Source organism: Rhizobium changzhiense (assembly GCF_013087625.1).
In the GTDB taxonomy this organism is placed as follows: Bacteria; Pseudomonadota; Alphaproteobacteria; order Rhizobiales; family Rhizobiaceae; genus Rhizobium; species Rhizobium sophorae.
The window spans coordinates 57069-113463 of the sequence record NZ_JABFCQ010000006.1 but is presented as its reverse complement, the minus strand read 5'-3'; the positions used below and the strand labels follow the sequence as shown (position 1 = coordinate 113463).

At 62.3% G+C, this 56395-nt stretch carries 54 protein-coding genes (2 of these 54 only partly in view); 33 read left to right on the top strand and 21 right to left on the bottom strand.

The features are described 5' to 3' along the window. Positions 1-302 carry the start of an amidohydrolase/deacetylase family metallohydrolase gene (locus G9X68_RS25875; RefSeq protein ID WP_171604816.1) on the bottom strand. Its footprint begins 907 nt before the window's first position, so only the first 302 of its 1209 coding nucleotides appear in the window; it begins with the start codon at positions 300-302; the stop codon falls past the left edge of the window. A 205-nt stretch (positions 303-507) separates the two neighbouring features. Beyond that, positions 508-1377, bottom strand: coding sequence for a sigma-70 family RNA polymerase sigma factor (locus G9X68_RS25870; protein WP_171604815.1), 870 nt, complete (start codon positions 1375-1377; stop codon positions 508-510). A gap of 108 nt (positions 1378-1485) precedes the next feature. Between G9X68_RS25870 and G9X68_RS25865 the strand changes: the two genes are divergently transcribed. Continuing rightward, positions 1486-1944, top strand: a complete 459-nt coding sequence (locus tag G9X68_RS25865; protein WP_171604814.1) for a carboxymuconolactone decarboxylase family protein — start codon at positions 1486-1488, stop codon at positions 1942-1944. A gap of 92 nt (positions 1945-2036) precedes the next feature. Here G9X68_RS25865 and rhaI read toward each other — a convergent pair whose 3' ends face one another. Next, positions 2037-3329 carry an L-rhamnose catabolism isomerase gene (rhaI, locus tag G9X68_RS25860; protein WP_171604813.1) on the bottom strand — a complete coding sequence of 431 codons (1293 nt, stop codon included), beginning with the start codon at positions 3327-3329 and terminating at the stop codon, positions 2037-2039. 76 nt (positions 3330-3405) lie between these two features. On the opposite strand from rhaI, the gene G9X68_RS25855 reads away from it, so the two are divergent. Further along, a complete protein-coding gene (locus G9X68_RS25855) occupies positions 3406-3564 on the top strand; it encodes a YqaE/Pmp3 family membrane protein (protein WP_017958027.1) in 159 nt (52 codons plus the stop codon). A gap of 63 nt (positions 3565-3627) precedes the next feature. On the opposite strand, the gene G9X68_RS25850 is transcribed toward G9X68_RS25855, so the two are convergent. After that, complete coding sequence (locus tag G9X68_RS25850) at positions 3628-5724, bottom strand: bifunctional rhamnulose-1-phosphate aldolase/short-chain dehydrogenase (RefSeq protein ID WP_171604812.1); 2097 nt, start codon at positions 5722-5724, stop codon at positions 3628-3630. A gap of 198 nt (positions 5725-5922) precedes the next feature. Between G9X68_RS25850 and G9X68_RS25845 the strand changes: the two genes are divergently transcribed. The 13 genes from G9X68_RS25845 (at position 5923) to fhuB (ending at position 21051) form a co-directional block, all read left to right on the top strand. After that, entirely contained in the window at positions 5923-6735 is an 813-nt protein-coding gene (locus G9X68_RS25845; RefSeq protein WP_138331360.1) for a DeoR/GlpR family DNA-binding transcription regulator, read from the top strand. Positions 6736-6783: 48 nt separating this feature from the next. Beyond that, the gene (rhaS, locus tag G9X68_RS25840; protein ID WP_018497178.1) at positions 6784-7779 is read left to right on the top strand and encodes a rhamnose ABC transporter substrate-binding protein; all 996 of its coding nucleotides are present in this window, start codon (positions 6784-6786) and stop codon (positions 7777-7779) included. A 71-nt stretch (positions 7780-7850) separates the two neighbouring features. Next, positions 7851-9386 carry a sugar ABC transporter ATP-binding protein gene (locus G9X68_RS25835; RefSeq protein WP_018483425.1) on the top strand — a complete coding sequence of 512 codons (1536 nt, stop codon included), beginning with the start codon at positions 7851-7853 and terminating at the stop codon, positions 9384-9386. A gap of 42 nt (positions 9387-9428) precedes the next feature. Then, positions 9429-10430 (top strand): ABC transporter permease, encoded by a 1002-nt coding sequence (locus G9X68_RS25830; protein ID WP_171376300.1) that lies wholly within the window; start codon positions 9429-9431, stop codon positions 10428-10430. Next, on the top strand, positions 10427-11434 hold the full coding sequence (locus G9X68_RS25825; RefSeq protein WP_017996467.1) for an ABC transporter permease: 1008 nt from the start codon (positions 10427-10429) through the stop codon (positions 11432-11434). Before G9X68_RS25830 ends, G9X68_RS25825 begins: the two co-directional genes overlap by 4 nt. Next, positions 11431-11751, top strand: a complete 321-nt coding sequence (rhaM, locus tag G9X68_RS25820) for an L-rhamnose mutarotase (protein WP_115156779.1) — start codon at positions 11431-11433, stop codon at positions 11749-11751. Before G9X68_RS25825 ends, rhaM begins: the two co-directional genes overlap by 4 nt. Continuing rightward, a complete protein-coding gene (locus tag G9X68_RS25815; protein WP_171604811.1) occupies positions 11748-13127 on the top strand; it encodes an FGGY-family carbohydrate kinase in 1380 nt (459 codons plus the stop codon). Before rhaM ends, G9X68_RS25815 begins: the two co-directional genes overlap by 4 nt. Positions 13128-13206: 79 nt before the next feature. Next, positions 13207-13965, top strand: coding sequence for a fumarylacetoacetate hydrolase family protein (locus G9X68_RS25810; protein ID WP_171604810.1), 759 nt, complete (start codon positions 13207-13209; stop codon positions 13963-13965). A gap of 132 nt (positions 13966-14097) precedes the next feature. Beyond that, complete coding sequence (locus G9X68_RS25805; RefSeq protein ID WP_171604809.1) at positions 14098-14982, top strand: helix-turn-helix domain-containing protein; 885 nt, start codon at positions 14098-14100, stop codon at positions 14980-14982. 167 nt (positions 14983-15149) lie between these two features. Further along, entirely contained in the window at positions 15150-17309 is a 2160-nt protein-coding gene (locus tag G9X68_RS25800) for a TonB-dependent siderophore receptor (protein WP_171604808.1), read from the top strand. A 93-nt stretch (positions 17310-17402) separates the two neighbouring features. Continuing rightward, positions 17403-18182, top strand: coding sequence for an ABC transporter ATP-binding protein (locus tag G9X68_RS25795; RefSeq protein ID WP_171604807.1), 780 nt, complete (start codon positions 17403-17405; stop codon positions 18180-18182). Between the two features lie 3 nt (positions 18183-18185). Next, on the top strand, positions 18186-19070 hold the full coding sequence (locus G9X68_RS25790; protein ID WP_171604806.1) for an ABC transporter substrate-binding protein: 885 nt from the start codon (positions 18186-18188) through the stop codon (positions 19068-19070). Next, positions 19063-21051, top strand: a complete 1989-nt coding sequence (gene fhuB, locus G9X68_RS25785; protein WP_171605069.1) for a Fe(3+)-hydroxamate ABC transporter permease FhuB — start codon at positions 19063-19065, stop codon at positions 21049-21051. The genes G9X68_RS25790 and fhuB overlap by 8 nt, the downstream gene beginning before the upstream one ends. A 19-nt stretch (positions 21052-21070) precedes the next feature. Here fhuB and mmsB read toward each other — a convergent pair whose 3' ends face one another. From mmsB to G9X68_RS25750, 7 genes are all read right to left on the bottom strand, one after another. Then, positions 21071-21952: a 3-hydroxyisobutyrate dehydrogenase gene (mmsB, locus tag G9X68_RS25780; RefSeq protein ID WP_171604805.1), complete on the bottom strand. Its 882-nt coding sequence runs from the start codon at positions 21950-21952 to the stop codon at positions 21071-21073. A gap of 9 nt (positions 21953-21961) precedes the next feature. Then, positions 21962-23557, bottom strand: coding sequence for a GMC family oxidoreductase (locus G9X68_RS25775; RefSeq protein ID WP_171605068.1), 1596 nt, complete (start codon positions 23555-23557; stop codon positions 21962-21964). Between the two features lie 131 nt (positions 23558-23688). Continuing rightward, positions 23689-24678, bottom strand: coding sequence for a branched-chain amino acid ABC transporter permease (locus G9X68_RS25770; RefSeq protein WP_171604804.1), 990 nt, complete (start codon positions 24676-24678; stop codon positions 23689-23691). A 1-nt stretch (position 24679) separates the two neighbouring features. After that, positions 24680-25567, bottom strand: a complete 888-nt coding sequence (locus G9X68_RS25765; RefSeq protein WP_003547797.1) for a branched-chain amino acid ABC transporter permease — start codon at positions 25565-25567, stop codon at positions 24680-24682. A 4-nt stretch (positions 25568-25571) separates the two neighbouring features. After that, the gene (locus G9X68_RS25760) at positions 25572-26273 is read right to left on the bottom strand and encodes an ABC transporter ATP-binding protein (protein ID WP_171604803.1); all 702 of its coding nucleotides are present in this window, start codon (positions 26271-26273) and stop codon (positions 25572-25574) included. Next, a complete protein-coding gene (locus G9X68_RS25755; RefSeq protein ID WP_171604802.1) occupies positions 26273-27055 on the bottom strand; it encodes an ABC transporter ATP-binding protein in 783 nt (260 codons plus the stop codon). The genes G9X68_RS25760 and G9X68_RS25755 overlap by 1 nt, the downstream gene beginning before the upstream one ends. Before the next feature lie 5 nt (positions 27056-27060). Further along, positions 27061-28266, bottom strand: a complete 1206-nt coding sequence (locus tag G9X68_RS25750; protein WP_171604801.1) for an ABC transporter substrate-binding protein — start codon at positions 28264-28266, stop codon at positions 27061-27063. Between the two features lie 174 nt (positions 28267-28440). Between G9X68_RS25750 and G9X68_RS25745 the strand changes: the two genes are divergently transcribed. Beyond that, positions 28441-29394 (top strand): LysR family transcriptional regulator, encoded by a 954-nt coding sequence (locus G9X68_RS25745; RefSeq protein ID WP_171604800.1) that lies wholly within the window; start codon positions 28441-28443, stop codon positions 29392-29394. Between the two features lie 55 nt (positions 29395-29449). On the opposite strand, the gene G9X68_RS25740 is transcribed toward G9X68_RS25745, so the two are convergent. Next, positions 29450-29788: a cupin domain-containing protein gene (locus G9X68_RS25740; RefSeq protein WP_168312193.1), complete on the bottom strand. Its 339-nt coding sequence runs from the start codon at positions 29786-29788 to the stop codon at positions 29450-29452. A gap of 173 nt (positions 29789-29961) precedes the next feature. Between G9X68_RS25740 and G9X68_RS25735 the strand changes: the two genes are divergently transcribed. The 4 genes from G9X68_RS25735 (at position 29962) to G9X68_RS25720 (ending at position 33672) form a co-directional block, all read left to right on the top strand. Further along, entirely contained in the window at positions 29962-31149 is a 1188-nt protein-coding gene (locus G9X68_RS25735; protein ID WP_171604799.1) for an acyl-CoA dehydrogenase, read from the top strand. A 90-nt stretch (positions 31150-31239) separates the two neighbouring features. Beyond that, entirely contained in the window at positions 31240-31701 is a 462-nt protein-coding gene (locus G9X68_RS25730) for a DUF4126 family protein (RefSeq protein ID WP_168312191.1), read from the top strand. Beyond that, entirely contained in the window at positions 31698-33059 is a 1362-nt protein-coding gene (locus tag G9X68_RS25725; protein WP_171604798.1) for an FAD-containing oxidoreductase, read from the top strand. The genes G9X68_RS25730 and G9X68_RS25725 overlap by 4 nt, the downstream gene beginning before the upstream one ends. Positions 33060-33102: 43 nt before the next feature. Continuing rightward, positions 33103-33672 (top strand): VTT domain-containing protein, encoded by a 570-nt coding sequence (locus G9X68_RS25720; RefSeq protein WP_171604797.1) that lies wholly within the window; start codon positions 33103-33105, stop codon positions 33670-33672. Between the two features lie 125 nt (positions 33673-33797). On the opposite strand, the gene G9X68_RS25715 is transcribed toward G9X68_RS25720, so the two are convergent. Next, positions 33798-34841 (bottom strand): NAD(P)-dependent alcohol dehydrogenase, encoded by a 1044-nt coding sequence (locus tag G9X68_RS25715; protein WP_171604796.1) that lies wholly within the window; start codon positions 34839-34841, stop codon positions 33798-33800. 217 nt (positions 34842-35058) lie between these two features. Further along, positions 35059-35235 (bottom strand): hypothetical protein, encoded by a 177-nt coding sequence (locus G9X68_RS25710; RefSeq protein WP_244956249.1) that lies wholly within the window; start codon positions 35233-35235, stop codon positions 35059-35061. A 96-nt stretch (positions 35236-35331) separates the two neighbouring features. Between G9X68_RS25710 and G9X68_RS25705 the strand changes: the two genes are divergently transcribed. The 8 genes from G9X68_RS25705 to G9X68_RS25670 all read left to right on the top strand — a co-directional run bounded on the left by G9X68_RS25705 (position 35332) and on the right by G9X68_RS25670 (position 44160). Then, entirely contained in the window at positions 35332-35421 is a 90-nt protein-coding gene (locus G9X68_RS25705; protein ID WP_003547774.1) for a K(+)-transporting ATPase subunit F, read from the top strand. Positions 35422-35490: 69 nt separating this feature from the next. Further along, positions 35491-37194 (top strand): potassium-transporting ATPase subunit KdpA, encoded by a 1704-nt coding sequence (gene kdpA / locus G9X68_RS25700; protein WP_171604794.1) that lies wholly within the window; start codon positions 35491-35493, stop codon positions 37192-37194. Between the two features lie 9 nt (positions 37195-37203). Continuing rightward, the gene (locus tag G9X68_RS25695) at positions 37204-37359 is read left to right on the top strand and encodes a hypothetical protein (protein ID WP_171604793.1); all 156 of its coding nucleotides are present in this window, start codon (positions 37204-37206) and stop codon (positions 37357-37359) included. Between the two features lie 44 nt (positions 37360-37403). Further along, entirely contained in the window at positions 37404-39464 is a 2061-nt protein-coding gene (gene kdpB, locus G9X68_RS25690; RefSeq protein ID WP_171604792.1) for a potassium-transporting ATPase subunit KdpB, read from the top strand. Positions 39465-39485: 21 nt separating this feature from the next. Continuing rightward, the gene (gene kdpC, locus G9X68_RS25685) at positions 39486-40055 is read left to right on the top strand and encodes a potassium-transporting ATPase subunit KdpC (RefSeq protein WP_171604791.1); all 570 of its coding nucleotides are present in this window, start codon (positions 39486-39488) and stop codon (positions 40053-40055) included. A gap of 194 nt (positions 40056-40249) precedes the next feature. Further along, on the top strand, positions 40250-42958 hold the full coding sequence (locus G9X68_RS25680; protein ID WP_171604790.1) for a sensor histidine kinase: 2709 nt from the start codon (positions 40250-40252) through the stop codon (positions 42956-42958). Then, positions 42955-43647 carry a response regulator transcription factor gene (locus G9X68_RS25675; RefSeq protein ID WP_129419084.1) on the top strand — a complete coding sequence of 231 codons (693 nt, stop codon included), beginning with the start codon at positions 42955-42957 and terminating at the stop codon, positions 43645-43647. The genes G9X68_RS25680 and G9X68_RS25675 overlap by 4 nt, the downstream gene beginning before the upstream one ends. A gap of 57 nt (positions 43648-43704) precedes the next feature. Continuing rightward, entirely contained in the window at positions 43705-44160 is a 456-nt protein-coding gene (locus tag G9X68_RS25670; RefSeq protein ID WP_171604789.1) for a PTS sugar transporter subunit IIA, read from the top strand. A gap of 177 nt (positions 44161-44337) precedes the next feature. On the opposite strand, the gene G9X68_RS25665 is transcribed toward G9X68_RS25670, so the two are convergent. Further along, the gene (locus G9X68_RS25665; RefSeq protein ID WP_129419082.1) at positions 44338-45354 is read right to left on the bottom strand and encodes a porin; all 1017 of its coding nucleotides are present in this window, start codon (positions 45352-45354) and stop codon (positions 44338-44340) included. A gap of 361 nt (positions 45355-45715) precedes the next feature. Here G9X68_RS25665 and G9X68_RS25660 point away from each other — a divergent pair, with 361 nt between their 5' ends. The 5 genes from G9X68_RS25660 to G9X68_RS25640 all read left to right on the top strand — a co-directional run bounded on the left by G9X68_RS25660 (position 45716) and on the right by G9X68_RS25640 (position 50620). Next, positions 45716-46741 carry a sulfate ABC transporter substrate-binding protein gene (locus tag G9X68_RS25660; protein WP_171604788.1) on the top strand — a complete coding sequence of 342 codons (1026 nt, stop codon included), beginning with the start codon at positions 45716-45718 and terminating at the stop codon, positions 46739-46741. Positions 46742-46749: 8 nt separating this feature from the next. After that, on the top strand, positions 46750-47607 hold the full coding sequence (gene cysT / locus G9X68_RS25655; RefSeq protein WP_168312180.1) for a sulfate ABC transporter permease subunit CysT: 858 nt from the start codon (positions 46750-46752) through the stop codon (positions 47605-47607). Further along, on the top strand, positions 47597-48469 hold the full coding sequence (gene cysW / locus G9X68_RS25650; RefSeq protein ID WP_171604787.1) for a sulfate ABC transporter permease subunit CysW: 873 nt from the start codon (positions 47597-47599) through the stop codon (positions 48467-48469). Before cysT ends, cysW begins: the two co-directional genes overlap by 11 nt. Before the next feature lie 10 nt (positions 48470-48479). Continuing rightward, positions 48480-49520 (top strand): sulfate/molybdate ABC transporter ATP-binding protein, encoded by a 1041-nt coding sequence (locus G9X68_RS25645; RefSeq protein ID WP_171604786.1) that lies wholly within the window; start codon positions 48480-48482, stop codon positions 49518-49520. 263 nt (positions 49521-49783) lie between these two features. Continuing rightward, positions 49784-50620: a cell wall hydrolase gene (locus tag G9X68_RS25640; RefSeq protein ID WP_171604785.1), complete on the top strand. Its 837-nt coding sequence runs from the start codon at positions 49784-49786 to the stop codon at positions 50618-50620. 40 nt (positions 50621-50660) lie between these two features. On the opposite strand, the gene pepT is transcribed toward G9X68_RS25640, so the two are convergent. From pepT to G9X68_RS25610, 6 genes are all read right to left on the bottom strand, one after another. Further along, the gene (pepT, locus tag G9X68_RS25635) at positions 50661-51893 is read right to left on the bottom strand and encodes a peptidase T (protein ID WP_171604784.1); all 1233 of its coding nucleotides are present in this window, start codon (positions 51891-51893) and stop codon (positions 50661-50663) included. Between the two features lie 147 nt (positions 51894-52040). Continuing rightward, positions 52041-53099 carry an ABC transporter ATP-binding protein gene (locus tag G9X68_RS25630; protein ID WP_171604783.1) on the bottom strand — a complete coding sequence of 353 codons (1059 nt, stop codon included), beginning with the start codon at positions 53097-53099 and terminating at the stop codon, positions 52041-52043. A gap of 4 nt (positions 53100-53103) precedes the next feature. Beyond that, a complete protein-coding gene (locus G9X68_RS25625; RefSeq protein ID WP_166472052.1) occupies positions 53104-53934 on the bottom strand; it encodes a carbohydrate ABC transporter permease in 831 nt (276 codons plus the stop codon). Positions 53935-53938: 4 nt separating this feature from the next. Then, positions 53939-54874: a carbohydrate ABC transporter permease gene (locus G9X68_RS25620; protein WP_171604782.1), complete on the bottom strand. Its 936-nt coding sequence runs from the start codon at positions 54872-54874 to the stop codon at positions 53939-53941. Between the two features lie 97 nt (positions 54875-54971). Beyond that, positions 54972-56231, bottom strand: coding sequence for an ABC transporter substrate-binding protein (locus G9X68_RS25615; protein WP_171604781.1), 1260 nt, complete (start codon positions 56229-56231; stop codon positions 54972-54974). 35 nt (positions 56232-56266) lie between these two features. Continuing rightward, positions 56267-56395, bottom strand: the final stretch of a protein-coding gene (locus tag G9X68_RS25610) for a PLP-dependent transferase (RefSeq protein ID WP_171604780.1). 1044 nt of this gene lie beyond the right edge of the window; the window shows 129 of its 1173 coding nt (coding positions 1045-1173); its start codon lies off the right edge, out of view; it ends in the stop codon at positions 56267-56269.

Here is a 56395-nt window from a genome sequence, read left to right as displayed (position 1 = left end):
GAGCCGGCATCGACCAGGGTGGTGACGCCGCGCTCGACGCCGCATTCGGACGGGCGGATGGAAATATCGGTGCCGCCGTGCCAGATATGCACGTGCAGATCGACCCAGCCCGGCGAAATGAAGGCCCCCTTGCCGTCGATGCGCGTCACATCCTGCGAGACGGAAAGCGAAGAACCGATCTCGGCGATCCTCCCATCGGCATTGACGAGAATGTCGATCGCCCCCTCTGCTGTGTCAGAGCCGAAAGCGATCGGTTTGACATTGGTGAGAAGAAGCGGCTTCTTCGCCTGGTCGCGGGACATGAATGCATTCCTTTCGAAGTCTCGGACCGGGATCGTTCCTCGGTCAAAATTCCATAGTTATGTTATATAAATCTTTATAATAGAATAAAGCCGAGGATGCTGCTGTCAAGAAAAATGACGCGGGCGACACCGCTCAGGAAATGTCAGCGGGGCGCTCCTTCTAAAGCACGCCTATATCGAAGGTCCGGCAAATTCGCGTGTGTTTTCAATTCCGAAGGATCGAATAATCGAGCTGTTCCAGGTGATCCGGATCGGCGATGGCGTCGATCGCGGCGATCCTGCCATCAGCGATCGTCAGCGCCACAACGACGCGGAGCTGGCCCTTGATCTCCACGACGAATCCAAGCTCACCGTCGACGATGGCGATTTCTGCCGCCTGCGCCCGCCCCTTGAAGGCTTCGGCCACGTGAGCTGCGCCGCGCATTTCGCCAATGGTGCCGAAGCGGGCGGCCGTCGCATCCGGCCGGAAGACGACGTCAGGGGCAAGCACCGCGATCAATCCCTCCAGATCGCCATTGCGCGACGCCGTCAGAAAGGCCTCGGCGATCGTCCGTTTACGGCCGAAATCGACATCCGGCGCTTCGTCCACCCCCTGCACTCGGCGGCGGGCGCGGCTTGCGAGCTGGCGGGTCGCGGCGGACGAACGGCCGATGATCGGCGCAATCTCGTCGAAGGGCAGGTCGAACATGTCGTGCAGCACGAAGGCGACGCGTTCGGCGGGCGCCAGCGTCTGCAGCACGACGAGCAGCGCCAGCCCGACCGAATCGGCAAAGGCGGCTTCGCGCTCGGGATCGTTCGCCGGATCGGCGATCCCAGCGTGAACAGGCGCCTCCAGCGGCTCCTCGCGCCGGGTCTTGCGGGCGCGCAGCATGTCAAGGCAGATGCGCGCCACCACCGTCGTCAGCCAGCCGCCGAGATTGCCGACCCCTGTCGTATCGGTGCGGCTAAGCCGCAGCCAGGCCTCCTGAACGGCATCCTCCGCCTCGCTGCCCGAGCCGAGCATGCGATAGGCTGCGCCCCTCAGATGCGCTCTGTTCGCCTCGAACTCTTCGGTCAGCCATTTTTTCTCGTCCATTTGTCACATTCCTCCGCTGCATCCCGTCAAGGCCATGACGAATGAACCCCGGCCGATGTGACAGCGCCGGCGGATCGTCAAACAGTAAACCTATAGAGGAGACTTATCATGCAGGAGAGAATGGGAAATCCCGCCCTCGTCCTTCCCGCAGCCATGCAGGCGCTGGCGGCTCTCAGCAAGGTGCCGGCCGAAACCGGCCTTTCGCCTAAGCTGCTCGAACTCGTCAACCTGCGCGCCAGCCAGATCAACGGCTGCAGCGTCTGTGTCGACGGGCATCCCCGCATCGCAAAGAAGCTCGGTGAAACCGACGAACGGCTCTTCGCCATCGGCGCTTGGCGCGACTCGCCCTATTTCAGCGATGCCGAGCGGGCAGGCCTTGCGCTGACCGAGGCGGTGACCCGCGTCAGCGACCGCGCCGACCCTGTGCCGGATGATGTCTGGGACGAAGCGACCCGGCATTATGACGGCAGGAGCCTTGCAGCACTCGTCATCGCCATTGCCAACATCAATGTCTGGAACCGGCTGAACATCGCCACCCGCCAGATCGCCGGGGCCTGGAAGCCGTAAACGGCGGGACGCCGGCAGCGCGTCACCCCTGCGCTGCCGGCAACCATCAACCCTAGTCAGCAGGCTTCAGGCCATGCGAAACAATCGGGTGTTCAGATGATGCCGCCGCCGCCGGCTGCGGATGCCGGGCGCTCGGCCGCCACTTGTCTGCGGTAGCCGCTGGCGCGATAGACGGCAATCGGGTCGATCGCGCCGCCGGCCCTGCGGCGGGCTTCGGCCAGAATCGGCTCGACATCGGCGCGATAAGCGCGCTTCAGCGTTTCCGATGCCATCAGCGCGTCGTTGTCGTCCTGGTAGGCAGACAGCGCCTTGCGGTCGACGAGCAGTGCCTGTGCATAGGCGCGGCGGATTTCGTTGGCGCTGTTGATCAGGCTTTCGATCGGGTCGGTGACATTGTGCGACTGGTCGATCATATGGGCCGGATTGAAATCGTTGACGCCGCGCTGCTCGGCGTCCACCAGTTCGTTGAAGACGAGGAACAGCCGGTAGGGATCGATCGCGCCAGCGTCGAGATCGTCATCACCATACTTCGAATCGTTGAAGTGGAAGCCGCCGAGCTTGCCGAACTGGATCAGCCGGGCCACGATCATCTCGATGTTGGTGTTCGGCGCATGGTGGCCGAGATCGACCAGGCAATAGGCCTTGGGGCCGAGCGTCTGAGCGATCAGGTAGTTGGTGCCCCAATCCTGCACGATGGTGGAATAGAAGGCCGGCTCGTACATCTTGTGCTCGGAGAACAGCTTCCAGTCGTCGGGCAGCGCCTTGTAGATGTCCGCCATCGAGGCAAGGTAACGCTCGAAAGCCTTGGTGAAATGGCTCTGGCCGGGGAAGTTCGAACCGTCGCCGATCCAGACCGTCAGCGCCTTGGAGCCGAGCGCCTTGCCGATTTCGATGCATTCGAGATTGTGCTCGACTGCCTGCGCCCGCGTCGCCGCATCGGTGTGGCTGAGCGAGCCGTATTTGTAGGAATGGGCCTGGCCGGGCGCATCGGAAAAGGTGTTCGAATTCATCGCATCGAAGCCAAGGCCGAGCGCCTCGCCCTTGGCCTTCAATTCGCTAACATCCGCCCTGTCCCAGGGAATATGCAGCGAGACATTCGGGGTCGCCTGCGTCAGCTGGTTGATGACGGCACAATCGTCGAGCTTGTCGAAGATGCCGCGCGGCTCGCCGGTGCCGGGGAAACGGGCAAAACGCGTGCCGCCGGTGCCCACACCCCAGGAGGGGACGGCAACGAAGAATTCCGCAACCTGGCGGGTGACCGCCTCAATATCGACGCCGCGACGGGCAAGCGTCGCGCCCAGTGCCTCGTAATCGGCTTTCAGCGCGGTTGCCCGCGTGTAGTTATCCGTCGCGACCAGATCTGGCGCAATCCTGGAATCTGTCATCTATTCCTCCCTGGTCGCGAACCATAGGGCACGGTTCGCGTTCAAACGCTTAAATGTCTTCAACAAAGGAGCTACGATGGACGTTGTCCGCATTCTTCTTGCGATCATCCTGCCGCCCCTTGGCGTATTCTTGCAGGTCGGGATCGGCCTGCATTTCTGGCTCAATATATTGCTGACACTCTGCGGCTATCTGCCGGGGATCATCCACGCAATATGGGTGATCCTCCGGAAATAGCTCTATCCGTTTGCTTTACGCGTTCCGGACGCAAAACCGCTGCACACTGTTGCTGGAATTGCTCTAGCGCGTAAAACTCTGCATGTTGCCGGCATCGACGTTGATGATGTTGCCGGTCGATTTTGCCGAAAGGTCCGATGCGAGGAAATAGATCGCCTCGGCGATATCTTCCGGAAACACGTTGAGTTTCAGCATCGAACGCTTGCGGTAATGTTCCTCGAGGTCGTCCACCTCGATCTTCGACGAGGCAGCGCGCTGCTCGCGCCATTCGCCGCTCCAGATCTTCGAACCGCGCAGGACGGCATCCGGGTTGACGGTGTTGACGCGGATGCCGGCATCCGCGCCTTCCAGAGCCAGGCAACGGGCGAGATGGATTTCGGCAGCCTTTGCCGTGCAATAGGCCGAAGCGTTCGGCGAGGCGGCAAGACCGTTTTTCGAAGCGACGAAGATGACGTTGCCGCCGAGTGTCTGACGGCGGAACAGTCGGAAGGCTTCACGCGAGACGAGGAAATAGCCGGTCGCCAGAATATCAATATTGCGGTTCCACGTCGCCAGTTCGGTCAATTCGATCGGCGCGGAGGAGGCAATGCCGGCATTCGAGACGAGGATATCGATGCCACCGAATTCGACGCAGGCTTCCGCGAAGGAGGCGATCACCGCATCTTCCTTGGTGACGTCAAGGAGAACGCTGCGTACGGCGTCAGCGCCATATCTCTTGACGAAATCGGCTTCAGTGCCCTCGAGCGCTGCCTGGTCGATATCGGCAAGCACCACGCAGGCCCCTTCGCCGACGAGGCGTGCGGCGGTCGCCCGGCCGATACCGCCGGCGCCGCCGGTGACGAAGGCCACGCGGCCGGCAAGGCTCTTCGGCTTCGGCATGCGCTGCAGCTTGGCTTCTTCGAGCAGCCAGTATTCGATGTCGAAGGCTTCCTGCTCCGGCAGGCCCTGATATTCGGAAACCGTCGAGGCGCCGCGCATGACGTTAATGGCGTTGACGTAGAATTCGCTGGCAATGCGAGCCGTCGCCTTGTCGCGGGCAAAGGACAGCATGCCGACGCCGGGCACGAGGAAGATGACCGGATTGGCGTCGCGCATGGCGGGCGAATTGTCGTGCTTGCAGTCGTTATAATAGCGGGCGTAGTCGGCGCGGTAGTCTTCCAGCGCCTTGTCGAGACCAGCGACGATCGCGTCGACATCCGGCTTCGCCGGGTCGAAATCGACGATCAGCGGGCGGATCTTGGTGCGCAGGAAGTGGTCAGGGCAGCTGGTGCCGAGCGCGCCGAGCGGGCGCAGATCGCTGGAATTGACGAATTCGAGCACGGCGTCCTGATCGTCGAAATGCCCGAGCTTGCGCTCCTGCTTGCCGATTCGACCGCGGATCTCCGGCATCAGCCGGGCGGCGATGGCGCGGCGTTCGGCAACGGCCAGGCTCTCGGTGAGCGCGCCGCCGAAAATGGTCTTGCCTTCGGTCTTTTCGGCAAACCAGACGATTGCCTTGTTGATGATATCGAGCGTCAGTTCGTAGCAGGCCTTGGCATCGTTCGCCCAGGTGAAGAGGCCGTGACTCTCGAGCACGACGCCCTTGGCATTCGGGTTTGCGGCAACGAAAGCGCCGAGGTCGAGGCCGAGCTGGAAGCCCGGACGGCGCCAGGGCAGCCAGCCGATCTCCTCGCCGAAGATCTGCTGCGTCAATTCCTTCGAATTCTTCGACGCGGCAATCGCGATGATCGCGTCGGGATGCATATGGTCGACATGAGTGAAAGGCACGAAACCATGCAGCGGCGTGTCGATCGAGGCAGCGCGGGCATTCAGGTTGAAGGTGCAGTGCGGCAGGAAGCCGACCATGCGGTCCTCGTCCTCGACACCCTTGTAGATGCCCTTCAGCGACTCCAGCTTGTCCTGGTAGAGTGTCGCGAAACCGTCGAGCTTGATCGTGCCGACGTCGCCGCCCGAGCCCTTGACCCAGAGTACCTTCACCTTGCCGCCGGTCAGCGGATCGGTTTCCAGCACCTTCGCCGAGGTGTTGCCGCCGCCATAATTGGTGATGCGCTTGTCGGCGCCGAGCAGGTTGGAACGATAGAGCAGCTTGCCAGGCTCATCGAGGCCTGCCGCGTAAGCATCATCCCACCGGTTTTCCAGAAGCCGGACGTTCGCCGCCATGTCATCCTCCCATATGAAATCTTCATCGAGACGCAAAGTTCGCGCCGCTTTTCGCTGACGGTATCGCTCATCAAAACGGAGGTTGTCAATCGAAAACGATCAAATTCGATTATTGTGCAGCGCAATATGAAAATTTATGATCGTTTTTGATTGACACATTGTCATATGTGCGAAATAAACGATCGAAGGAGGAGCCCCATGCACGAACGCGAACGCCATCGCATCATTCTGAGCGCCGTTCAGGAAAAGTCCGTCGTGACGGTTCAGGATATTTCCGAACTGACCGAGGCTTCCGAGGCGACGATCCGGCGCGACATCGCGGCTCTTCATGTTCAGGGCAAGATCCGCCGCGTACGCGGCGGCGCTGAAGCGGTGCATCCGCCGCAGCTCGGCAATCTGGCCGGGCGCCCTTTCCGCGTTTCGGAATCGGTCAACATCGACAAGAAACGCGCAATCGCACGCCAGGCCGTCGAGCTTTGCGATCCGGGCGACGCGATCATCATCAATGGCGGCACGACCACCTTCCAGATGGTGCATTTCATGGCGGCGCACCGCCTGCAGGTGATGACCAATTCTTTCGCCATCGCCGAACATCTGGTCAAACATTCGAAGAACACGGTGACGGTGCCGGGTGGCGCGATCTATCGCGAGCAGAGTCTGATCCTCTCCCCCTTCGACAATGACGCGATCCGCAATTTCTACGCCCGTCGCTTCTTCATCGGCGCGCAGGGCGTCGGCCCGCTCGGCATCATGGAAGCCGACGCGCTGATTATTCAAAGCGAACAGAAGCTGATGCATCAGGCCGACGAATTGGTCGTCATGGTCGATTCCAGCAAATTCCATCGCCGGTCGAGCCTCATTCTGTGCCCGCTCGAGCGTGTGTCGACGATCATCACCGATGACGGCATTCCAGAGGAAGCCGTCAGGATGATCGAGAATGCCGGCATCAGGCTCATTGTCGCGAGCCCGGTCGCCCAGGCAATCAAGGAGGATTCCTCGTCGGTCGCATAAGGCGCCGGCCAGGTGTGAAGAGTGTCAATCAAGTGGGAGGATGAAAGCATGAAACTCGCAAAGAAACTCGCAATCGGCGTGGCATTTGCCGTCGCCATGATGGCCGGCACGGCAAGTGCTGCCGACATCAAGATCGGCCTCGTCGTCAAGTCGCTCGGCAACGGCTTCTTCGATGCCGCCAACAAGGGCGCGCAGGAAGCCGCCAAGGAACTCGGCGGCGTCGAGGTCATCTATACGGGTCCGACGACGACGACGGCTGAAGGCCAGATCGAAGTCATCAACTCGCTGATCGCCCAGGGTGTCAGCGCCATCGCGGTTTCGGCCAACGATCCCGACGCGCTCGTTCCGGCGCTGAAGAAGGCTACACAGCGCGGCATCAAGGTCATCTCCTGGGATTCCGGCGTGGCGCCTGAAGGCCGTATCCTTCAGCTCAACCCGTCGTCCAACGAGCTGATCGGCAAGATGTGCCTGACGCTCGTCAAGGACCATCTCGACGGCGGCAAGGGTGACTTCGCCATCCTGTCGGCAACGACCACCTCGACCAACCAGAACATCTGGATCGACCAGATGAAGAAGCAGCTCAAGGATTTCCCGGGCCTCAACCTCGTCACCACGGTCTATGGCGACGATCTCTCGGACAAGTCCTACCGTGAAGCCGAGGGCCTCTTGAAGGCGAACCCGAACATCAAGGTCATCGTCGCTCCGACGACGGTCGGCGTTCTCGCCGCGTCGAAGGTTGTCGAAGACAAGGGCCTTGTCGGCAAGGTCTACGTCACCGGCCTTGGCCTGCCGTCCGAAATGGCCGGCGCGATCAAGTCGGGCGCCACGAAGGAATTCGCCATCTGGAACCCGATCGATCTCGGCTATTCCGCAACGCAGATCGCCTATCGCCTCGTCAAGGGCGAGACCGACGGCAAGCCGGGCAGCGAAATCGAAGCCGGCCGCATGGGCAAGATCAAGGTCGGCGACAACGGTGAAGCCGCCATGGCCGATCCCTTCGTCTACAATGCTTCGAATATCGACCAGTTCTCCAAGGTCTTCTGATCTGGAGCCGACGCATAAGCCCGGCGGCCCAATGGCCGCCGGGATTCTCATTCGACACTGGTAGAAGCTCGATGAACGCCGCCTTTCAACAAACCGCCACGGACAGCAAAACCGGTGATGCGCCCGCCATTCTGGAAATGCGCGGCATCTCCCAGATCTTTCCGGGCGTGAAGGCGCTCGACAATGTCAGCATCGCGCTGCATCCCGGCACGGTGACCGCGCTGATCGGCGAAAACGGCGCCGGCAAATCGACGCTCGTCAAGATCCTGACCGGCATCTACAGGCCGAACGAAGGCGAGATCCTGGTCGACGGCCAGCCGGTGACCTTTGCCAGCGCCCAGGCCGCGATCGACGCCGGCGTCACCGCCATCCATCAGGAAACCGTGCTGTTCGACGAACTGACGGTTGCCGAAAACATTTTCCTCGGCCATGCGCCGCGCACGCGTTTGCGCACCATCGACTGGCAGGCGATGAACAGCCGCGCCAAGGCGCTGCTGACCGCGCTTGAAAGCAATATCGATCCGACGATCCGGCTGAAGGACCTTTCGATCGCGCAGCGCCATCTGGTGGCGATTGCGCGCGCGCTGTCGATCGAGGCCCGCATCGTCATCATGGACGAACCGACGGCAGCCCTTTCCCGCAAGGAGATCGACGATCTCTTCCGCATCGTCCGCGGCCTGAAGGAAAAGGGCAAGGCGATCCTCTTCATCAGCCACAAGTTCGACGAGGTGTACGAGATCGCCGACGATTTCGTCGTCTTCCGCGACGGCCGCGCTGTCGGCCAGGGCCGGCTCAAGGAAACGCCGCAGGACGAGATCGTCCGCATGATGGTCGGCCGCGACGTCGAGAATGCCTTTCCGAAAGTCGATGTCGCCATCGGCGGCCCGGTTCTGGAGATCCGCAACTACAGCCATCGCACCGAATTCCGCGACATCTCCTTCACCCTGCGTCAGGGCGAAATTCTCGGCATTTACGGCCTGATCGGCGCCGGGCGTTCGGAACTCTCCCAATCGCTCTTCGGCATCACCAGGCCGCTCTCGGGCACCATGATGCTCGAGGGCCGCGAAATCACCATCCATTCGCCGCAGGACGCGATCCGCGCCGGCATCGTCTATGTGCCGGAGGAACGCGGCCGCCACGGGCTGGCGCTGCCGATGCCGATCTTCCAGAACATGACGCTGCCGTCGCTTACCCGCACCTCGCGCCGGGGCTTCCTCAGGGCGGCAGAAGAATTCGCGCTCGCCCGCAAATATGCCGAGCGGCTGGACTTACGCGCCGCGGCCCTTTCCGTCCCGGTCGGCACGCTCTCCGGCGGCAACCAGCAGAAGGTCGTCATCGGCAAATGGCTGGCGACGGCGCCGAAGGTCATCATCCTCGATGAACCCACAAAGGGCATCGACATCGGTTCGAAGGCAGCCGTACACGGCTTCATCAGCGAACTCGCCGCCGAGGGCCTGTCGATCATCATGGTCTCGTCCGAACTGCCCGAGATCATCGGCATGTCGGACCGCGTCCTGGTGATGAAGGAAGGTCTCGCCGCCGGAATTTTCGACCGCGCCGAGCTGTCGCCGGAAGCGCTGGTGCGCGCCGCCACCGGCAATGCATGAGGCCCGCAATGCATAAGGCCCAGCAATTCATAAGGTAAGAGCATGGCAAGACTGATCAGAAAACGCGAAACCCTGCTGTTCCTCATCATCGTGGTGATGATCGCGATCTTTTCGACACGCGCTACCGATTTCGCAACGCCGGAGAATCTCGCCGGCATTTTCAACGATACCTCCATCCTGATCATCCTGGCGCTCGCGCAGATGACGGTTATCCTGACGAAATCGATCGACCTGTCGGTCGCCGCTAACCTCGCCTTCACCGGCATGGCGATCGCGATGATGAATGCCGCCTATCCCGACCTGCCGCTCGTCGTGCTGATCCTTGCCGCGATCGTCATCGGCGCCTGCCTCGGCGCCATCAACGGCTTCCTGGTCTGGGCGCTCGAAATCCCGCCGATCGTCGTCACGCTCGGCACGCTCACCATCTATCGCGGCATGGCCTTCGTGCTCTCGGGCGGAGCGTGGGTCAACGCCCACCAGATGACGCCGGTCTTTCTGTCGGTGCCGCGCACGCCGATCCTCGGCCTGCCCGTTCTCGGCTGGGTCGGCATCGTCATCGTGCTTCTGATGTATGTCCTGCTCCGATACACCCAGTTCGGCCGCTCGGCCTATGCGACCGGCGGCAATCCGACTGCGGCCGTCTATGCCGGCATCGATACGGGCTGGACGAAATTCCTGGCCTTCGTTCTGTCGGGTGCGCTCGCCGGCCTTGCGAGCTATCTCTGGGTGTCGCGTTATGCTGTTGCCTATGTCGATATCGCCAACGGCTTCGAGCTCGACAGCGTCGCGGCCTGCGTTATCGGCGGCATCTCGATTGCCGGCGGCGTCGGCTCGGTCGCCGGCACCGTGCTCGGCGCGCTCTTCCTCGGCGTCATCAAGAATGCATTGCCGGTGATCGGCATTTCACCCTTCACACAGATGGCGATCTCCGGAACCGTCATCATTCTCGCCGTCGCCTTCAATGCCAGGCGCGAGCGCAACCGCGGCCGCATCATCCTGCGCGACCGCGCCGCAGCCGAGATCAGAGCGGAGGCCGCAGCATGAGCACCGTGTCCACACACGAAAAGCGGATCATTCCCGACCGCCTCGGCACGCCCTTCCGCCGCATCCTCGCGAGCTGGGAAGTGCTGCTTTTTGCCGTCGCCGTGCTGATCTTCATCTTCAATTCGCTCGCCTCGCCCTATTTCCTCGACGCCTGGAACCTCTCGGACGCCACCTTCAATTTCACCGAAAAGGCAATGATTGCCTTCGCCATGGCGCTGCTCGTCATATCAGGTGAGATCGATCTGTCCGTCGCTGCGATCATCGCGCTCGCCTCGACGGCAATGGGCGCGGCAGCGCAAGTCGGCATCGGCACACCGGGCCTGGTCGCGATCGGCATCGGCACCGGCCTTGCCTGCGGCATCTTCAACGGCGTGCTGGTCTCGGTGCTGAAACTGCCGTCGATCGTCGTCACCATCGGCACGATGAGCCTCTTCCGCGGCATCTCCTATATCGTGCTCGGTGATCAGGCTTATGGCAAATACCCTGCTGATTTCGCCTATTTCGGCCAGGGTTATGTCGTCTGGGTATTCTCCTTCGAATTCGTACTCTTCATCGTGCTGGCGATCCTCTTCGCCATCCTCTTGCATGCGACGAATTTCGGCCGGCAGGTCTATGCGATCGGCAACAACGACTTCGCCGCCCGCTTCTCCGGCATCCCGGTCGAGCGCGTCAAATTCATCCTCTTCCTGTTGACCGGCGTCATGAGCGGCGTTGCCGCCGTCTGCCTGACCTCACGTCTCGGCTCGACCCGGCCGTCGATCGCCCAGGGCTGGGAACTCGAGGTCGTCACCATGGTCGTGCTCGGCGGCATCTCGATCCTCGGCGGCTCCGGCACCATTGTCGGCGTCGTCATCGCCGCCTTCGTCATGGGCCTCGTCACCTTCGGCCTCGGCCTGCTGAACGTGCCCGGCATCGTCATGTCGATCTTCATCGGCCTGCTTCTGATCATCACCATCGCCATCCCGATCATCGCCCGCCGCATCAAGGTCATGAGCTCCCGATGACTTTAGAAAAACACGCCTTCAAAATGCAGCTCAATCCTGGCATGGAAGCCGAATACCGCAGGCGGCATGACGAGATCTGGCCGGAACTGGTCGATCTCCTGCACAAGTCAGGCGCCAGCGACTATTCCATCCATCTCGACCGCGAGACCAACACGTTGTTCGGCGTGTTGACGCGGCCCGCCGACCATAGGATGGCGAGCCTGCCGGACCATCCGGTCATGAAAAAATGGTGGGCTCACATGGCCGATATCATGGCGACCAATCCCGATAATTCGCCGGTCCAGAGCGACCTGGTCACCGTCTTCCATATGCCATGAACGCCACCTCCTATCGCCGCATCGCCGTCCTCGACATCGGCAAGACCAATGCCAAGGTCGTCGTGCTCGACAGCGAGACGGGCGCCGAGATCGCCGTCCTGAAACGGCCGAACATCGCGATCAAATCCGGTCCCTATCCGCATTACGACGTAGAGGCTCTCTGGTCCTTTGCGCTCGATGCGCTGAAGAGCCTTGCGCGCGAGCCCGGCTTCGACGCCATTTCGATCACCACCCATGGCGCTTCCGCAGCACTCCTTGGCCGAGACGGTGTGCTTGCCATGCCGGTGATCGACTATGAACACGAATATCCGCAGGAAATCCGCGACGCCTATACGGGGCTGCGCCCCTCCTTCGACGAAACCTTCTCACCGCGCCTCGCGATGGGTCTCAATGTCGGTGCGCAGCTGCACTACCAGAAGACCGCCTTTCCCGAGGAATTCGCCGAGGTGGCGACCATCCTCACCTATGCGCAATATTGGACGGCGCGGCTGACCGGCGTCGCCACCAATGAGCTGACCTCGCTCGGCTGCCATACAGACCTCTGGAACCCGAGGGAGGGCCACTATTCCTCGCTCGTCGACAGGCTTGGCATTCGCGATCTCATGGCGCCGATCCGTTCCGCTTTCGATGCGCTTGGCCCGGTCCTGCCGGATATCGCCACGGAGCTCGGCCTCGCCGCACCCGTGCCGGTCTATTGCGGCATTCACGATTCCAATGCCTCGCTGCTGCCGCATCTGGTCCATCGGGAAGCACCCTTCGCCGTCGTCTCCACCGGCACATGGGTCATCAATTTCGGCGTCGGCGGCGATCTCGATCATCTCGATCCGAGCCGCGATACGCTCGCCAATGTCGATGCCTATGGCCGGGCCGTCCCCTCTTCCCGTTTCATGGGCGGCCGGGAATTCGAGATCTTGTCGGCCGAGATCGGCCTTGTCGACGAAAAAGCCGCTCAGGCGGCAATCGGTCCCGTCATCGGCAAGGGCATGATGCTGCTGCCGAATATCGCCTCCGGTTCCGGGCCTTTTCCGGGAAAGGCAAGCCGCTGGATCGGCGCCGAAGAGGCAAGCCGCGAGGAGCGCTCTGCCGCTGCCTGTCTCTATCTCGCCTTGATGACCGATGCCTGCCTCGGACTGGTCAGCGCCAAGGGGCCAATTATCGTCGAAGGGCCCTTTGCGCTGAATGGGACCTATCTCAAGCTGCTGGCCGCCCTGACCGGCCGCGAAGTCATGGCCCTTCCGGGCTCGACCGGCACCAGCCAGGGGGCGGCCCTTCTCACCGGCATCCGGCCGGTATCGGGCGCCGAAACGCATATTCCGCCGACCGATATCCCGGGGCTGGCCGCCTATCGCACCCGCTGGTACGCGGCGATGGAATAGGAGTCTTTCCAAAAGCGACCTTGTTCGTCCCTGCCTTCTCGTTAGTGTGGCACCTCGAAAATCATGTCGAGGAGATAGCATGACAGAGAGATTCGACCCGCGCACCCTTGCAGCCAGGCTTCACAGCCTGCGACAGGCCGGCCGGCAGGAGGCAACGGACACTTTCGCGCTGCCCGCCGATCTCCATCAGGCGATGGAGGCGCAGAATTTGCTCACTGCTGCAGACCATATTTCGAGTAATGCCTGGAAAGTCACGGTCTCGCCGCAGGGCCAGGCGGTCACCGCTCCGTTGTATCCCTATGCCAAAGCCGTCTCGGGCGCTGACATTCCCTGGTATCCGGGCCTGAAATTCGAGACCGAGATCGCCGTCCGTCTCGGCGGCGACCTGCCGGTCCGCGCGGGTGTTCCCTACAGCCGCGCCGAGGTGGTCGAGGCGATTTCCGCTGTTTATCTCGGCGCCGAGCTGCTGGTCAGCGCCGTGAAGGAAAGCGGCAGCGTTTCGTTTCTGCTGTTCGTCGCCGACCGGCTCGGCAACAGCGGCTACGTGCTCGGCCCGGAGGTCGACAAAAGCGTCGTCGATACCGCCGCCGGCACACCGCTCAAGGTCACCCATGCCGGCCGCACGATCTATGATGGTCCGGCGCAGCATCCGAAAGGCGACGTTCTCACCTGGCTCGTCGATTGTGCCAATGACGGCGTGCGCCCCGAGACATCGCTAATGGCCGGTGCGCTGATCACGACGGGCACGTTGAGCGGCGCGATCGAACTGACCGAACCCGGCGAGATAGACATCATGCTCGGCAATGCCCACCTCAGCTTCTCTGTGTCGAAGGATTGATTTGACGCCGCTTTCCCCGGATTCGGGCCGATCTGGTGCCGGATTGGGAATTGCCATCCGCTTCCGCCTGCGGTAATAAACTTGAGTATTTGAAAGTTTAACTCCGGCGCATGGCCGGAGGCGGAAGTGGAAATGACGTTTCAACCGCGGATGCAGAACAAGATCCAGGGCTTCTCCGTCATCGGCGGTGTGCATCGCCGGCTGTGGAACGGCATCGTCGCCGATGTCTGGGATGTGGAATGCGCCGCCTATGCCGGCGGCTATTATGTCTCGCGCGACCCGCGGCTGTTCATCATGCTCGACAAGCGGGGGCCCGGCAATTCGCGTATCAAGCTCTCGCCGAAGGCGCAAGGTACCGTCCAGGACACGGAGAAACGGCCGATCTCCTATGTGCCGGCCGGCATGGAAGTCTGGGCCGATCTGACCGACGTGCATTCGGTGCGCCATCTCGACCTCCATTTCGATGCCGACACCATCAGCCGCAGGCTAATGGAGGATATCGATCCGCGCCGTCTCGAAAGCCCGCAGCTTCTGTTTTCCGATGAACGGGTGCTGGCACTGGCGCAGCTGGTCGCCGCCGAATGCCTCAATCGAGAGCCGCTGCACGATCTCTATGGCGACGGCCTGGCATTGGCCTTGATCATCGACGTCCTGAAGCTTTCCAAGGCCGTCCCGCGCAAACGCAGCAAGCTGGCCGGCTGGCAGCTTCGCCGCGCCACCGAATTCATCGAGGAAAACTGCTTGCGCAATATCCGCCTCGAGGAACTCGCCGGTCTCACCGGCCTGTCGCAATCGCACTTCAGCCATGCCTTCAAGGCCTCGACCGGCATCGCCCCGCATCAATGGCAGACCAATGCCCGGCTCGATAGGGCCAAGCGGCTGCTTGTCGAAAGCGAAAATGCGTTGACCGCAATCGCCGCCGAAACTGGCTTTGCCGATCAGGCGCATTTTACCCGTGTGTTCCGCAAGCATGTCGGCATTACGCCGGCGAGTTGGAAGAAGGCACAAGTTGCCTGATTGCAACGCTTAACGGGCAATTGCTTGCAACGCGGAGAATTGCCCAAAAACGTTCAATTTTCCCCGATCGCGACAATCCACCCCGGTAAAACTGAGTTAATCACTCATCTTATTCAGGGCTTCGCCGCACGCTAAGTATCGCGCGGCACGAGTGGGGTATAGGACATATGAGCGGGCAGACCAGGGGTCTCATTTTCAAGGCAACTCTATTGGCAGGCGTTGCGGTCGCCGGTCTGATCGCGGGATCCGCCGCGGCACAGGAAGCGAATTCGACTGAACTCGCGCCGATCGTCATCCAGGGCGGCGGCGACACCGCCACCAGCCCTGTCAAAGGCTATGTCGCCAAGAACTCCTCCGCCGGCTCGAAGAGCGACACCCCGCTCAACGAAATCCCGCAATCCGTCTCCGTCATCGGCACGGAGGAAATGGACGATCGCGGCATCACCAACAAGATCGACGAGGTGTTGCTCTATACGCCTGGTGTCACCGCGCAGCCTTTTGGCAACGACGGCGATACCGACTGGTTCTATATCCGCGGCTTCGACGCGACGCAGACCGGCGTCTTCTTCGATAATCTCACGCTCTTTAGCTATGGCTTCGGCGGCTTTCAGCTCGATCCCTTCATGCTGGAGCGCGTCGAGGTGCTGAAGGGTCCGGCCTCCGTGCTTTACGGCGGAGCAAACCCCGGCGGCATCGTAAATCTCGTCCGCAAGCGCCCGCTCGACGAGCCGCTCTTCTATACCGAGATCGGCATCAACAGCAACGGCAATGCCTTCACCGGCTTCGATGTCTCCGACAAGGTCGGCTCCAGCGGAACGATGAGTTATCGCATCACCGGCAAGGTTGCCGGCGGCGACAATTATTCGGATTTTTCCGAGGATCTGCGCGGCTTCATCATGCCGCAGCTCACCATTTCGCCGGATGACAGCACCAGCCTCACCGTCTGGGGCTACCTCGCCGGCCTCGACCAGGTCCATACCGGCAACGGCTTCTTCCCCTATGTCGGCACTGCCGAGGATGCGCCTTTCGGCAAGATCGATCGCGACGCTTTCTATGGTGAGCCCGACATCGACGACGGCAGCTATGTGCAGAAGATGATCGGCTACGAATTCGAACATGAATTCGACAATGGCATCAAATTCTCACAGAATGCGCGCTACGGCCATCTCGACAAGCATGAGATCGGCCCCTACCTGAACGGCTGGGTCGGCGGCGTGCCGACGGGTCCGGACTATCAGTTGGCGCGCATCGGCTTCGAAGGCCGTTCGGGGGTCGATAGCTTCTCGATCGACAACAGGATCGAAGGCGAGACCGAAATCGGCGGCGCCACGCATAATCTTCTCGTCGGGCTCGACTACACCTATTATCGCCTGGAAAATTGGCAGGCCTGCTGCGGCTCCAATTCGATCAGCGCAACCGATCCCATCTATGGCACGATACAGGGCGCCAATTTCGTCTATGCGGACGGCGTCGTTACCAAGAACCAGATCGGCGTCTACGCCCAGGATCGGATCCATTTCGGCGATGGCTGGCTGCTGACGCTCAACGGCCGCTACGACTATGTCGATATCGACCAGGACGCCGTAATCGGCACGACCTACAGCACCAACGACAGCGCGCTCAGCGGCCGCATCGGCCTTGCCTATGAGTTCGACAACGGCCTGACGCCCTATGTCAGCGCCGCGACTTTCTTCAACCCGCTTGTCGGCACCGGCGTGTCCGGCGCTCTTGAGCCAGAGGAAGGCGAGCAGTTCGAAGGCGGCATCAAATATGAGCCGACCTTCATCGACGGCTCGCTGACGGCGTCGATCTTCCACATCACCAAGCGCAACAACACGGTCACCAATCCGGCAACCTTCGCGCAGAGCCAGCTCGGCGAGGTGGTTTCGCGCGGCGCCGAACTCGAGGGCAAGGTCAATATCAACGAGAACTGGAAGGTTCTCGCATCGCTCGCCTATACCGACATGGAGGTGATGGAGAACGACGCCAATCCGGCGCTGGTCGGCAATTCACCCTATATCGTCCCGAAGGTGACCGCCTCTCTCTGGATCGACTACACGCTGACGACAGGGACTTTCGAGGGCATGAGCTTGGGTGCCGGCGTCCGCCATCAGGGCTGGTCCTGGGCCGATGAGGCCAATACCGAGAAAGTGCCGGCCGCAACGCTCGTCGACGCTGCGATCCGCTACGAGAAGGAAAACTGGGGCGCCTCGCTCAACGTCGCGAACCTCTTCGACAAGGAATATGTCAAGGGTTGCGGCGGGCTGACCGTCTGCGGTTACGGCGATGCCCGCACCGTCACCTTCAAGCTCAGCAGGAAGTGGTAAGTTGACAATCTTAGTTTAGTTTTGCAGGAACCTGTGGGGAAAGGGAGGGCCTGCCCTCCCGAACCCGTTGCAGCGCCGAACCTGGAGCAGACCATGCCTTCGCCTTTCCTTGCCCTCTCGCGGATAGATTATGCCATCGGGCCGAAATCCATCCTGTCCGGCATCGACCTGACGCTTGAGCGCGGCCGCATTTACGGACTGGTGGGGCCGAACGGGTCGGGCAAGAGCACTCTGTTGAAGATCGTCGCCCGCCAAGTCGGGCCGAAATCCGGCGCCATCTCCTTCGACGGCAAGCCGGCGGGTGACTGGGGCAGCCGGGCCTTTGCCCGGCACGTCGCCTATATGCCGCAATTCACGCCGGCGACCGACGGGATGACCGTGCGGGAACTTGTGGCGCTCGGCCGTTTTCCCTGGCACGGCACGCTTGGCCGCTTCACCGCGATGGATCGCAGCATGGTCGAAGAGGCGATCATCCGCACCGAACTCGAGGATTTTGCCGATCGTCTCGTCGCCAGCATGTCCGGCGGCGAACGCCAGCGCGCCTGGATCGCCATGATGCTCGCCCAGGACGCCCGCTGCCTGCTGCTCGACGAGCCGACGTCGGCGCTCGACCTCGCCCATCAGGCCAGCGTTCTCTCGCTGGTCAAGGAACTCAGCCATGAACGCGGGCTGACCGTCATCATCGTGTTGCACGATATCAACCTCGCCGCGCGCTATTGTGACGCGATCATCGCGCTCAATCGCGGCCGGATCACGGCCGAGGGCACGCCCACCGAGATCATGCAGGCCGATACGCTGCAGTCGATCTTCGGCGTCGGCATGGGCGTCTTCCCGCATCCGGTTCGAAACGAACCGGTCAGCTATCTGTTGTAGGCCATGGCTTTTTTGGCGTTCTTCTCCCGCAGGCAGTTTCTGGCCGCTGCGGCGGCCTCGCTCTCCGCCCCCGCGCGTTTGCGGGCGGCAGAGGGCCTACGCGTCGCAACGCTCGACTGGGCGCTGCTCGAAACCCTGCTGGCAATTGGCGCGAACGTCGTTGCGGCGACCGAACTGCGGCAATTCCGCGAGGTGGCAGTCACGCCTGACGTGCCGGCCACGACCGCCGATCTCGGTCTGCGCGGCACGCCGAATTTCGAGGTGCTGCGGTTTGCACGGCCGGACCTGATCTTCAACTCTAACTTCTATGCTTGGGCAGACGAACGCATGCGCGGGGTCGCACCTGTGGAAAGCCATGCGATCTACACGCCCGGCCAAAGCCCCTTTGCGCTGGCCGAACAGGCCACAGTTGCAATCGGCGAGCGTCTGCAGCTTGCCGCAGCGAGACAGTTGACCGAAGAGCTTGCAGCCCGGCTCGACCGCTACCGGGCTGTCTTTGCCGCCGGCGACGGACGGCCGGTGATCCCGATCAATCTCGGCGATGCCCGGCATTTCCGTGTCTTCGGCTCCGACAGCATGTTCGGCGAGGTGCTGAAACGCGTCGGTCTCACCAATGCCTGGCAGGCTCAGACCAGCTACTCGGCCGCAGCTCCCGTCGGCATCGAGATATTGGCATCGATGCCCGACGCCTGGATCGTCATGATCCCGCCACAGCCGGCCGATGCGCTCGCCACGCTTTCAGCCAGCAGCTTCTGGAATGCGTTGCCGGCCGTGCGCGAGAAACGCGTGCTGATGCTCGGCTCGATCAACCCCTATGGCGCACTGCCGGCCGCTGCCCGTTTTGCCGATCTTCTGGCGGAGGGGCTCAGCCATGCATGGAATGGTTAGCCGCGCCAGGCCCGCGCGAAGCTCGAGCACGCCCGTTATCGGCATGATCCTGGCCTTACTCTGCATCATTGTCTTCGCACTCCTCATCGCGACACGTCCCGAGGTTCCGCACGACGATGCCGATGCGGCCATGCTGAACGGGGTGCTGCTCTGGAACAGCATCATGCCCCGGGCTGCGTTGGCCCTGATCGCCGGCGCCGCGCTCGGCCTTTCCGGCACATTGCTGCAGCGTGTCCTGCGCAATCCGATTGCCGATGCTTCCACGCTCGGCATTGCCTCCGGGGCGGAACTGGCAATGACGGCGGCCATGGGCTTCTCGCCCCTGCTCATCGGATTTTCGCGCGAGATGGCCGCCTTCGGCGGCGGGCTCGCGGCTGTTGCCATCGTGCTGGCTTTGAGCTGGCGGCGCGGGCTCGATCCGGTGACCGTGGCACTCTCCGGCCTGATCGTCAGCCTGATCGCCTCGGCCCTCAGCGTCACGCTGATCCTTTCGCGCGGCGAATATGCCATGTCGATCTACATCTGGGGCGCCGGTTCGCTCAGTCAGCAGGATTGGAACGGCGCGCGCTCGCTCGGGCCCCGGCTTATCCTCGGCTTTGCCGCCGCTCTTTTGCTGGTGCGGCCGCTCCGCATCCTTGCCCTCGACGACAGCGGCGCCAGGAGCCTCGGCCTTGCCCTGCATTCGACCCGCCTGGCGATCGTCGCGCTCGCCGTCTGGCTTGCCGCCTCAGTGATATCAGTGGTCGGCGTGATCGGCTTCATCGGGCTCGCCGCCCCCGCAATCGCAAGGCTTGCCGGCGCGCGCAGCACTGGCAGACTGATGCTGACAGCTCCGCTGACTGGGGCCGGCCTGCTCTTCCTGACCGATTGCCTCACCCAGATCCTCGGCCCCGGCTTCACCGATCTTGCCCCGACAGGAGCCGCAACCGCCCTGCTCGGCGGCCCCTTATTGCTCTGCCTGCTGCCGCGCGTGCATTCCGTTTCGGCCGTTGCCGCCCAGTCGAATGCAGCGCTGAACAGGCTCGTTAGGCCGCTTCTGGCTCTTGGCGCACTCTTTATTGCCCTCGCCCTGATCTTTGCCATCGTCCTCATCCTCGGCCCAGCCGAGGACGGCTGGCATGTTGCGACCGGCTCGCTCTTGACCGATCTCCTGCCCTTCCGACTGCCGCGAACAATCGTGGCGGCCGGGGCCGGGGCCATGCTGGCGGCAGCCGGCTTCATCATGCAGCGCGTCACCGGCAATCCGATCGCCAGCCCCGAAGTGCTGGGCGTCAGCAGCGGTGCCGGTGCGGGCCTGACCGTGGCGCTCTTCCTCTTCGGCTTCCCCTCGCCCGTCATCATGCTGCTTGCCATGGCGCTCGGCGCGCTGGCCGCCTTCCTTGCGATGATCGCCATATCAGCCCGCGCCCAATTCTCGCCGGAACGCATGCTGCTTGCCGGCGTCGGCATCGGCGCCTTCGCCATGGCGATCGTCACCATGGTGCTCGCCCAGGGCGATATGCGCGGCTATATCCTGCTCACATGGCTTTCCGGCTCGACCAACCGCGCCGGCGCCTTCGAAGCCTGGACGGCCATCATCTCGCTCGTCGTGCTGACAGCGCCCTTGCCCTTCCTCAGCCGCTGGCTGACGATCCTGCCGCTCGGCGCCGGCCCCAGCCGCGCTGCCGGCCTTCATGTCGGGGCAAGCCGACTGGCACTTGCCGTCCTGGCCGCGCTGATGACGGCGATCGCCTCCTTCCTCGTCGGGCCGCTCAGCCTGACCGGTCTCATCGCGCCGCATCTTGCCCGCCTTGCCGGCTTTCGCGCCCCGGGCCACCAGCTGATATCGAGCCTTCTCTTCGGCGCCGGCGTGCTGATGGCCGCCGACTGGCTGTCGCGCGTCGTCATCTACCCCTACCAGGTGCCGGTCGGCCTCTTCGCGGCCCTGATCGGCGGCCCCTATCTCATCTGGCTGCTTTCGCGAAAGGAGGTTCAGCAATGATGGCGGAAGGGATTAGTGCCTACGCCTTCTCGCGGAACATCTCGATGATCGCGGAAAAATCCTTTCCGCCATTGCCCAGCTTCTCGAAGAGCGCAAAAAGCTGTGCTGCTTCCGCGCCGAGCGGCGTGGAAGCGCCGCTCGTCAGCGCCGCTTCCTGGGACAACCTCAGATCCTTCAGCATCAAAGCCGCGGCAAAACCCGGCTTATAGCCGTTGTTGGCGGGCGAAGTCGGCACCGGCCCCGGAACCGGGCAATAGGTATTGAGCGACCAGCATTGGCCTGATGAGGTCGAGGCGACGTCGAACAGTGCCTGATGCGAGAGCCCGAGCTTCTCGGCGAGCACGAAGGCCTCGCAGACGCCCACCATCGAAATGCCGAGGATCATGTTGTTACAGATCTTCGCTGCCTGGCCCGCACCCGCCTCGCCGCAATGGACGATCTTCTTTCCCATGGCCTCGAGGATTGGTTTTGCCCTGGCGAAGGCCTCTTCCGAGCCGCCGGCCATGAAGGTCAGTGTGCCGGCGCTCGCCCCGCCGGTGCCGCCGGAGACGGGAGCGTCGAGCGACAGGCAGCTTGCGGCCTTGGCCATCTCATGCGCCTTGCGGCTGCTTTCGACATCGATGGTCGAGCAATCGATGACCAGCGTGCCTTGCGCGGCGGACTGCAGGATATCGGTCCAGGCCGTCAGCACGTGTCTGCCCTGCGGCAGCATGGTGATGATGATCTCCGCGTCCTTGACCGCCTGGCTGGCATGGCTTGCCGGCTTGACGCCGCTCTCCTCGGCGGCCTTCAGCACCGAAGCCGCGAGATCGAAGCCGAGGACCTCGTGACCTGATTTGACCAGATTGGCCGCCATCGGCCCACCCATGTTGCCGAGGCCGATGAATGCGATCCTTGCCATGGTCTTCTCCTATCGATTGTCTTCGAGGATCATCGCAGCCGCCTTTTCGGCGATCATGATCGTCGGCGAATTGGTGTTGCCCGAGGTGATCGACGGCATCACCGAGGCGTCGGCGATCCTGAGCTTGCCGAGCGCCCTGAGCTTCAACCGGGGATCGACGACGCTGTCCCTGTCGGCGCCCATGCGGCAGGTGCCGACAGGATGAAAGATCGTCGTGCCGATCTCGCCCGCCGCCCGCTCCAGATCGGCCTCCGTCTGATAGGAGGGCCCCGGCTTGAATTCCTCCGGCCTGAAACGGGCAAACGAAGGCTGCGCGACGATCTTGCGCGTCAACCGTATTGAACGGACAGCTATGTCACGATCGCGCTGCGTCGAGAGGTATTTCGGGCTGATCGTCGGCTGAGCGGCAAAATCCGGGCTGGACAGGTGGACCGAACCGCGGCTTTCCGGCCTCAGATTGCAGACGCTCGCGGTGATTGCCGGGAAAGGGTGGACGGGATCGCCGAACTTTTCCAGCGAGACCGGCTGCACGTGATATTGCAGATCAGGCGTTTCCCGGTCGGGGCCCGATCGGGTGAAGATGCCAAGCTGGCTCGGCGCCATCGCCATCGGCCCGGAGCGGCGGACGAGATATTCGAGCCCGATCGCCGCCTTGCCGATCAGCTTCGTCGCCTTCTCGTTCAGCGTCGGAACCCCCGTCACCTTGTAGGCCAGACGCAGCTGCAGATGGTCCTGCAGGTTCTCGCCGACACCCTTGACCTCGGTGACGACATCGACGCCGGCGCGCTGGAGAACCTCCCCCCTGCCGATGCCGGACAGTTCCAGAATATGCGGCGAGCCGATCGAACCGGCCGAAAGGACGGTTTCTTTGGCGGCATAGGCGCGCTTCGCCACGCCGCGATGCTGGAACTCGACGCCGGCAACGGCGCCTTCCTCCACCAACAGGCGCCGGACCTGCGCCTTGGTGAGCACGGTCAGGTTGGAGCGCCTCATCGCCGGCCGCAGGAAGGCCTTCGAAGTGTTCCAGCGAATGCCGGAGCGTTGGTTGACGTCGAAATAGCCGGAACCCTCGTTGCTGCCGCGGTTGAAATCCGCAGTCTCCGGGATGCCCGCTTCCCTGGCAGCTTGCTGAAAGGCATCGAGCACGGCCCAGCGCACGCGCGCTTTCTCGATGCGCCATTCCCCGCCGGCACCATGCATCTCGTCTTCGCCGCGATAAAAATCCTCCGACTTGCGGAAGAAGGGCAGAACATCGTCCCAGCCCCAGCCGCTGCAGCCCATCTGCCGCCAAAGATCGTAATCGCGCGCCTGGCCGCGCATGTAGATCATGCCGTTGATCGACGAGCAGCCGCCGAGCACCTTGCCGCGCGGATAGCTCAGCGCCCGGCCGTTCAATCCCGCTTCCGGCGCCGTGGTGAAGCACCAGTCGGTGCGCGGATTGTTGATGCAATAGAGATAACCGACCGGAATATGGATCCAGTGGTAGTTGTCGCTGCCACCGGCTTCCAGCAGCAGCACCCGGCTCCGGCCATCGGCAGACAGCCGGTTGGCGAGCACGCAGCCGGCGCTGCCTGCCCCGACGATGATATAGTCGTAACGATCCATGCCCCGCATGAGACTCCAGATGCTTGCCGCTTCCCCCTCCCCGCGGCGCGGGGAGAGGAAGAGTCGCAGCGCCGCCGCCCGTCTCTTTCCCGGGAAAGAGTTTCTTTCCGGAAAGAGAGAGGTCCGCCCGTTCAGCGGCGATAGACGAAGCCGAGTTTCCGCCCCAGCCGCGAGGCGTAGAATTCGCCGATGATGCCGCGGCGGAAGATCAGCACGCAGACCATGAAGACGATGCCGGTGATGATCGTCACCGGGAATTCCGAGGTGGCGAGGTAGTTTTCCAGCACCACCACCAGCCCGGCGCCGAAGAGCGGGCCGATCAGCGTGCCGATGCCGCCGAGCAGCGTCATCAGGATCACCTCGCCCGACATCTGCCAGGCGACATCGGTCAGCGTCGCGAACTGGAAGACGATCGATTTCACCGCGCCCGCGAGCCCGGCAAGCGCTGCCGACATGACGAAAGCGCCGAGCTTGTAGCGCGCTACGGAATAACCGAGCGAGATTGCCCGCTGCTCATTTTCGCGGATCGATTTCAGAATCATGCCGAAGGGCGAATTGATAAAGCGCCAGATGACCAAGATGCCGACGAGAAAGACGGCCAGCACGAAATAATACATGTTGGTCGAACTGTTCAGGTCAATGAAACCGAAGAGATGGCCGCGCGGCACCGACTGGATACCGTCCTCGCCTTCGGTGAACTCCGCCTGCAGGCAGAAGAAGAAGAACATCTGCGACAGCGCCAGCGTGATCATCGCGAAATAGATGCCCTGGCGGCGGATGGCGAAGAAGCCCATGACGAGGCCAAGAAACGCCGCACCCGCCACCCCGATCAGGATGCCGAGTTCCGGCGGCAGGCCCCATTCCTTCACCGTATAGGCGGTGAAATAGGCAGCACCGCCGAAGAAGGTGGCGTGGCCGAAGGACAGCAGGCCGGTATAGCCGAGCAACAGGTTGAAGGCGCAGGCAAAGAGCGCGAAGCAGAGCAGCTTCATCAGGAAGATCGGATAGAAAAAGAACGGTGCCAAGAGCAGGAGCAGCAGTCCCGCAAGCAGGAAACCCGCCTGCACCGAAAGGGCGGTTCGGCTTTTTTCCGTTTGGATGGTTTCGGTGATGTCAGCCATGTCAAGCATCCCGTCCGAAGAGGCCCGCGGGCCTGATGAGAAGCACGATCGCCATGATGACGAAGATCACGATGTTGGACGCCTCGGGATAGAAGACCTTGGTCAGGCCCTCCGCGATGCCGAGCACATAACCGGTGATGATCGCGCCCATGATCGATCCCATGCCGCCGACGACGACGACGGCGAAGACGACGATGATCATGTTCGAGCCCATCAGCGGCGAGACCTGGTAGATCGGCGCCGCGAGCACCCCGGCAAAGGCAGCGAGACCGGCGCCGAGCGCGTAGGTGAGCGTCAAGAGCACCGGCACGTTGACGCCGAAGACCTGTACCAGCACGGCGTTTTCGGTGGCGGCACGCAGGTAAGCCCCGAGTTTGGTTTTCTCGATCAGCAGCCATGTGCCGAGGCAGACCACAAGCGAGACGACTACCACCCAGCCGCGATAGATCGGCAGGAACATGAAGCCGAGGTTGGCCCCGCCGGCAAGGGCTGCCGGCGTCGCATAGGGCTGGCCGGAAGAGCCGTAGAGATAGCGGAAGGTGCCCTCGACCGCGAGCGCCAGCCCGAAGGTGAAGAGCAGGCCGTAGAGCGGATCGAGATCGTAGAGCCGGCGCAGGAACAGCCGCTCGATGATAGCGCCGGCAAGGCCGACGATAACGGGCGCCAGGATCAATGACGGCCAGTAACCGATGCCGGCATAGGTCAGCAGCAGGTAGGCGACGAAGGCGCCGAGCATATATTGCGCGCCATGGGCGAAGTTGATCACCCTGAGCAGGCCGAAGATGATGGCGAGGCCGAGGCTGAGCAGCGCATAGAACGAGCCGTTGATCAGGCCGATCAGCAGCTGGCCGAACAGCGCCTGCAGGGGAATGCCGAAGATCATCGTCATCTGGTCATACTCCCAGAACCTTGTGCAGCGTATCCATGCGCTGCGGCAGTTCACCGACCGGGAATTCCGACACCATCTGCCCATGATCCATCAGATAGAAGCGATCGGCAATACGGCTGGCGAAACGGAAATTCTGCTCGACGAGCAGGATCGTCATGCCGCGCTCTTTCAGCGTCTTCAGCACCTCGCCAATGCGCTGGACGATAACGGGGGCAAGCCCTTCCGTCGGTTCGTCGAGAATGAGCAGCCTGACGCCGGTGCGGAGGATTCGGGCGATCGCCAGCATCTGCTGCTCACCGCCGGAAAGCTTGGTGCCCGGGCTGGCGCGGCGCTCGTAGAGATTGGGGAAAAGCTCGTAGATTTCGTCGAGCGTCATGCCGCCCCCTGCCACGACTGGCGGCAGCAGCAGGTTTTCCGAAACGGTGAGCGTCGAGAAGATGCCGCGCTCCTCCGGCACGAAGCCGATGCCCCGATGCGCCGTCTTATGCAGCGGCACCTGCATCATATCGCTGCCGTCAAAGCTGATCTTGCCCTTGCGGGAGCGCACGATGCCGGTGATGGTGCGCAGCGTCGTCGTCTTGCCGACGCCGTTGCGGCCGAGAATGGTGATCGTCTCGCCTTCGGCCACGCGCATGTCGACGCCGTGCAGGACGTGGCTTTCGCCGTACCAGGCATTGAGCCCCTGGACTTGGAGGAGAGTGGCCATCAATGCTCCTCCGTGCCCATATAGGCCACACGCACACGCTCGTCCTGGCTAACGGTCGCATAGTCGCCTTCGGCGAGAATCTCGCCGCGCTGCAGCACGGTGACATGCTGGCAGATATTGGCGACGACGGAGAGATTGTGCTCGACCATCAATACGGCGCGATCCCGGGCGACCTCGCGGATGATCAAGGAGACGACGCCGACATCCTCCTGCCCCATGCCGGCCATCGGCTCGTCGAGCAGCAGCACCTTGGGATCGAGCGCCAGTGTGGTGGCGATCTCCAGCACGCGCTTGCGGCCATAGGAAAGGTCGGCGGCGATATGATCGCGCTCCTTGGACAGTCCGACGCTGGCGAGCAGCTGCTCAGCGCGCTCGTTGAGCCGGTCGAGTGCGGAAAGCGGCCGCCAGAACTGTGTGGAAAGATTGTTCGGTCGCTGCAGCGCCACGCGGACATTGTCGAGAACGGTCAGATGCGGGAAGACCGCCGAGATCTGGAAAGAGCGGACCAGCCCCATGCGCGCCACCTTGTCGGGCGGCGTTCCGGTGATGTCAACGCCCATCAGGCTGATGGTGCCTGAGGTCGGCTGCAGGAACTTGGTCAGCAGGTTGAAGACCGTTGTCTTGCCGGCGCCGTTCGGGCCGATCAGTGCATGCACGCTTGCGTCATGCACATCGAGATCGACGTTCTTGACGGCCGTGAAGCCGCCGAAATCGCGGCGCAGGCCGCGGGCGGACAAGACCACCCGCGGCTTTTCCTGAGTTTCAATCGCGGAAACCGCCATCGTGCTCACTTCACCAGATCGCAGCCGCTTTTGGCGGGATCGATATAGGCTTCCTTGCCGGGAATGGTGGCAAGAACGTTGAAGTAATCCCAGGGCTCCTTGCTTTCGGACGGCTTCTTGACCTGCAGCAGGTACATGTCGTGGATCATCCGGCCGTTGGCGCCGACCGTGCCGCCGCGGCCGAAGACGTCGTCGACCGGCATTTCATGCAGGTGCTTGGCGACGGCTTCCGTTTCGTCGGTGCCGGCCTTTTGCACCGCCTTCAGATATTGCGTCACCGCCGAATAGGTGCCGGCATGAACCATGTTCGGCATCTTGCCGGTGCGGGCGAAGAACTTCTTGGCGAAGGCGCGGCTCTCGTCGTCGCGGTTCCAGTAATAACCTTCCGTCAGCGTCAGCCCCTGCGCCGCCTCGAGGCCGAGGCCATGGACTTCGGCAAGCGTGAACAGCAGCGCCGCCAGATGTTGGCCGCCCTGGGTGATGCCGAATTCCGCCGCCTGCTTGATGGCGTTTGCGGTGTCGAGGCCGGCATTGGCAAGGCCGATCACCTTGGCGCCGGATGATTGCGCCTGCAGCAGGAAGGACGAGAAGTCCTGGCTCGACAGCGGATGGCGGACGGCGCCGACGACCGTGCCGCCGCTCGCCTTGACATATTCGCTGGTCTGCTGCTCCAGCGAATAACCAAAGGCATAATCCGCGGTCAGGAAGAACCAGCTGTCGCCGCCCTGCTTGACCAGTGCGCCGCCGGTGCCGACGGCGAGTGCATGCGTGTCATAGGCCCAATGGAAGCCATAAGGCGAGCAGGCCTTGCCGGTGAGGTCGGTCGTCGCCGCACCGGTGACGATGTCGATCTTCTTCTTTTCCTTGCCGATCGCCTGCACGGCGAGCGCCACCGACGAGGTCGTCAGTTCCATGATCGCATCCACCTGCTCGGTGTCGTACCACTGGCGGGCGATGTTGGAGGCGATATCAGGCTTGTTCTGGTGGTCGGCATCGACGATCTCGACCGGAACGTCGAGCACCTTACCGCCGAAATCCTCGACCGCCATCTTGGCGGCTTCGACGGAGGACTTGCCGCCGAAATCGGCATAGACACCCGACTGGTCGTTCAGGATGCCGATCTTGACCTTGCCGTCGGTCGCGCTCTGCGCGAGCACCGCTGTGCTGCTCGCAAGCAGAAATGCAACTGATGCAATGAGATTCTTTCGCATATGATCTCCTCCCAGAGATTGGCCAGATTGCGGATCTGTTCAAATTTGGCCAGCCGCACTCCTCAGAACGACGGACCCTCACCTTACGATCACGGAAATTCCGCCCTGAGGCAACGGGTGATTTACAACTAATTCCAAACAGTATCTGTTCGTTTTTGAACAGAGAAGATCGCGATGAACAATCCACCGCAGTTTACTTGGGACGATCTGCAGTTTTTTCTAGCCGTCGCCCGCACTGGACAGCTGTCGACCGCGGCGCGCCAGCTGCGATCCAGTCACGCCACCGTCTCACGCCGCATCGACCGGCTGGAGTTCACCCTCAAGGTCAAGCTGTTCGAGCGCAATCCGCGCGGCTATGTGCTGACCGCCATGGGCACGCGCTTCGTCGAGACGGCCGAAAGAATGGAGCAGGAGACCGAGCGGCTGCGCGCCGACCTCGCCGACGGCTCGATGGCGCAGCGCGGCCTTGTGCGGCTGAGCGCGCCGGAGGGTTTTGCCAATTTCTTCTTCGCAACCGTGCTGCCGCAGTTTGCCGCGCAGCATCCGCATCTCTCGCTCGAACTGGTGACGATCCAGCAGATCATGTCGCTGTCGCGTAAGGAGGCCGATATTTCCGTCGTGCTCGATGAGCCGAAGGGCGGGGCTTATTTCGCCGAGAAGCTGACGGACTACCACCTGCAGGTCTATGGCTCGCGCGATTATCTGGCAAAGGCGCCTGCGATTACCAGCCGCGAAGACCTGCTCAACCATCCCTTCGTCAGCTATATCGAGGAAATGATCTTCGCGCCGGGCCTGGATTATCTCGGCGATGTGCACCCGCGCATCAAGCCGCAGTTCCAGAGCTCCAGCATCTTTGCGCAGCTCACCGCCACTCGAAACGGCCTCGGCCTCTGCATCCTGCCCTATTTCTTCGCCAGCCGTTATCCCGAACTGGTGCGCGTGCTGCCCGAAGAGATCGACCTCAAGCGCCATTACTGGATCACCTGCCACCGTGACCTGAAACAGGTGCCGCGCGTGCGCGCCGTCATCGATTTCCTGCGCGAGGCGGTGCGCGGCGAGGATGCGCGCTTCGTGCCGCCCTATGTCACCGCCGCCGGCCCGGCGCGCCGGGCAAGAGCGGATATTTAATTAGAGCATGAGTGTCGTGCGAAAACCGCTCGCAGTTTTCGGCATCATGCTCTGGTTACTTCAGGAATTCGGCTCGATGCGGGGTGAACGCATCGATAAGCCGGCCCTTTTCCAGCGCCTTGACGCCATGGACCAGATTGGGGGGGACAATGAAGCTGCCGCCCTGTTTCAGTACCTCGGTCCGGCCATCGATCGTCACTTCGAAACTGCCTTCGGCGACGTAGCTGGCCTGAATGTGCGGATGCGAATGGGCGGCTCCCACGGCGCCGCTTTCGAAGGCCACTTCCACCATCATCATCTCGGGCAGATAGGTCATGATGCGCCTGACGACGCCGGGCTCGGGATTGACCCATTCGGCGCCATCGGCCGATACGAACAGATCGCTTGACGACATTTCCGCCTCCTCGTTGCAGAATCGATCGCGGGCAAAGTGGATCATGCCGGCGCTTTTGAAAAGATGGCGCGGCCCGTCTTTTCGAGACTGCCCCTTCTGTTGACGCGATGGGCTGGCGGGTCTATGGCCAACTTAAGCGAGGCAAGCCAGAATCGGGATGAGGAGACGCGGCCATGCAGCATACGCGCGAGGTTTTCGACTGGGCCGATCCGTTCCGGCTGGTGGAGCAGCTGACCAGCGAAGAGCGCATGGTGCAGGACACTGCCCACGCCTATGCGCAGGAGAAGCTGGCGCCCCGTGTTCTCGATGCCTTCCGCAATGAAAAGACCGATCCTGAGATCTTCCGCGAAATGGGCGAACTCGGCCTGCTCGGCCCGACGATCTCGCCGGATTATGGCGGCGCCGGCCTCGGTTACGTCGCCTACGGTCTGGTCGCCCGCGAGGTCGAAAGGGTCGACAGCGGCTACCGCTCGATGATGAGCGTGCAGTCCTCGCTCGTGATGGTGCCGATCGAAACCTTCGGCTCCGAGGCGCAGAAGCTGAAATACCTGCCGAAACTCGCGACCGGCGAATGGATCGGCTGCTTCGGCCTGACCGAACCCGATCACGGCTCCGACCCCGGCTCGATGGCGACGCGCGCCAAGAAGGTCGACGGCGGCTACAGCCTCACCGGCTCGAAGACCTGGATCTCCAACGCGCCGATCGCCGATGTCTTCGTCGTCTGGGCAAAGACCGAGGACGGCCTCATCCGCGGCTTCATCCTCGAAAAGGGCTGGAAAGGGCTTTCGGCTCCCGCCATCCACGGGAAGGTGGGCTTACGCGCCTCGATCACCGGCGAAGTGGTGATGGAGGGGGTCTTCGTGCCTGAGGAAAACCTTCTGCCTGATGTGACCGGCCTCAAGGGACCTTTCACCTGCCTCAACTCGGCTCGTTTCGGCATCGCCTGGGGCGCGCTCGGTGCTGCCGAGGATTGTTATGCGAGAGCGCTGCAATACACGCTGGAGCGCAAGCAGTTCGGCCGGCCGCTTGCCGCCAACCAGTTAATCCAGAAGAAGCTCGCCGACATGGCCGCGGAGATCTCGCTCGGCCTTCAGGGCTGCCTGCGGCTCGGCCGTATGAAGGAGGAAGGCCATCCGCCGGTGGAGCTGACCTCGATCCTCAAGCGCAACAGCTGCGGCAAGGCGCTGGAGATCGCGCGGGCGGCCCGCGACATGCTCGGCGGCAACGGCATCTCCGACGAATTCGGCATTGCCCGTCACCTCGTCAACCTCGAAGTGGTCAACACCTATGAGGGCACGCACGACATCCACGCGCTGATCATCGGTCGGGCGATCACCGGCATTGCCGCCTTTGCGAACTAGCGCATTGGCGCGAAAGGGCGAATTGCCACGCGCCTGACAATGTGCAACCTTCCCTCACGACGGCAAGAGCCGGCAAAAGGGGGACCATGCATGTTTCTGCTTCTTGCATTGCTGATTGGTGTCATTGCCGGGCTTCGCGCCATGACGGCGCCCGCCGCCGTCGCCTGGGGCGCGGCGCTTGGATGGTTCGACGTGTCGCAGACGCCGCTTGCCTTCATGGGTTACCAATGGACGCCGTGGATCCTCACGCTCCTCGCCGTCGTCGAACTGATCACCGACCAGTTGCCATCGACGCCGTCGCGTAAGGTGCCGGTGCAATTCGGTGCCCGGATTGTCACGGGCGCGCTGGCCGGCGCCACGATCGGTGCCGCCAGCAGCCTGCTTTTCGGCGGGCTGATCGCCGGCGTGATCGGCGCCGTCATCGGCACATATGGTGGCGCCGCCGTCCGCAGCAGGCTTGCCGCCTCCTTCGGCAAGGATCTGCCGGCCGCTCTCATCGAGGATGCCGTCGCCGTCATCGGCGCGGTGCTGATCGTGGGGGCCGTCGCATGAAAAGTTTCGACGCGATCGTTATCGGCGCCGGCCAGGCCGGCCCGTTTCTTGCCGCCAGGATGGTCGAAAAGGGCATGAAGGTGGCGCTGATCGAGCGCAAGTTCCTCGGCGGCACCTGCGTCAATGCCGGCTGCATGCCAACGAAGACGCTGGTCGCCAGCGCCCGCGCCGCCCATGTCGCAAGAAACAGCGCTGCTTACGGCGTCAATATCCCTGGCGAGATCGCCATCGACATGAAGGTGGTTAGGGCGCGCGCCGAAACCGTGACGATGAATGCCCGCAACGGCTTGATCGGCTGGCTTACCGGCATGGAGGGCATGACCGTTATTTACGGCCACGCCCGTTTTGAGGATCCCAAGACCGTCAGCGTCCACGGCGAGACGCTGACCGCACCGCGCATCTTCCTCAATGTCGGCGCGCGGCCGGTCATCCCCGACCTGCCCGGGATCAACAATATCGACTATCTCACCAGCACCTCGATCATCCATCTCGACACGCTGCCCCGGCATCTGGCCGTGATCGGCGGCAGTTATATCGGACTGGAATTCGCGCAGATGTATCGCCGCTTCGGCGCCGAAGTCAGCGTCATCGAGCATGGCCCGAAGCTCGCATCGCGCGAGGACGAGGATATATCCGACGCGATCGCCGATGTCCTGCGCTCGGAGGGCATCGACATTCATACCGGCGCCAGCGACATCGCCTTTGCCAAGAGCAGCGACGGAATAACGGTCGCCACCGATTCAGCGAGGATCGATGCGAGCCATGTTCTGATTGCCACCGGACGCAAGCCGAACACCGACGATCTCGGCCTCGATGCCGCCGGCGTCATCACCGACGGACGCGGCTTCATTGCCGTCGACGACAGGCTTGCCACCAATGTCGACGGCATCTGGGCGCTCGGCGACTGCAACGGCCACGGCGCCTTCACCCACACCTCCTACAATGATTTCGAGATCGCCGCCGCCAACCTGCTCGACGGCGACGATCGCAAGGTCTCGAACCGCATCCCGGCCTATGCACTCTACATCGACCCGCCGCTTGGCCGTGTCGGCATGACGGAGAAGCAGGCGCGCGCCTCGGGACGAAGGATCATGATCTCGACCCGGCCGATGAGCCGCGTCGGCCGCGCCAACGAGCGCGGAGAGACCAAGGGTTTCATGAAGGTGATCGCCGACGCCGAGACAAAAAAAATACTCGGTGCGGCGATCCTCGGCATCGAAGGCGACGAGGTGATCCACGGCATCATAGATGCGATGAATGCAGGAACGACCTATCCCGCATTGCAATGGTCGGTGCCGATCCATCCGACGGTGTCGGAGCTGATCCCGACGCTGCTTGGGGATTTGAAGCCGGTTTAGCTATGAATTGATGCTTCGAAATCGACAGCTGGAGGCGGGCTGAGTGTCTATCGAACTGCTGATCGAGCACTATGGCCTGCTGGCGATATTTCTGGGCGCCGCCTTCGAGGGCGAAACAGCCGCCTTCCTTGGCGGCGTGATTTCCCACCGCGGGCTGCTGACCTATTGGTCGGCGTCGCTTGCGGCAACGGCAGGCTCCTTCGCCGGCGATCAGTTCTGGTTCTTCGCCGGCCGTTATGCCGCTCGATGGGGTCTCGTCCGCCGGCTGATGGAAACACCGGCGCTGGCGCGCGTAACCCGGCTTCTGGAAAGATATCCGACCGGCTTCATCCTTGCGTTTCGTTTTCTTGTGGGGTTGCGGACGATCAGCCCGATCGTCATCGGGACGACACGAATAGCGACCGGAAAATTCATCATCCTGAATGCTGTGGCCGCGCTGGTGTGGGGGCAGCTGTTCACGGCGCTCGGTTATCTCTTCGGGCACGGCATCCAACAGACATTGGGCCACCTTCCGCTTCATCGCCATCTGCTGATCGCAGTCGGAGCCGCGGCTGTCGTCGCAGCCGCGGTTCTTGCCTTTCGCAAGATGAAACTGAGCGCCAGACACTCGTAGCCGTATGGCGTCCTAGAACAGCATGATTTTAGGCCGGGTCGGCCTAAAATCTGAATCCTGTTCTAAATTATATAGTTGGAGCATGATGTCGTTCGAAAACCGATCACACTTTTCGGCATCATGCTCTAGTCCATTACGATCTGCAGCTTCACGTCGCTCGGCCGGGCCTCGACGGCGCGATCAAACGCCGTGATCGAATCCTCGAACTTAAAGGTCTCGGAAATCAGCGGCTTCAGATCGACGCGACCCGAGCCGAGCAGTGCGATCGAGCGTTCATACTGATGCGCGTAGCGGAACACCGTCTCGATGCGGATTTCCTTGGTGGATGCCGTCGAGACGTCGAAGCCGATCGGATTGACCGGCAGGCCGACGACAACGATGACGCCACCCGGGCGCGGCAGCGCCATGATCGTCTCCCAGGCCTTCGGCGAGCCGGAGCATTCGAAGACGACATCGGCGCCCCAGCCGTCGGTCAGCCGGGCAACCTCTTCGGCCAGGTTCTTCTCGCGGATATTGACCGGAATGACGCCCTGGTACTGTGCGGCGATATCGAGCTTCGGCTGGGCGAGATCGGCGACGATCGCGCGGGCGCAGCCGCCGGCAAGGGCCGCGATCGCCACCATCGTGCCGATCGGCCCGGCACCGAGGACGACGGCAGTGTCGCCCGGCGTAATCTTCGCCTTGGCTGCCGCCTGCATGCCGACGGCGAAAGGCTCGACCATGGCGCCTTCGGCAAAGCTGACATTGTCGGGCAGCTTGAAGGTGTAGTTGGCGGGATGCACGACCTCGGGCGTCAGCACGCCGTGGATGGGCGGGGTCGCCCAGAAGGTGACGGCCGGGTCGATATTGTACATGCCAAGCCGGCTTGCCTTGGAATTCGGATCGGGAATGCCCGGCTCCATGCAGACGCGGTCGCCGACTTTGAGATGCGTGACGCCGGCGCCGACCTCGACCACCGTGCCCGCCGCCTCATGGCCGAGCACCATCGGCGCGTTGACGACGAAGGGGCCGATCTTGCCGTGGGTGTAATAATGCACATCCGAACCGCAGACGCCGACTGTGTGGATCCTGATCTTCACCTCGCCGGGGCCGGTTTCGAGCGGCAGATCGATATCGCGGAGCGCAAGCTCATGCTGGCGCTCGAGGACAAGCGCACGGACTTTGGTCATCGTCGGTTTCCTTCCCTAATGGCTTGCCCATGACTCCGTCGGGCAGCGTCGAAGCCGACTATAAGGCCCGAAGCCTTCCCAATTCAACCAGATTGCGAAGGCTTTTGCTCAACAAATGAAAAAATGCTCACTCGCGTTTGCCGAGGCTCCTTACCGGCATCGGCTTGTCCGAAACTGCGCCAGCCGGCTCTAATGGCGAGCGGCCTCGGAAGGGCATTTATAAGATTTTTATATTGATGGCCTGTCGTCCGTCTCGAACCTTTATGCGCTTCGGCTCCATATTGATGGCCGAGAGATCGAAAAGATCATCTCCACGCCAGAAAGCATGAAAGGCGGCCTCCCAGCGCCCTTTGTCTTGTCTGACTCCAAGAAGAACAACAGGAGTCACGATCATGATGGATATCATTCTACTCGGCACCGCGATCATATTCTTCGCGCTGTGCTTTGCCTACACCCGAGCCTGCGACAGGCTTTGACAGGAGAACCGACGATGACCCTCGATTATGTCTTGAGCGGTGCCGTGACCGTGTTTCTCACCGTTTACCTCACCTACGCTCTCCTTCGCCCAGAACGCTTTTGAAGAGAACCGGCGCTTCTGAGGTCGCGCATGTGCGACCGAGAAGCAGCCGGGTATTGAAAGTTACCCCAAATGACCCTCAACGGATGGCTTCAGATCCTGCTTTACTGCGGGATCGTCCTCGTGCTCGTCAAACCGCTCGGCGGTTACATGACGCGTGTCTACAATGGCGAGCGCACATTCCTCTCCCCGGTCCTCGTTCCGATCGAACGGGGGCTTTACCGTATTGCGGGCACCAGCGAGCGTGAGGAGCAGCATTGGACCTCCTATGCCTTCGCGATGCTGATGTTCAACCTGCTCGGCATCCTCCTCCTCTACGCGCTGCTGCGCCTGCAGAACATCCTGCCCTATAATCCGGCCGGTATGGCCGCCGTCCCGCCGGAGCTTTCGTTCAACACCGCCGTCAGCTTTCCCACAAACACCAACTGGCAAAATTACGGCGGCGAAAGCACCATGTCGTATCTGACCCAGATGGCCGGCTTCACGGTGCAGAACTTCCTGTCGGCCGCGACCGGCATGGCGATCGCTGTCGCCTTCATCCGTGCTTTCGCACGGGCGTCAGGCAAGGCGATCGGCAATTTCTGGGTCGATATGATCCGCGGCACGTTCTACATCCTGCTGCCGATCTGCATCGTGCTAACCATCGTTTACGTCTATCTCGGCGTGCCGCAGACGCTTGGGCCCTATGTCAATGCGACCACGCTCGAAGGCGCGCAGCAGACGATTGCCGTCGGCCCCGTCGCCTCACAGCTTGCGATCAAGATGCTCGGCACCAATGGCGGCGGCTTCTTCAACGCCAATTCGGCCCATCCATTCGAAAACCCGGATGCGATCTCCAACCTCATCCAGATGGTCTCGATCTTCGCGATCGGTGCGGCCCTCACCAACGTTTTCGGCCGCATGGTTGGCAACCAGCGCCAGGGCTGGGCGATCCTTGCCACGATGGGCATCCTGTTCATCGTCGGTGTCGGTATCACTTATTGGGCGGAAGCTGCCGGCAACCCGCTGATGCATGCCTTTGGTCTTGGCGGCGGCAACATGGAAGGCAAGGAAGTCCGCTTCGGCGTCGCCCTATCCTCGCTCTTTGCGGTCATCACCACGGCCGCCTCCTGCGGAGCGGTCAATGCGATGCACGGCAGCTTCACCGCGCTCGGCGGCCTCATCCCGCTGATCAACATGCAGCTCGGCGAAGTCATCGTCGGCGGTGTCGGCGCGGGCTTTTACGGCATCCTGCTGTTCATCATCGTCGCCGTCTTCGTCGCCGGCCTGATGGTCGGCCGCACGCCGGAATATCTCGGCAAGAAGATCGAGGCGAAGGAAATGAAGATGGCCGTTCTCGCCATTCTCTGCCTGCCGCTCGCCATGCTGGTCTTCACCGCGATCGCCACGGTGCTTCCAAGCGCCGTCGCCTCGATCAGCACCGCCGGCCCGCACGGCTTCTCCGAAATCCTCTATGCCTATACGTCGGCTGCGGCCAACAACGGCTCGGCTTTCGGCGGCCTGACCGGCAATACGCCCTGGTACAACGTGACACTCGGCATCGGCATGCTCGCCGGGCGCTTCCTGGTCATCATCCCGGCCCTTGCCATCGCCGGCTCGCTGATCGCCAAGAAGACGGTTCCGGCCTCGGCCGGCACCTTCCCGACGGACGGTCCGCTCTTCGTCGGCCTGCTTATCGGCACGATCCTGATCGTCGGCGGCCTGACCTTCTTCCCGGCCTTGGCGCTCGGCCCTGTCGTCGAGCACCTGGTCATGATCGCCGGCCAGACCTTCTGAGGTGATGCCATGATCCTTCGCCACAGGCTTCGCAACGCCCTCCATCCACGTCCCGGTGCGCCGGAACGTGGGAATGGCCCGAGACCCCAAGCCTCCGACATCATCCTGGTGATGATGGAAGGCCTCCTCGTCATCGCCGCCATCTTCAAAATCTTACAGGGCTGACCGGCTTCCGGTTCGCCATCCTCGTTTCAAAGCTGGAGTCTCTTATGAGCCAGGCAAAATCCGCGAGCGTCATGGATTCTCGCATCCTCATTCCGGCCGTGGGGGCCGCTTTCAAGAAGCTCAACCCCCGCGCGCTTGCCAGAAACCCGGTCATGTTCGTCGTGGCCACGGTCTCGGTGCTGACCACCGTCCTCTTCCTGCGCGATCTGGTGGCAGGCAACGGCAATCTCGGCTTCTCGTTCCAGATCAATCTCTGGCTCTGGTTCACCGTGCTGTTTGCCAATTTTGCCGAAGCCGTCGCCGAAGGCCGCGGCAAGGCGCAGGCGGATTCGCTGCGCAAGGCGCGCACCGAAACTCAGGCGAAGCTGCTCACCGCCAATAATGGCAGCGGCTACCGCATGGTGCCGGGCACCAGCCTCAAGGTCGGCGATCTCGTACTCGTCGAGGCCGGCGACATCATCCCGTCGGACGGCGAGGTCGTCGAAGGTGTAGCCTCCGTCAACGAAGCGGCGATCACCGGCGAATCCGCCCCTGTCATCCGCGAATCCGGCGGCGATCGCTCGGCGGTCACCGGCGGCACGCAGGTGCTGTCCGACTGGATCCGCGTCCGCATCACCGCCGCTGCCGGCTCGACCTTCCTCGACCGGATGATCGCGCTCGTCGAAGGCGCGGAGCGGCAGAAGACGCCGAACGAGATCGCGCTCAACATCCTGCTTGCCGGCATGACGCTGATCTTCGTGCTTGCCACCGCGACGATCCCGAGCTTTGCCATCTATGCCGGTGGCTCGATCCCGATCATCGTGCTCGTCGCCCTCTTCGTCACGCTGATTCCGACGACGATCGGCGCGCTGTTGTCGGCGATCGGCATCGCCGGCATGGACCGCCTCGTCCGCTTCAACGTGCTCGCCATGTCCGGCCGCGCGGTCGAAGCCGCCGGCGACGTCGACACGCTGCTGCTCGACAAGACGGGCACGATCACGCTCGGCAATCGCCAGGCGACGACCTTCCGCCCGGTTCGCGGCGTTTCCGAACAGGATCTCGCCGATGCCGCCCAGCTCGCCTCGCTTGCCGACGAAACGCCGGAAGGCCGTTCCATCGTCGTGCTCGCCAAGGAGAAATATGCGATCCGCGGCCGCGACATGGCAAGCCTCAAGGCGACCTTCGTGCCCTTCACCGCCCAGACCCGCATGAGCGGCGTCGATCTCGAAGGCGCCTCGATCCGCAAGGGTGCGGTCGATGCCGTGCTGGCTCATGTCAACGGCGATGCATCCTCGAAGAACGGCAGCGAGGTCGTCCGCGAACTGCAGTCGATCGCCGACGAGGTCGCCAAATCAGGCGGCACGCCGCTGGCGGTCGCCCGCGACGGCAGGCTGCTCGGCATCATCCAGTTGAAGGACATCGTCAAGGGCGGCATCCGCGAACGCTTCACCGAGCTTCGCCGCATGGGCATCCGCACCGTGATGATCACAGGCGACAACCCGCTGACGGCAGCCGCCATCGCCGCCGAGGCCGGCGTCGACGACTTCCTCGCCCAGGCAACGCCGGAGATGAAGCTGGCGCTGATGCGCGAGGAACAATCGAAGGGTAAGCTCGTCGCCATGTGCGGCGACGGCACCAACGACGCGCCGGCGCTCGCCCAGGCCGATGTCGGCGTCGCCATGAACACCGGCACGGTCGCCGCCCGCGAGGCCGGAAACATGGTCGACCTCGACTCGGACCCGACGAAGCTCATCGAGATCGTCGAGATCGGCAAACAGCTGTTGATGACGCGCGGCGCGCTGACGACCTTTTCGATCGCCAATGACATCGCCAAATACTTCGCCATCATCCCGGCGATGTTCCTGACCTTTTACCCACAGCTCGGCATCTTGAACATCATGGGGCTTTCGACGCCGCAAAGCGCCATTCTCTCGGCGATCATCTTCAACGCGCTGATCATCATCGCGCTGATTCCGCTGTCGCTGAAGGGTGTGCGCTACCGTCCGATCGGCGCCGGCGCGCTGCTGTCGCGCAACCTGCTGATCTATGGTGCCGGCGGCATCATCGTCCCCTTCATCGGCATCAAGGCGATCGACATGGCTGTCGCAGCCCTCGGTCTCGCCTGAACACTTCAAGGAGTAGGAACAATGTTGAAAGAACTTCGTCCGGCGATCGTCATGATCGTCGCCACCACCGCCATCACCGGCCTGCTTTATCCGCTCGCCATGACGGGTGCTGCCCAGGTCCTCTTCCCGACCCAGGCGAACGGCAGCCTGATCGAGAAGGACGGCAAGGTGATCGGCTCGACGCTGATCGGCCAGGCCTTCACCAGCGACAAGTATTTCCACAGCCGTCCCTCGGCCGCCGGCGACGGCTACAATGCGGCTGCCTCCAGCGGCTCGAACCTCGGCCCGACCAGCCAGAAGCTGATCGACCGCGTCAAGGGCGACTACGAGGCCGCCAAGGCAACGAACCCGACAGCCGACGTGCCCGCCGACCTCGTCACCGCTTCGGGTAGCGGCCTCGACCCCCATATCTCGCCGGAAGCAGCCTACTTCCAGGTGCTGCGCGTCGCCAAGGCACGGAGCATGGATGAAGCCAAGGTCAAGGCGCTGGTCGACGGCGCTGTCCAAGACCGCGAAATCGGCCTTCTCGGCGAACCCACCGTCAATGTTCTGGCGTTGAACCAGAGCCTTGATGCTTCTATGACTGAGTAAAGGTTGTGGTCGCGACTTCTCCTCCTCCCTCATCCCTGTGCTCGTCACAGGGATCCAGCCGCGTCGCGTCGGCGACGCACGAGAGTCCTTCCACGCGAAGGACTTCGCGTGGCTGGATTCCTGTGACAAGCACAGGAATGAGGGATACGGAGACGTAATGCGTCCCCCACATCATTTGCAGAAAGACCATACGCATGCCAGACGACAATCGCGACCAGGCCGGCAGGCCCTCGCCCGATGCGCTTCTCGAAAAAGCCCGGGCTGAGACGCGCGGCCGTCTGAAAATCTTTCTGGGTGCCGCCCCCGGCGTCGGCAAGACCTACGAGATGCTCGTCTCCGGCCGTGCCAAGATCGCCGACGGTCTCGATGTCGTCATCGGCGTCGTCGAGACCCATGGCCGCAAGGAGACCGAGGCGCTCGTCGCCGGCTTCGAGATCATCCCCCGTGTCGAAATCAGCTACAAGGGCCGGCCGCTCGAGGAAATGGACCTTGACGGCATCCTCACCCGCCGGCCCGATCTCGTGCTGGTCGACGAACTCGCCCATACCAATGCCGAGGGCAGCCGCCATCCGAAGCGCTACCTCGACGTCAAGGAATTGCTCGATCGTGGCATCGACGTCTATACGACGTTGAACATCCAGCATGTCGAAAGCCTGAACGACGTCGTCTCGCAGATCACCCGCATCCGCGTGCGCGAGACGGTGCCGGACTCGATCATCGACCTTGCGGATGACGTCGAGATCATCGATCTGACGCCGGATGATCTGATCAAGCGCCTGCATGACGGCAAGGTCTACGTGCCGCGCACCGCCGAGCGGGCGCTGACCAATTATTTCACGCCGGGCAACCTGACGGCGCTGCGCGAGCTCGCACTGCGCAAGACCGCCCAGCGCGTCGACGACCAGTTGCTCACGCATATGCAGGCGCATGCCATATCGGGCCCCTGGGCGGCGGGCGAACGTGTCCTCGTCTCGGTCGACCACCATCCGCGCTCCGCCTCGCTGGTGCGCTACGCGGCCCGCATGGCCTCGCGGCTGCGCGCGCCCTGGGCCGCCGTCTATATCGAGACCAACCGCTCGATCAATCTGACGGAAGCCGAGCGCGATACCGTCGCATCCACGCTGCGCCTTGCCGAGCAGCTCGGCGGCGAGGCGATCACCCTTCCCGGCCGCGAGGTAGCCGAAGAGCTCGTCCGCCACGCCACCGCCAACAACGTCACCCACATCGTCATCGGCGCCCCGAAGAAGCCGACATGGCGCGATTGGTGGCACCGCTCGATCACCGACGAGCTGATCCGCAAGACCGGCGAGATCAGCGTCCATGTCATTTCAGGCAATGAGAAGGACGGCACCACCGCGCGTGGCGTCAGGGCGGCCGCTACTGCGCCGCCACTGGATTTCAGGGCCTACCTGCTGGCGACCGGTTATGTCGCCATCGCGCTCGGCGTCAGCGTCGTGCTCGACCAGGTGCTCGACGTGCGCAACCTCGCCCTCGTCTTCCTGATGGCGGTGCTGACCTCGGCCGTCCTCCACGGCCTGCGGCCAGCGCTTTACAGCTGCATCCTCAGCGCGCTGTCCTTCAACTTCTTTTTCCTGCCGCCGCGCTACACGCTGACGATCAGCGATCCGGAAAGCGTGCTTGCCCTGTTCTTCTTCCTGGGCGTCGCCATCATCGCCAGCAACCTGACCGCGACCGTGCAGCGCCAGGCCGCCGCCGCCCGCCAGCGGGCGCGCACGACGGAGGACCTCTATCTCTTCTCGAAAAAGCTCGCCGGCACCGGCACGCTCGACGATGTGCTCTGGGCAACCGCCTTCCAGCTCGCCTCGATGCTGAAGGTCCGCGTCGTGCTGCTGCTGCCGGAAGAGGGCAGCATCGCCGTCAAGGCCGGTTATCCTCCTGATGATACGCTCGACGATGCCGATATCGCCGCCGCCCGCTGGGCCTGGGAGCATAATCATGCCGCCGGCCGCGGCGCCGATACCCTGCCCGGCGCCAAACGCCTCTATGTGCCGCTCCGAACCGGGCGCACCGCCGTCGGCGTCATCGGCCTCGACAGCGACCGCCGCGACGGACCGCTGTTGACGCCCGAGCAACAGCGGCTGCTCGATGCGCTCGCCGACCAGGCGGCCCTTGCCATCGAACGCATCCAGCTTGTTGCCGATGTCGACCGGGCAAGACTTGCGGCCGAAGCGGACCGGTTGCGCTCGGCCCTGCTGACATCGATTTCGCACGACCTGAAGACCCCGCTTGCCGCCATCCTCGGCGCCGCCGGCACGCTGCGCGATTATTTCGCCTCGATGCCGGAGGAGGACCGCAGCGATCTGCTGTCGACCGTCGTCGACGAATCCGAACGCCTCAACCGCTTCATCGCGAACCTGCTCGACATGACCAAGATCGAATCCGGCGCGATGGAGCCGAACCACGCGCTGCATTATGCCGGCGATATCATCGGCAGCGCGCTGCGCCGGGCCGCAAAGATCCTCGATCATCACAAGACCGAAATGAGCATTCCCGCCGACCTGCCGATGGTGCGCGTCGATCCTGTCCTGTTCGAGCAGGTGATCTTCAACCTGCTCGACAATGCCGCGAAATACGCGCCCGACGGATCGGTGATCCATATCGAGGGCTGGGCAGATGCCGACAACGTCGTCGTGCAGGTCTCGGACGAAGGCCCGGGCATTCCGCCGGCCGATCTCACCCGCGTCTTCGACACCTTCTACCGCGTGCGCAAGGGCGATCAGGTGCGCGCCGGCACCGGGCTTGGCCTTTCCATCTGCCGCGGCTTCATCGAGGCCATGGGCGGCACGATCACCGCCGGCAACCGGACGGGCCGTCCGGGCGCCGTCTTCACCATCCGCCTGCCGAAACCCACCGACATTCCGAAACTGGATGAACTCCGATGACCGGTTCAGCCGTCAAAATCCTCGTCGTCGACGACGAGCCTCCGATCCGCAAGCTGCTCCGCGTCGGCCTGACCGCGCAGGGCTACGAGGTGCAGGAAGCGCCGAACGCCAGCGCCGCCCGCCAGTCGGTCGCCGACGTCATGCCCGACCTCATCGTGCTCGACCTCGGCCTGCCCGACAAATCAGGCCACGACCTGCTGCAGGAGTGGCGCGACGAAGGGCTTTCCATGCCGGTCGTCATTCTCTCCAGTCGCACCGACGAGGCCGGCATCGTCAAGGCGCTGGAAAGCGGCGCCGACGATTACGTCACCAAGCCCTTCGGCATCAACGAGCTCGGCGCCCGCATCCGTGTGGCGCTGCGCCACCGCCTGCAGCAGCAGGGGGAAAAGGCGATCTTCCAGACAGGCGGGCTGTCGATCGATCTCGTCAAGCGCATCGTCAAGGTCGACGGCGCAGAAATAAAGCTGTCGCCGAAGGAATACGACATCCTGCGCGTGCTCGCCCAGCATGCTGGCAAGGTGCTGACACACCAGTTTCTTCTAAAGCAGATATGGGGGCCGGCGGCTGATGTGCAGTATCTGCGCGTCTATGTCCGGCAACTGCGGCAAAAAATCGAGCAGATTCCGGACCAGCCGCACTATATCACCACGGAGACCGGCGTCGGCTACCGGCTCAGGGAACCGGACTGACGTCCCTTCCCTCCTGCTGCCCGAACAGTATCGAGCCCGAACAGCATCGAGAATGACATGAACCTTCCCAACATCATCAGGCCGGAACACAGCTTCATCGGCGTGTCGGCGCAGACCAAATGGCGCGCGCTGCAGACCATAGCCGACAAGGCCGCCAAGGCTTTCTCCGTCGACGGCCACACCATCCTGAAGGCGCTGGAAGTGCGTGAGAAGCTCGGCTCGACGGGGATCGGCAACGGCATCGCCATCCCGCATGCGGCGATCGACGGCATGACCAGCCCGCGCGGCCTGCTCATCCGCTTCGCCCAGCCGTTGGAGTTCGAGGCAATCGACGATATCCCGACCGACATCGCCTTCGTGCTGCTCTTCGGAGAAAACAATCGCGGCGAATATCTGAACGTGCTGTCCGCCATCGCGCGCCGCCTGCAATCGGACGGCGTGCTTGCCGCCATGCGCAAGGCAAGAACGGTCGACGAATTCTATTCCGATTTCATCGCCGATTCACGGGTGTGACGCCCAAAAACCGCTCACACTTTTCGGCATTAGAAAAAGGCGCGGCCCGAAGGTCGCGCCCGCTCGTCTGCAATCAGACTAAGTTAGAGCGGTTCAGCTTAACGCAGAACCGCTCTAATCTCTTGATTTTACGCAAGTCCGGACGGAAAAACGCTTCGCACGTTTCCTGGAATTGCTTTAGAAATCGCGCTGGAAGCGCAGGAAGCCGAACACTTCGTCGTCGCCTTCGTCCTCATCGTGATATTGCACGCTGAGCTTCGAACGCAGGTCTTCGACGATCTGGTAGTCGATGGTAACACCGGTCGTGTAGGCGCTGCCGCCGGTGAAGCCGTTGCCGTCAGCCTCGAGAGCGATGTTTTCGAAGTACTGGAAGCCGGGAGTGACCTTCCACTTGTCGTTGATCTTCAAGGCGTATTCTGCTGCGATCGTCCATTCGGACTCTTCGTAGTAGTAGTTGGCGCCGCTTGCCCATACGCCGGCGATGCCGAGAGTGCCCGGGCCGATGTCGGCATAGACGATACCGCGGACAGCGACTTCGCTGGTGTCGGTGTCATAACCGGCAAGCAGGTAAGCGCTGATGGCGCCGGCCTTGTAGGAGACCTGGCCTGCGACACCAAAGTTATTCGGGCCTTCGCCCGGCTTGGTGGCGTAGTCATCTTCCAGTTCGTCGACCGAAATGCCGGCCGCGAAAGCGCCGGACTCGTACTGATAACGGATCGAGTTGTGGGTCGTCTCGTTGCTGGCGAGCGTATCTGTCTCGCCGCTCATGTCGTCATCCCACCAGCTATACAGCTTACCGGCGCGGAAACCGGCAATGTCGAGATAGCCCTCATCCAGCAGAGCTTCCTGATCGGAGGCGTTGTCGACATTGTAACGCAGCGTGATGACGCCGGTGAGCGTACCATACTCGGTGTCGTTCTTGGCCTGGAAGGTGACCTGACCGCGAGTCCAGAAGTTTACGTCGGAATCGCCGGATATCTGCTCACCGAAGCGCACTTCGGTACGGATGTAACCGCCGATCGAAAGGCATGTTTCCGTTCCCGGAATATAAAAATAGCCGGTACCGTAGGCGTCGCAAACGCGAACATATTCCACGGGCTCGGGTTCCGCCGCCACGATGGCGTCGGCTGCGCGGGCTCCGGAGGCCGCGGCAAGGGCGGCAACGGAGGCAAAAAGGATAGTTCTGATATTCATTTTGAATGGCCCTAACAGGTTTGGAATGCGAGGCGCACTTCAAGGGATGCCCCCGCGTAGCGGTCGGCGAATACGGCCGCACGGGAGCCATATAGGAACCCGCAAGTGCCATCGCGGCAAAAACTTGGCAAAAATCTGCGGAGAATGGCGCTTTCGTGGAGGAACTGTGGCCAAAAAAACACGGCCCTGCGACGGGACGACAGCGGCGGCCGATTGGCCGCGGCCAACTTCGGCACGTCTATTTCAAAATCGACCCTGAAATGGAACGGCATTCTAACGGTAGCGCCGGAACCGGAAGAACCTTTGTTTCATTATACGACTGACTTGATAGTGTTTAGGCACAAACACGGAGGGTTCCCCAATGCAGACACAACGGCTCACCCGGCTCATCGCAGCCGCGGTCATGGCAGGCAGCTTCGCAATCGGGAGCATTGCTCCTGCATTCGCGGATCAGACGCTTCTTAACGTTTCCTACGATCCGACTCGCGAATTGTATAAGGATTTCAATGCCGCCTTTGCCGCCAAGTGGCAGAAGGACACCGGTGAAACCGTGACGATCCAGGCATCGCATGGCGGCTCCGGCGCTCAGGCCCGCTCCGTCATCGACGGCCTCGACGCCGATGTCGTCACTCTGGCTCTCGAAGGCGATATCGACGCCATCGCCAAGAAGACCGGCAAGATCCCGGCCGACTGGAAGACCAAGTTGCCCAACAATTCGACGCCCTATACGTCGACGATCGTCTTCCTGGTCCGCAAGGGCAATCCGAAGGGCATCAAGGATTGGGGCGACCTGATCAAGGACGACGTGCAGGTCATCACCCCGAACCCGAAGACCTCGGGCGGCGCCCGCTGGAACTTCCTTGCCGCCTGGGCATGGGCCAAGCAGGCGAATGGCGGCGACGACGCCAAGGCGCAGGAATATGTGACGAAACTGCTGCAGCACGTTCCGGTTCTCGATACCGGCGCCCGCGGCGCCACGACCACCTTCGTCCAGCGCGGCCTCGGCGACGTGCTGCTCGCCTGGGAAAACGAAGCCTACCTTTCGCTTGAAGAGCTCGGTCCCGACCAGTTCGAGATCGTAACGCCGGCCTTCTCCATCCGCGCCGACCCGCCGGTCGCCGTCGTCGACGGCAATGTCGACAAGAAGGGCACACGCAAGGTCGCCGAAGCCTATCTTAATTACCTCTATTCGGACGAGGGCCAGAAGATTGCTGCCAAGCACTACTATCGGCCGACCAAGCCGGAAGCCGCCGATCCGGCTGACATCGCCCGCTTCCCGAAGCTGACGCTGGCGACTATCGACGACTTTGGCGGCTGGAAGGACGCACAGCCGAAATTCTTCGGTGATGGCGGGGTATTTGACCAAATCTACAAGCCGGCCCAATAATAGACTTCATGAAAGCACATAGCCCCACGCGGTGGCGGTTCAAGCGGCCGAGTGTCATTCCGGGTTTCGGAATGGCGCTCGGCCTTACCTTGACCTGGCTCACCCTTCTGATCCTCATCCCGCTCTCGGGCCTTGCCGTCCGGTCGAGCGCGCTCGGCTGGGAAACATTCTGGTCGATCGCGCTCGATCCGCGCACGCTGAACGCATTGCGCATCAGCTTCGGCAGCGCCTTCATCGCCGCGATCGTCAACGCCGTGTTCGGCATCATCCTGGCATGGGTGCTGGTGCGCTACCGCTTTCCCGGCAAGCGCGTCATCGATGCCATGGTCGACCTGCCCTTTGCGCTGCCGACCGCCGTTGCCGGCATCGCGCTGACGACGCTCTACGCGCCGAACGGCTGGATCGGCCAGTTCCTGACGCCGCTCGGCATCAAGATCGCCTTTACACCGGCCGGTATCGTCGTGGCGCTGATCTTCGTCGGCCTGCCCTTCGTGGTGCGCACCGTGCAGCCGGTCATGGAGGAAATCGACAAGGAAGTGGAGGAGGCTGCGGCAACGCTCGGCGCCAATCGCTTCCAGACGATTTTCCGCGTACTGCTGCCGGGGCTGGCGCCCGCCGTGCTCACCGGCTTTGCGCTCGCCTTTGCCCGCGGCGTCGGCGAATACGGCTCGGTCATCTTCATCGCCGGCAACCTGCCGTTCAAATCGGAGATCGCGCCGCTGCTGATCATCATCAAACTCGAAGAGTATAATTACGCCGCAGCGACCGGCATTGCGGCGATCATGCTGATCATCTCGTTCGCCATGCTGCTCGTCATCAATCTCATCCAGAGCTGGAGCAGGCGGAGGTACGGTTATGGCGCTTGATGCGACCGCTCAACCAACGAAGCTGCGTTCGGTGACCACCGAAAACAGGATCGCACGCTTCACCCTGATCATCCTCTCGCTCGTCTTCCTGTTGCTGATCCTGCTTCTGCCGCTCGCAGCCGTCTTCGTCGAGGCCTTCCGCAAGGGAGCCAGCCCCTTTCTCGAGGCGCTCGCCGACGCCGAGACCTTCTCGGCGATCCGCCTGACACTGATCGTTGCCGGCGTCAGCGTGCCGCTCAACCTCATCTTCGGGGTTGCCGCCGCCTGGGCGATCGCCAAGTTCGAGTTCAAGGGCAAGGCCTTCCTGACGACGCTGATCGACCTGCCCTTCTCGGTCTCACCCGTCATATCGGGCCTGGTCTTCGTTCTGCTGTTCGGCTCCAGTACCTGGCTCGGCCAGTGGTTCAGCGCGCACGACATCAAGATCCTGTTTGCGGTGCCGGGGTTGATCCTCGCCACCATGTTCGTCACCTTCCCCTTCGTCGCCCGTGAGCTGATCCCGCTGATGCAGGAACAGGGAACGGCCGACGAGGAGGCAGCCCTTTCGCTCGGCGCCAGCGGCTGGCAGACCTTCTGGCACGTGACGTTGCCGAATATCAAATGGGGCTTGCTTTACGGGGTACTGCTCTGCAACGCCCGCGCCATGGGCGAATTCGGCGCCGTCTCGGTGGTGTCAGGCCACATCCGCGGCCAGACGAACACCATGCCGCTGCAGGTGGAAATTCTCTATAACGAGTATAATTTCACCGGCGCTTTTGCGGTCGCCACGCTTTTGGCCTTGCTCGCGCTCGTGACTCTTGTTTTGAAGACGCTGCTGGAAATGCGCTATAGCGCGGAAATCGCCGCCAGCCGGCGGCATTGAAGGAATTGGAATGGAAGTACGCGTTCAAAACATCCGCAAGGAATTCGATCGTTTTCCGGCGCTGCACGATGTCACGCTCGACATTCGCTCCGGCGAGCTGATCGCACTGCTCGGCCCATCGGGCTCCGGCAAGACGACATTGCTGCGCCTGATCGCCGGCCTGGAAAGCCCGACCGAGGGACTGATCTTCTTCGGCGACGAAGATGCCTCGAAGAAATCGGTGCAGCAGCGCAATATCGGCTTCGTCTTCCAGCATTACGCTCTGTTCCGCTACATGACGGTGCTCGAAAACGTCTCCTTCGGCCTGAAGGTCAGAAGCGGTGCGCGGCGGCCGCCGAAGGCCGATATCCGCCGGCGGGCGCTGGAACTGCTCGAACTCGTGCAGCTTTCCGGCCTTGAGAAACGCTATCCGGCGCAGCTTTCCGGCGGCCAGCGCCAGCGCGTGGCGCTCGCCCGCGCCATGGCTGTCGAGCCGAACGTGCTGCTGCTCGACGAACCCTTCGGCGCACTCGACGCCCAGGTGCGCAAGGACCTGCGCAAATGGCTGCGCGAGATCCACGACCGCACCGGACACACCACCGTCTTCGTCACCCACGACCAGGATGAGGCGCTGGAGCTTGCCGACCGCGTCGTCGTCATGAGTCAGGGCGCGATCGAACAGGTCGGCACGCCGGACCAGGTCTACGACAATCCGAATTCTCCCTTCGTCTTCGGCTTCATCGGCCAGTCGAACTGCCTTGAGGTCGAGGTTGCCGACAGCGACATTCGCTTCGAAGGCCGCTCGCTCGGCCTCAATGCCGAAGGCGAGCCGGATGGCACGGCGCAGCTCTACTTCCGCCCGCATGACGTCAGGCTCTGCGAATCAGCTGAAAACTGTATCGCCGGCCAGCCGGTCTCCAGCCGCCGCGTGGCCGGCACTCGCCATATCGAACTCAATATCGGCAATGATCGCCCGCATATCGAGATCGAGTTGCCGCCGAGCGAGGCCGACAGGCTTGACCGCAACCGGGTGGCTTTCAAGCCGACCCGCTGGAAACTGTTCCGCAGCTGATGGAGATAGGGCGGCGACCGACTGCGCCGCGCGTCTTTTCGAGAGCCGCAAGGAGCTGTAACACTTTGAATTGCTGGATGATTTTATCCTTAAATCGATTCTGATTTAAGGAACATGCGGGAGGTCACCGCCGGAATCGCATTTGGCGAGAGTCCCTTGGGCTTTTTGTGATCTGAGGTTGTTTGTATTTCAGTCATATGACGAGTAAAACGTTTTCACTTAATCACAAAGGGCTGGACTAATCCCATAGGAGGCACTTGGCGTTGAGGGCGGAGATTTCCTTTGGAAAATCCCTGATCGGGATTTTGTTCGTAGGACTGGCAGCTGCAAGCTGCACGACGACATCGAAACCGGCGGCAACGGCGGCGAACACCAAGACGAAGCAGGGTCAATCGGCAAAAGTTACGTTCAATTATACGGCCAAGGATCGCGACTGCCTGCAACGCGCGATGTATTTCGAATCGCAGCATTCGGACAAGGACGGCTACATGGCTGTCGGGACCGTTGTCATGAACAGACTGACCTCCGGCGCCTATCCCCCTTCCATCTGCGGCGTCGTGGCGCAGAAAAAGCAATTTGCGCCCGGCGTGATGACGCGCGAAGTCAAGCCGCAGGCGGAACCCGAGCTTGCGAGCGCGGCCGACGCTATACTTGTCAAGGGCGCCCGCCATCCAGCGGTGAAGGATGCGATGTTCTTCCACACGAATGGACTGAAATTCCCCTACGACAACATGCACTATGTGACGGTCGCCGGCGGCAACGCCTTCTACGAGAAGCGCGACTCCAACGGCATGCTTCAAACGCCGCCGCCGCTGCCCTCCTACGAGGTGGCAATGAATTATGTGCCCGGCGAAAGCATGCTGCCGCCGCAATTCGAGGCATTGATACCCTCGGCGGTTCCCATTCCTCTGCCGGCTCCGGACCCCATGGCGACGGCGAGCACGGCGCAGATGCCGATCACTGCACCGGTGACCGCGCCGGAAACATCGCCGGCAACATCGGTCGAGCCTGAGCCGGGAATGCCCATCGCGATCCCGACGCCCCGGCCCGCCTATGACAGCGTGATGCTGCGCGAAAGCCTTCCGGCGAACGGCGGCTAGTCAACCACCCTTCCGGTTTAAGAGTTAGGTGGAAGCGCGCCTAGGCGCGCTCTTCCCAGACCTTCGCCAGTTCTACGATCGTCTTGACGGCCTTTTCCATATCCTGGCGGCTCACCCATTCGAGCGGCGAGTGGAAGGCATGGCCGCCTGCGAAGATGTTCGGGCACGGCAATCCCATGAAGGAAAGGCGCGAGCCATCCGTGCCGCCGCGGATGCTGCCGCGCACCGGCGTCATGCCGGCCCGGCGCACAGCCTCGATGGCGTTCTCGACGATCTCGGGGTGACGATCGAGCACCACCTTCATGTTGCGATACTGCTCCTTCACCTGAAAATGATAGGTCGAGCCGGGATAGGCAGCCATCACGTCCTTGACGATGGCTTCGAGCATCGTTTCCTTTTCCGTCAGCCCCTTGTCGGTGAAGTCACGGATGATGAAGCTCAGCGACGCCTTCTCCATCGAGCCGGTGACGCCGATCGGATGGATGAAGCCCTGCCGGCCTTCCGTGGTCTCGGGAGCAATATCCCTCGGCAGCCGGTCGATGATGGCGCCGGCGATCTTGATGGCGTTTTCCATGCGGTCCTTGGCGAAACCGGGATGGATCGCCACGCCTGAAATGCTGATCTCGACGCCGTCGGCCGAAAAGGTCTCGTCCTCGATATGGCCGGCCGTCTCGCCGTCCATCGTATAGGCGAAGTCGGCACCGAGTTTCTTCAGGTCGACCTTGTTGACGCCGCGCCCGACTTCCTCGTCGGGGGTGAACAGGATCTTGATCGTCCCGTGCCTGATATCAGGATTGTCGACGAGCATCGCAGCCGCGGTCATGATTTCAGCCAGTCCGGCCTTGTCGTCGGCGCCAAGCAATGTCGTTCCGTCGGTCGTGACGATATCGTTGCCGATCTGGTTCTGCAGTTCGGGATGGTCGCTGACGCGGATCACCCGGCCCGTGTCGCCGGCAAGCTTGATATCCCCGCCGGCATAGTTCCTGACGATCTGCGGCTTGACATCGGTGCCGCTGAAATCGGGTGCCGTATCCATGTGCGAGCAGAAACAGATGACCGGCACCGTCTTGTCGCTATTGGCCGGAATGGTGGCGTAGACATAGCCGTGTTCATCGAGATGCGCGTCCGCCAGACCGATCTTCAGCAGTTCATCGACCAGAACCCGGCCGAGATCCTTCTGCTTGCCGGTGGTCGGCTGCGTCGACGAGGCAGGGTCGGATTGCGTGTCGATAACGACATAACGGAGAAAGCGGTCGAGAACAGTGTCGGTCATGGCATCCAGTCCAGCAAGATCACACGGACGATATAGCCCTCATGGGCGACGGGGCAAAAGATTTTTCCGCTCGCAGTGCGGGAGGGTTTCGCCATTCAATCCGTCTCTCAGCCACCACCGCGGCAGCGCGCAACCTACCTCGCCCACTCAGTCGACGCGTTTTCCTTCGGCATCGAACACGTGCAGATACTGGGGCGGGAAGGCCACATTGACCTTCGGACCTGCCTTCAGCGCTTCACGGTTCAGCGTGAAGATCTTGAACGGCAGGCCATGCAGGGCAAGGTGCAGGATGATGCCGAAGCCTGTGGGCTCGACGAGTTCCACATCGGTGGCGAGCCCCGCCCCGCCATCGCTCATCAGCACATGCTCCGGACGGATGCCCAGCGTCACCTTCGCACCGTCGACAAGCGGCAGAGGATTTGCAAGCGGCACGATCGTGCCGTCCTTCAGCTTCACGCCGCCGGCATCATAGCTGGCCTCGAGGAAATTCATCCCCGGCGAGCCGATGAAGCCGGCAACGAAGAGATTGGCGGGGCGGTCATAGAGTTCCAGGGGACTGCCGACCTGCTGGACCACCCCGCCATGCATGGCGACGATCCGGTCTGCCAGCGTCATTGCCTCGATCTGGTCGTGGGTCACGTAGATCGAGGTCGCCTTCAGGTCGCCATGCAGTTTCTTGATTTCGGCGCGCATCTGTTCTCGCAGACGCGCATCGAGGTTCGACAGCGGTTCGTCGAACAGGAAGGCCTTCGGCTGGCGCACGATGGCGCGACCCATGGCGACGCGCTGTCGCTGGCCGCCGGAAAGCGCCTTCGGCCTGCGTTCGAGCAGCGGATCGAGGCCAAGCTTGGCGGCCGCCGCTGCCACCGCGCTTGCAATCTTCTCCTTCGCCACCTTCCGCAGCCTGAGGCTGTAGCTCATGTTGCCGGCGACATTCATATGCGGATAGAGCGCATAGGACTGGAACACCATGGCGATGTCGCGATCCTTGGGATGCAGCTCGTTGACCCTGTTGCCGGCGATGCGGATCTCACCTGATGTGACCTCCTCCAGCCCGGCGATCATCCGCAGCAGCGTAGACTTGCCGCAGCCGGATGGGCCGACGAGCACGACGAATTCGCCGTCCCGGATTTCGAGGTCGACACCGTGCAGCACCTGCACATGGCCATAGGCTTTGCGGATATTCTGGATGTCGATCGATGCCATTTGTTTAACCCTTGACCGCGCCGGCCGTCAGGCCCTGGACGAGATAGCGCTGGATAAGCAGGAAGAAGAGGCCGGCCGGAATGAGCGCCATGACGCCCGCCGCCATCATCTGCCCGAAATCCACCGAGAATTTCGAAACGAAGGTGAGAAGGCCGACGGGGAAGGTCGCCGCGTCATTACCGTTGATCAGCATCAGCGCGAAGAGCAGTTCGCTCCAGGCGGCGGTGAAGACGAAGCCGAGCGTGGCGGCGATCCCCGGCAGCGTGAGCGGCAGGATGATCTGGCGAAACGCCGTGAACTGCGTCGCACCGTCGATCTTCGCCGCCTCTTCGAGATCCCTCGGAATGCCGTCGAAGAAAGACTGCATCAGGAAGGTGGCGAAAGGCACGTTGAAGGCGGTGTAGACGATGACGAGCCCGGTCAGGCTGTTGGTCAGATGCAGAGGCGACAGGATCTTGAAGATCGGCGCGACCAGCATGACCAGCGGGAACATCTGGGTCAGCAGCATCAGAGCGACGATCCAGTATTTTGCCCGGAAATTGAAGCGCGACAGCGCGTAGCCGGACAGCGAGGCGCAGATCGTCACGGTGACGGCCGTCGAGGCCGAGACGATCAGGCTGTTCTTGAAGAAGGTCGGAAAGGCGCTGTGGCGCAGCACGAAGGCATAGTGATCCCATGTCGTGCGCGACGGCCACATGCGCACGCCCTCGCTATAGAGCAGGTCGTTCGGCGTCACGGAGACCTTGAGCAGCCAGAACAGCGGAAAGAGGGCGAAGCCGATATAGCAGAGGATCGCCAGGCGGTGTGCGACGGTGGGAATGACGGATCGTCTCATGATCTCAATCCTTGTTCAGCAGCGTCTGCCGGAGCAGGATGATCAGCATCGAATAGGCAAGCAGCAGCACGAGCAGCACCAGCGCGATCGCCGAGGCATAGCCGAAATCGAGCCGCCTGAAGGCTGTCGTGAAGATGTAGCTCGCGACGATCTGCGTCCGGTCCGCCGGGCCGCCATTGGTCATGACGACGATGAGATCGGCGAAATTGGAAATCCACACGGTGCGCAGCAGCACGGTGATGGCGATCGTTGGCGCCAGAAACGGCAGGGTGATCGAGCGGAAGCGCTGGAACCAGCCGGCGCCGTCGATCGACGCCGCCTCATAAAGATCTCGCGGGATCGCCTGCAGCGCCGCAAGCAGCGTAATCGCGAAGAAGGGAATGCCCCACCAGACATTGGCGACGATCGGTCCCCACATCGCATAATTGGGATCGGAGAGGATATTGCCCGGCTCATGCATTAGCCCGAGGGCGAATAGCCAGTGCGGGATCGGCCCGATGACGGGATTGAACAGCCAAGCCCAGTTGAGGCCGGCGAGAAAGGACGGCACGGCCCAGGGCAGGAAGACCAGCGCCTGCGCGATTGCCCTGCACTTGAACGGTTTGTCGAGCAGCAGCGCCAGGATCAGCCCGAAGACGAACTGCAGGACGACGGAGGCGCCGGTCCACCAGAGCGTGTTCCGCAGCGCGCCGTAGAAGGCGGCATCGCCGGCAAGCTCGCGGAAATGATCGAGCCCGATGAAGCCACCGGAAAACGGATTGAGCAGCTGGATATCGCGGAAGGCGTAGGAAATGCCGACCGTCAGCGGGACCAGCATCACCGCAATGATCAGGATCAGCGACGGCGCGCTGTAGAGATAGGGCTCCGAAGCATCGGCAACGCGACGCAGCCATGGCCTGCGGTCGCGACGCATGTCGAGCGTATCGGCGGAAATGGTCATCAGCCAGAAGTTCCCATTCGCGGCGTTCATGTGCCGTCTGTGTCATCAAAAAAAGCGGCGGCGGCCTGTTCCGAGGCCGCCGCCGTCGATCCGTCGCTTATTTCTTGGCGAGGAACTTCTGCTGCGCCTTGGTGAGGTATTCGGCCCACTGGTCGGCCAGATCCTTCGCCGAGATATCGCCGAGCAATGCCTGCTGCGAGGTCTTGATCGCCAGCGAATCCTTGAAGAAGGCGAATTCCTCGAGGTAGGTCGGCATGACTGTTGGTACCGTGTTCGGGTCCGCCAGTTCCTCGAACCAGCCCTTGAACTGGTCACCGGCGTAGAAGGGGTCCTTCTCGGCCGCCGTGTAGGCCGGCAGGGCGCCGATGCGCTTATTCCATTCGAGATTGCCTTCAGGCCCTTCGAGGGTGGCGATCAGCTTCCAGGAGAGGTCCTTGTTGCCGCTGGTCGTGAACATCGACCAGCCGCCATAACCGATGGTCGGGAAGGACTTGCCGTCGGGGCCCTTCGGCAGCGGCATGACACCGAAATCCTCCTTCTTCATGCGTTCGGCGATGGCGATCAGCGCGTCCGGGTCCTGGTCGAGGAAGGCGCAGGTGCCGGAATAGAAGCCAGCGACGACTTCGTTGAAGCCCCAGTTTACGCTGTCCTTCGGCGCATAGCCCTTCTTGTAGAGATCGACCATCCATTCGATGCCCTTGGCCCAGCCGGGGCTGTTCATCGTCGAGGTGCCGTCGTCGTTGAAGTACTTGTTCGAGCCGGCCATCGAGGCGGCGAAGATCATCCAGCCGTTGAGGCCGCCCGGTCCGCCGCGCATGCAGTAGCCATATTTGCCGGGCAGTTTGGAAACCTTTTCCGAAGCGGCGGTGAATTCTTCCATCGTCTTCGGCGGCGCGGCGACGCCGGCTTCCGACAGCAGCTTCTTGTTGTAGAACATCGCCCTGAGATAGAAGCCGTAGGGCAGCATATAGGCGGTGTTCTTGACGTCGCGGCCGAGTTCGAGCGCGCGCGGCGTCAACTCCTTGGTGTGCTCCCACTTTTCGAGGTAGGGCTCCAGGCTCTCGAGCATGCCGTTATTGGCATAGAGCGATAGCCAGGTATCGGGCATTTCCATCACATCGGGCACGTCGCCGGCGGATACCATGGTCGCGAACTTCTGGAACGCTTCGTTCCAGGGCAGCGAGATGATGTCGACCTTGGTGCCGGGATTGGCGGCTTCGAATTTGCCGACGATCGATTTCAGCGTTTCGGTGCGCTCCGGACTGGTGATTACTTCGACAAGCTTGAGCGTGGTATCGGCAAAGGCCGTGCCCGCCATCATCGAAGCAAAGAGCGTCGAGATTATTAGTTTTTTCATGGCTCAGTTCCCCCTTGTTAGGTTTCTCTCGGGTTTCAGGATTGTAAGGCGGCGGCGAGCGCCTCCTCGATGTCTCTCCACAGAGCCTCGGTTCCTTCGAGGCCGACATGGAGACGTACGGATCGCGCATGGATGCCGAAGGCATGTGCGGAATTCGGCTGTGC

What these genes read in the sequence shown, in the direction of transcription:
- G9X68_RS25870 (WP_171604815.1), bottom strand. Translation starts at nt 1,377, where the DNA reads ATGGACGAGAAAAAATGGCTGACCGAAGAGTTCGAGGCGAACAGAGCG.
- G9X68_RS25865 (WP_171604814.1), top strand. Translation starts at nt 1,486, where the DNA reads ATGCAGGAGAGAATGGGAAATCCCGCCCTCGTCCTTCCCGCAGCCATG.
- rhaI (WP_171604813.1), bottom strand. Translation starts at nt 3,329, where the DNA reads ATGACAGATTCCAGGATTGCGCCAGATCTGGTCGCGACGGATAACTAC.
- G9X68_RS25855 (WP_017958027.1), top strand. Translation starts at nt 3,406, where the DNA reads ATGGACGTTGTCCGCATTCTTCTTGCGATCATCCTGCCGCCCCTTGGC.
- G9X68_RS25850 (WP_171604812.1), bottom strand. Translation starts at nt 5,724, where the DNA reads ATGGCGGCGAACGTCCGGCTTCTGGAAAACCGGTGGGATGATGCTTAC.
- G9X68_RS25845 (WP_138331360.1), top strand. Translation starts at nt 5,923, where the DNA reads ATGCACGAACGCGAACGCCATCGCATCATTCTGAGCGCCGTTCAGGAA.
- rhaS (WP_018497178.1), top strand. Translation starts at nt 6,784, where the DNA reads ATGAAACTCGCAAAGAAACTCGCAATCGGCGTGGCATTTGCCGTCGCC.
- G9X68_RS25835 (WP_018483425.1), top strand. Translation starts at nt 7,851, where the DNA reads ATGAACGCCGCCTTTCAACAAACCGCCACGGACAGCAAAACCGGTGAT.
- G9X68_RS25830 (WP_171376300.1), top strand. Translation starts at nt 9,429, where the DNA reads ATGGCAAGACTGATCAGAAAACGCGAAACCCTGCTGTTCCTCATCATC.
- G9X68_RS25825 (WP_017996467.1), top strand. Translation starts at nt 10,427, where the DNA reads ATGAGCACCGTGTCCACACACGAAAAGCGGATCATTCCCGACCGCCTC.
- rhaM (WP_115156779.1), top strand. Translation starts at nt 11,431, where the DNA reads ATGACTTTAGAAAAACACGCCTTCAAAATGCAGCTCAATCCTGGCATG.
- G9X68_RS25815 (WP_171604811.1), top strand. Translation starts at nt 11,748, where the DNA reads ATGAACGCCACCTCCTATCGCCGCATCGCCGTCCTCGACATCGGCAAG.
- G9X68_RS25810 (WP_171604810.1), top strand. Translation starts at nt 13,207, where the DNA reads ATGACAGAGAGATTCGACCCGCGCACCCTTGCAGCCAGGCTTCACAGC.
- G9X68_RS25805 (WP_171604809.1), top strand. Translation starts at nt 14,098, where the DNA reads ATGACGTTTCAACCGCGGATGCAGAACAAGATCCAGGGCTTCTCCGTC.
- G9X68_RS25800 (WP_171604808.1), top strand. Translation starts at nt 15,150, where the DNA reads ATGAGCGGGCAGACCAGGGGTCTCATTTTCAAGGCAACTCTATTGGCA.
- G9X68_RS25795 (WP_171604807.1), top strand. Translation starts at nt 17,403, where the DNA reads ATGCCTTCGCCTTTCCTTGCCCTCTCGCGGATAGATTATGCCATCGGG.
- G9X68_RS25790 (WP_171604806.1), top strand. Translation starts at nt 18,186, where the DNA reads ATGGCTTTTTTGGCGTTCTTCTCCCGCAGGCAGTTTCTGGCCGCTGCG.
- fhuB (WP_171605069.1), top strand. Translation starts at nt 19,063, where the DNA reads ATGGTTAGCCGCGCCAGGCCCGCGCGAAGCTCGAGCACGCCCGTTATC.
- mmsB (WP_171604805.1), bottom strand. Translation starts at nt 21,952, where the DNA reads ATGGCAAGGATCGCATTCATCGGCCTCGGCAACATGGGTGGGCCGATG.
- G9X68_RS25775 (WP_171605068.1), bottom strand. Translation starts at nt 23,557, where the DNA reads ATGGATCGTTACGACTATATCATCGTCGGGGCAGGCAGCGCCGGCTGC.
- G9X68_RS25770 (WP_171604804.1), bottom strand. Translation starts at nt 24,678, where the DNA reads ATGGCTGACATCACCGAAACCATCCAAACGGAAAAAAGCCGAACCGCC.
- G9X68_RS25765 (WP_003547797.1), bottom strand. Translation starts at nt 25,567, where the DNA reads ATGACGATGATCTTCGGCATTCCCCTGCAGGCGCTGTTCGGCCAGCTG.
- G9X68_RS25760 (WP_171604803.1), bottom strand. Translation starts at nt 26,273, where the DNA reads ATGGCCACTCTCCTCCAAGTCCAGGGGCTCAATGCCTGGTACGGCGAA.
- G9X68_RS25755 (WP_171604802.1), bottom strand. Translation starts at nt 27,055, where the DNA reads ATGGCGGTTTCCGCGATTGAAACTCAGGAAAAGCCGCGGGTGGTCTTG.
- G9X68_RS25750 (WP_171604801.1), bottom strand. Translation starts at nt 28,266, where the DNA reads ATGCGAAAGAATCTCATTGCATCAGTTGCATTTCTGCTTGCGAGCAGC.
- G9X68_RS25745 (WP_171604800.1), top strand. Translation starts at nt 28,441, where the DNA reads ATGAACAATCCACCGCAGTTTACTTGGGACGATCTGCAGTTTTTTCTA.
- G9X68_RS25740 (WP_168312193.1), bottom strand. Translation starts at nt 29,788, where the DNA reads ATGTCGTCAAGCGATCTGTTCGTATCGGCCGATGGCGCCGAATGGGTC.
- G9X68_RS25735 (WP_171604799.1), top strand. Translation starts at nt 29,962, where the DNA reads ATGCAGCATACGCGCGAGGTTTTCGACTGGGCCGATCCGTTCCGGCTG.
- G9X68_RS25730 (WP_168312191.1), top strand. Translation starts at nt 31,240, where the DNA reads ATGTTTCTGCTTCTTGCATTGCTGATTGGTGTCATTGCCGGGCTTCGC.
- G9X68_RS25725 (WP_171604798.1), top strand. Translation starts at nt 31,698, where the DNA reads ATGAAAAGTTTCGACGCGATCGTTATCGGCGCCGGCCAGGCCGGCCCG.
- G9X68_RS25715 (WP_171604796.1), bottom strand. Translation starts at nt 34,841, where the DNA reads ATGACCAAAGTCCGTGCGCTTGTCCTCGAGCGCCAGCATGAGCTTGCG.
- G9X68_RS25710 (WP_244956249.1), bottom strand. Translation starts at nt 35,235, where the DNA reads ATGATCGTGACTCCTGTTGTTCTTCTTGGAGTCAGACAAGACAAAGGG.
- G9X68_RS25705 (WP_003547774.1), top strand. Translation starts at nt 35,332, where the DNA reads ATGACCCTCGATTATGTCTTGAGCGGTGCCGTGACCGTGTTTCTCACC.
- kdpA (WP_171604794.1), top strand. Translation starts at nt 35,491, where the DNA reads ATGACCCTCAACGGATGGCTTCAGATCCTGCTTTACTGCGGGATCGTC.
- G9X68_RS25695 (WP_171604793.1), top strand. Translation starts at nt 37,204, where the DNA reads ATGATCCTTCGCCACAGGCTTCGCAACGCCCTCCATCCACGTCCCGGT.
- kdpB (WP_171604792.1), top strand. Translation starts at nt 37,404, where the DNA reads ATGAGCCAGGCAAAATCCGCGAGCGTCATGGATTCTCGCATCCTCATT.
- kdpC (WP_171604791.1), top strand. Translation starts at nt 39,486, where the DNA reads ATGTTGAAAGAACTTCGTCCGGCGATCGTCATGATCGTCGCCACCACC.
- G9X68_RS25680 (WP_171604790.1), top strand. Translation starts at nt 40,250, where the DNA reads ATGCCAGACGACAATCGCGACCAGGCCGGCAGGCCCTCGCCCGATGCG.
- G9X68_RS25675 (WP_129419084.1), top strand. Translation starts at nt 42,955, where the DNA reads ATGACCGGTTCAGCCGTCAAAATCCTCGTCGTCGACGACGAGCCTCCG.
- G9X68_RS25670 (WP_171604789.1), top strand. Translation starts at nt 43,705, where the DNA reads ATGAACCTTCCCAACATCATCAGGCCGGAACACAGCTTCATCGGCGTG.
- G9X68_RS25665 (WP_129419082.1), bottom strand. Translation starts at nt 45,354, where the DNA reads ATGAATATCAGAACTATCCTTTTTGCCTCCGTTGCCGCCCTTGCCGCG.
- G9X68_RS25660 (WP_171604788.1), top strand. Translation starts at nt 45,716, where the DNA reads ATGCAGACACAACGGCTCACCCGGCTCATCGCAGCCGCGGTCATGGCA.
- cysT (WP_168312180.1), top strand. Translation starts at nt 46,750, where the DNA reads ATGAAAGCACATAGCCCCACGCGGTGGCGGTTCAAGCGGCCGAGTGTC.
- cysW (WP_171604787.1), top strand. Translation starts at nt 47,597, where the DNA reads ATGGCGCTTGATGCGACCGCTCAACCAACGAAGCTGCGTTCGGTGACC.
- G9X68_RS25645 (WP_171604786.1), top strand. Translation starts at nt 48,480, where the DNA reads ATGGAAGTACGCGTTCAAAACATCCGCAAGGAATTCGATCGTTTTCCG.
- pepT (WP_171604784.1), bottom strand. Translation starts at nt 51,893, where the DNA reads ATGACCGACACTGTTCTCGACCGCTTTCTCCGTTATGTCGTTATCGAC.
- G9X68_RS25630 (WP_171604783.1), bottom strand. Translation starts at nt 53,099, where the DNA reads ATGGCATCGATCGACATCCAGAATATCCGCAAAGCCTATGGCCATGTG.
- G9X68_RS25625 (WP_166472052.1), bottom strand. Translation starts at nt 53,934, where the DNA reads ATGAGACGATCCGTCATTCCCACCGTCGCACACCGCCTGGCGATCCTC.
- G9X68_RS25620 (WP_171604782.1), bottom strand. Translation starts at nt 54,874, where the DNA reads ATGACCATTTCCGCCGATACGCTCGACATGCGTCGCGACCGCAGGCCA.
- G9X68_RS25615 (WP_171604781.1), bottom strand. Translation starts at nt 56,231, where the DNA reads ATGAAAAAACTAATAATCTCGACGCTCTTTGCTTCGATGATGGCGGGC.